Origin of the sequence: Cohnella sp. GCM10020058, assembly GCF_042683485.1 — a bacterium.
GTDB lineage: Bacteria > Bacillota > Bacilli > Paenibacillales > Paenibacillaceae > Cohnella.
In genome coordinates, this window is the sequence record NZ_JBHUJV010000013.1 from 57,672 (window position 1) to 113,580 (window position 55,909).

Sequence of the window (55,909 nt, forward strand, 5' to 3'; positions counted from 1 at the left end):
TACTTGCAAAATATCAATAATATCTTTTAGAACTAAGTCTTTTAATTCAGTAAAGCTTGAAATCAATCCTAATTTTTTTGCTATTTTTTTAATTGAGCTTTGCAGGTAATATCTCCGTGGAAAAATTGTTTTTTCTAATCTGTTCGTAAAATATTCCAGAGAATAGAGGGTTACGGACATTAAAACAATGAGAACTGTAAATGCCAAGAACATATGATTTAATTCCATTTTATAGGAATATATTAAAGGTATCATTAAAACAATGATGGCACTTGGAATAATCGAAACAGCGGTAGTAAGTATGATTCTTCTAACAATCAAGTCTATATCGTAAATTTTTTTAGTTATCATGAGATAGGTAAACGACAAAGGAAACAATAGAATAAACCAACCAGAATAACCTGATCTAATCCATTCAAAACCAAAAATTATTTTTGTAAAAAACGAAAAGCAAACGATCGGCGTTATCGAAATAGTAAAAAAGACAATTATAGTCTTAATTATCATAGATAGATAAGGATTAGACTTGCAATGTTTTAAATAAATGAATATTAAATAAACAATATTAATGATCGCACCTATTGAAAAAAACAGAAGCTCGCAAAGGGAATAAACTTTATGAATCCATTGATTTACTGACAAATTGTCGAAGCGAAAAAGGAGTGGCAACGTGAAAAAGATAACAGAGGCATACCACCAATTTAAGTTTTTTGTTTCTAGTTTAATTTGTCCCTTGTCGCTTAAAAATACGATTAAAAAATGAACCATGGCAATTGGAATGGTAACGAGCCCCGCTCCAATAATCATTTTCCCAAGTAAATCTCCTCTGATAGAAGCCCCCAGACTAAGAAATGTCAAACTGATTGATACGAAAACGATCGCTAACCTTCGTGCCGATTCTGAATTCTTTATGCCTAAAAACAATAGTAAAGAAATAAATAAACAACTTAAACCACCGAACACGGACAAAAGATCCTCTTTTGTAAGTTTAGATAATTGATCAGTTTGAATCTTGAATATTAAGTCTCCCCGCTTTACCGATATTTCTTTTGCTTGATCCACCGCTCCCCAACGTCTAACTGAATAATAATCTTCCACTTTATTTTTATTAATAAATAATATTTCATCATTTATTTGAAGATCTGTTTTCGTAATTAAACTTCTTGAGTCCATTTGGCTTACATACCAGTGTCCATTTTTATCAATCACATTGAAATCCATATAAGGATAACGCATTGTAATAAAGATAAACCATGAAACTACCCCTATTAATAGAATAAAAATGAATAAATTTGTCTTTTTAATCGACAATTCCTACCCTTCTTTCTACAAAATGTGATAATATGTTTAGGAAAAACTATCCAACCAGGAGGTAATTACCATGATCCTAGCACAGCCTTCAGATCTAAAATCTGTAATAAAGCAACTAAAAAAGTCAGACCGCACAACGATTGAGTCAGCTATTGGCCTCTTTTCTTTAACGAACAATGAAAAAAGCGCTCTTAAAAAAGCATTTGTAAAAAACGACTCTGCTTCGGCAAAAGAAACTTATTGGGTGTAGAAAGTCCTATTTTTTGCAGATATGAACTCGTATCGTCAAATAGATACGAGTTTTTTTGCGCGTTATTAATAAATGTGCATAACTTTTTGCATCTTTACGCACTCAAATTGCACTGACAACACCAATAAATTACAGGTAAACTTTAACATATAAGCGCTACGCATTCAAAAGATTTCTGATCATTTCATACTAAAGTAAACGAGGTTTGCAGGTGATTACGATGAAGGCACTGAAGGAAAGCGACGACGCGTGGTATGTCTCCCTGGCGGTTCAGACTGTGCTGCAGGAGCAGTTGGTCAGAGTTCGTCTTAATCGCCATGAAATATTAAATATTGCAGAAGAAGTTCAAATGGAAACGCTCCGCTTCAAGGAAGCGGCTGAAATGGTGAAAACCCCATCCGGAAAGGTGATTCCCCAAATGAGGTTTATCTTGGCGCATCTGCAGGACGATCATCTGGCTAGCAGCTATTTTGAGGCCAGAACGCTTGGCTTGGATGTTGAGTTTGTTCAAATGCTGCGCTGCGAGATCATTCGCAGAAAGATCACAGATCTCGTCAGCGAGGATTCAGAGCATTAATTTGTCGAATTCAATATGTTTATGTCGTTAATTGTTGAATGGTTCTCCCCTCCCTTTTAACTGCCTTTGTTGCAGTTAATCGAAAATAGTTTACATAATATTATTTACGACGCCATATTAAAAACCTTTGCGCGCATGGCGATCCCGACGTCTGGTATAATAACCCTAAATAAACCAGCATGGAGCGCGAGCCGATGAACCTGCAAAAAGTAAAAGACCGCGAGCAATTGGACAAACGCGTGCCGAGCATGCCTTGGTACGTCGAGAAGTTTATTAACTATAAACTGCCGGACCTCTCCCCCTCCTCCCTGCTGGAGTACGTGAGAGATTACGAGACTTTTTTTAACTGGCTAATGCGCGAAGGGCTCACGACGGCGGAGAAAATGACCGATATTCCGATCGAAGTGCTGGAGAAGCTGAAAATGGACGAAATCGACAGCTTCCGGATGGAGCTCTCTACCCGGCGGGAGCACGCCAACACGCGGACGACGATCTCACGCAAGCTCTCCTCCCTCCGCTCGCTGTTCCACTATCTCAGCCAAATCGCGGAGGACGACGACTTTTATCCGCTGTTGAAGCGCAATGTGATGGCCAAGGTGTCGATCAAACGCACGCATAAGCCGAAGGATACGGCCGCCAAGCTGGAGGGCAAGCTGCTTCAGGAAGAGGAAATTTCCGAATTTATCGCTTATATCAACGAGCACTACGCAACGGACGTGGCGGACAACAAGCAGGCGCTATACGCGCACGAGCTGAACCATACGCGCGATGCCTGCATCGTGAGCCTCGTCTTGAATTCGGGCCTCCGCGTATCGGAGCTGGTGAATCTGAACCTGGACGATCTGGATCTGAAAAAGAAACTCCTCTATGTCTACCGGAAAGGCAGCAACGACGATACGTTTAAGACGCCCGTTTTTTTCCGCCAGGACGCGCTGACGAACCTCGAGTCCTACCTTCAGCAGCGCGAGATGCGCTATCATGCGCCCAAACGGGAAAAAGCCCTCTTTCTCGCCCTGGCGAACGGCAAGAAGGAAGGCTCGCGCATGACCAAGCGCGCGGTTCAGGAGATGGTGATCAAATACGCGAAGCGATTCGGTAAACCGTATCTGTCCGTCCATAAGCTTCGGCATTCGTTCGCGACCGATTATTATCTGTCCAACGATCTTTACAAGACGCAGGAGCAGCTCGGCCACGCTTCGCCCGAGACGACGCAGATTTATGCCCATCTGACGGACAAAACGATGGAAGAAGCGATCGACAAGCGCCGCAGCCAGGAATCCTGATCCGGCATCGGCCTAATGGGGACGATCTCGTATCGTCCCTTCTTTTTATTCCATTCGCTGCCGCAGCTTGTCCGCCACAGCCTCCATTTTTTGCGCCATCGTCCCCTGCTTATCCCTGCGATCGTCGATCGTGATCGACGTCGATACGCGTTGGGCGCCATGATTAAAAGGCGTCTCGTGCATGCGTCTGACGACAGCCAGCACATCCTCGAGCTCGCCTTCGATAATCGTGCTCATCGGCGTCATCTGGTGCTCAATCCGCTCAGGCGCCAAGCGCAGAATGCGCTCGACCTCGGCGACGTACGCGCTTACGCTGGTCGAGCCCGTGCCGATCGGTACGATCGTTACTTGTACGATTGCCATCTTATCCGCCCGCTTTCTTTGTCATCGTCTGCGCGCACATCGACCGAATCTCCGCTTCATGCCGATCGAGCAGTGCCAGTCCAGCTGCCGTCTCCTGTGTCTGTTGACGAAGAACGGCTGCATCGTCCACTCCGCTGAGATAACGCCCCAGAAAATGCACAAACACATCCAGGCGGCGCAAACGCATAAGCAACGGCAGCGCGTCGATCTCGGCTTCGGATAAGGGAGCCATTCGGCCGAAGCCTTCTAAAAATGCGGCAGCGGCGCCGAGATCCCCCGATTCACCGATCAGCCCTGCCAGCGGGACCGCCGGCTCCATCGCCCGCAGCTCCGTCGTACAGAACTCAAAATCCAGTATGGCCGCAATCCGCGAAGGCTCATGCGGGTCGGCGAGCAGATTCGAATCGTTGATGTCGCCGTGCACCAGCTGATGCGGCAGATCGCGCACCGTCTGGAGCGCAGCTTGAAACGCGCGCATCGCCTTGCAGATCTGCATAAGCTCGCCTTGCAAATCTTGAAACGCCAAAGGCGGCGCCTCGCAAAAAGACGCGATGACGCTGCCCGGACAAGACGGATGCGTCCGTTCGAGCTCGTAGCAGGGTAAGTAGGCGGGCGCGACCGTCGGGCGAAGCTCCCTAAGCGCGAGCGACAGGCATCCGACGGCTTCGCCGATCGCCTCGGCCACGGCAGGGTCGGAGCCATCCGGACGATTGCCGGCTGTGTAGGTAAACAACGCCGCAAAGCGTCCTGTGCCGTCGGGCAGCATCGCAAAGGTCGTGCCGTCGGGCATCGCGATCGGCCGCGGTACGGCAAATGGCAGCGCCGTCCCGTTCAGCTTCAGCAGCACGTCATGCTCGAACGCAATCTTGTCCGCATCCCTATGTGTCTCGTAAATACGCAGCACGCGCTTTTCGCCCAGATCGTTCTCAGCGATCCGCGTCGTGTTGTTCCAGCCGCTCTCTCCCTCCGAGACCGTCCAGCGTCTCGCCGGATCAAAGCGATATAATAAGGCTGCAAAAGGCATGCCTATCCTCCGATCTTCGTCACCGAGCGTCCGATTGCGGTCCGCTCTGCGTCCGTGAATATGCCCAATCTCCAGAACGCGGCTCCGCCCAGGCCGTAGCGCTTCACGAGTCCGAGCTTGTCGTCGACCGTCGTCTCGTTTTCCGCATCCAGATTAATCGCCAGCAGCAGCTTGGACCTGGGCGCGCCCGTCGCGATCGCCTTGCTGACAGCCTCGTCGACCCTCGCATTCGATTGCGGCAGCTTGTTGTCGCCGTAATCGTAAGCCATAATAACGAGCTCATCGGCCATTTTGGCCAGTGCGGCATAATCGTATCCCTTGTATTCGCCGTTCAGCGGCGGTACCGCAAGCGATACCTTGATCCCGTCCGGCTTCACGGCTGCGACGAGCTGCTTGACGTAAGCGTTAAGCGCCGATTGCGCCATGACCGGATCGTCACGCCAGCCGAGCCCTTCGAAGTCGAGCATGATCCCGCCGAATGCATGCTCCTTCGCGAGCGCGTGCAGCCGCTCGATCGAAGCGTCCCGCAGCGCCTTGTCGGTCAGCATCTTCATGAGCTGTCCCTTGCCGTCCTTGCCCAGCACGGCGAGGTAGCTGCCCGAGCCGTCCGCATTGACTTCGGCGACGATCGAGTCCGGCGTATCGTCGCCGGCGGCTTGCGGCCAATACCACCTGTCGCCGGTCGTATCGGTTAAAGTGATTGCGCCATTGTAATCGACCTGGCCCCACCCGAATGCAACGTCGTTCATCTCCTTCGTCAGCGCCAGTTGACTGTAAGCCGATACCGCGTAAAAGCCAAGCAGCCGCATCTCGCGATGGGGCGATACGACGCGCACCGTCTTCGCCGGTCCGTCCCATGCCACCGTGGCGCCGAAGGCTTGGCTAAAAAAGGCGAGCGGCACGAGCACCGAATTTCCTGACATAACAGGTGCGGTATTCAATTCATATTTAACGCCATTAATCGTGGCGGATTTCTGACCGAGCTTCAACTGCACTTCGACCGCTTTTCCCGATGTGCCTTTTCCCTTGGCGACGACCGATTTGGTCGCAGGCACCCATACCGCATCGACGCCTAACGCCTCTGCAAGCGATCGGAACGGCAGCATGATGGATCCGTTGCGGTTGATCGGCGCTACCGATACGGGTAGCTTCACGTCATCGAGCACGATTGTAATTGCTTGGGCAGCGACAGCCGCCGACGCGTCCTGCGCGCCGATCGGCAGCAAAATGGCCGAAGCCAGAACGGCCGGCAGCCATCTTTGTACAGGTTTAGGCAGTTTCATGGTTTGAGCTCCTTTTCTACCAAGCCATCTATGAATCTCTTCATTAGACGCTTTAGAAGATGAGGAGTTGCATGCTGCCGCTAAAAAATCCCTAAAGAGGGGAATGATAGTTTCTTTGTGTCATCGCGCAGCCATTTATTTAATGACATTAATAACGAATCCTTGATACAATCATACGCACGCATGGTGAGTAATGAGGGATTTTCCCGCAACTAGTTTACATAATATATTTTATGATTCGTTTATTATTCATTCCATTCCGACCTCAATAATCCCATTTGAATGACATCCGCATATCGACCCTTACGGTACAGCTTTTCTCGCTGTCTGCCCTCCTCGACAAACCCGCACCTCAAATAACTCCGATAAGCCCTTTCGTTAAAATCGTAAACTTCAAGCTCCAGCCGATTCAAATTAAGCTCCTTGAACGCATAAGCGCACAACAGCCGCATCGCCTCCGTTCCCAGCCCTTGGCCGCAGCGCTCGATCGAACCTATGACAATGCCGACGACCGCATAACGGTTTTTCCAATCGATCTTGTCGAGACCGATCTGCCCGATGTAAAGCTCCGTGTCCGCCTCCGCAATGACAAAGCTCCGGTTGTCCGGCCGCTGGTCCATCATATCGGCGAGAAATCCCTCGGTCGATTCCAGACCGTGCGGAAACAAGAAAATGTCCGACAAAAATCCCGTAATCGCTTCATCGTTCACCCATTGGCGGATCGGCACGAGATCCTCGTGGCGATATTCGCGCAGGCGTATTCGCTTCCCGATAATGTGCGGCATCGTAGGCATGATCCCCTTCTATTTTAAAATGAAGTTCCTTTTTTCCCGCCGCTCAGCAGGTCAATCCACCCGTCCGGTAGCGACACCGACTGCCTGCGAACGGAGGAGAGGTCGAAGGAATCGATCAGCTCGACCGGCTTCAACTCTTCGATACGGTCGTGCAGGCCTGCGAGCCAGGCGAGAAAGCCGACGATCCGTTCGGCCCTGACGTCGTTATGTTCACGCAGCTCCGAGAGCGACACCGCCCCGTGGCGCTTGGACAGCCGGCTGCCGTCCGCGCCGAGCACGAGCGGCGAATGCGCGAAGCGCGGCGGCGGACTGCCAAGCGCGTCGTACAGCGCCAGCTGCCTGGGTGTCGAGTCGAGCAAATCCCAGCCCCGCAGCACGTTGGTAATCTCCATCTCGATATCGTCCGCGACGACGGCGAGCTGGTACGCCACGATGCCGTCCGCGCGCCGGACGACGAAGTCACCGCAGCTCGCTCCGGCGAACACCGTGTCGCCCGCGATGCCATCCGCGAATCGGTACATCGCGTCTTCGTCCATCGCAAAGCGCAGCGACGGCGTCTTGCGCAGCGCACGCTCCGCGCGTTCCGCGGCGGTCAGCCGCCGGCAAGTGCCCGGATAAGCCGGTCCTTCGGCATCCAGACCATGCGGTGCGCTCGCCGCAGCCTGCAGATCGGCGCGGCTGCAATAGCACGGATACAAGCGCCCCTGCCGCTGCAGCTCGTCCAGCACGCGTTCGTATTGCGCCGTCCGCCTGCTCTGCTCGTAAGGGGCGTGAGGCCCCCCGACGTCCGGCCCTTCCTCCCAGTCCAGTCCGAGCCATTGGAGCTCCTGCGACAGCAGCGCTGCGAGCTCCGGCTTACAGCGCTGCCGGTCCAGATCCTCCAGCCGAAGCACGATTTCTCCTCCTGCGGAACGTATCTGCAGCCAGGCCAGCAGCGCCGTCATCGCGTTGCCCAAGTGCAGCCTGCCGGACGGCGTAGGCGCGAATCTGCCGCGAATTGCTTTGCCGCTTGAAGCCATTTCCCTTCCCCTTTCTCCATTGATCGATCTTGTAGCATAATAGGATTCATATTCAGTTCACATTACGGCGTCAAAATAGGTACGTCACTGCAGGCTAATTCAGATAACGTCACCCGCGTAAGCCTCTCCAATCCGAATCCAAAAAGGTGGCCGATACCGATGGCGCGCATTCTTATTGTAGACGATGATCCGCATATCCGCGAGCTGCTGGCTCACTTCCTGTCGGCCGAGGGCTTCGAGATCCAGGAAGCGACGGACGGACAAGAAGCGCTGGCCCTGCTGGCCGACTCGCCGTTCGATCTGGTCGTGCTGGACATTATGATGCCGAACATGGACGGCTGGGAGCTGTGCCGGGAGCTGCGGTCGCACTACGAGCTGCCGGTCCTCATGCTCACCGCGATGGGCGAGACCGCGCAGAAGGTCAAGGGCTTCCAGCTCGGCACGGACGACTACATGGTCAAGCCGTTCGAGCCTGCGGAGCTGGTCGTCCGCGTCAAGGCGCTCATGCGCAGATACAAGATCGCCGTATCCCACCAGACGCAGATCGGCCGCGTGCTGATGAACCGCCAGACATTCGAGCTGGAGCTGGACGGCCAGCCGCTCACGCTGCCGCTCAAGGAATTCGAGCTGCTGTTCAAGCTGGCGAGCCATCCCGGCCAGACCTTCTCCCGCGATCAGCTCATCGAGCAGATCTGGGGCTTCGACTATGAAGGCGACGAACGTACGGTCGACGTGCACATCAAGCGGCTGCGAGAGAGGTTCCCCGACGATTGCGGCTTCCGGATCACGACGATCCGGGGACTCGGGTACCGGCTGGAGGTGCTCGCTTGAATCGGGGCTTATCGAGACTGTCCCGGTTATGGCGCCATTTCGCGCGTACCCATAAGGAATACCGCGCGCTGCAAAAGCAATTCGAGGCCCGCATGCGCGAACAGCGCAGAAGCGAAGCGCTGGCGGCCGGCGGGACGCGGGCATGGTTCGAGCGGCTGCCGGCTCCCTTGCATTTTTTGACCGGGGTTTCCATTTTTTTGTCTTGCTATTCCGTCCTCTGGACGGCCGCTCACTTTTTGCTTCGCGCCGCCGGCCGGCTGGTGACGATGCCAGGCACGCTGCGCGAATATTTGACGCTGATTCTCACCTTTTTCCTGTTTGGCGTGTCTGTCGTCGTCATCCGATACCTCTTTCGCCCCGAGGCGAGGGCCATGCAGCTCGTTAACACGCTGTCCGACGCCATGTCCCGTATGGGCAAAGGCGACTTCAACGTAAATCTGGAGGTTAATCCGAGATACGCAGGACAATATTACGAGATCGTCAAAAACTTCAAGCAGATGGCGGCCGATCTGGGACAGATCGAGGATATGCGGCAGCAGTTCGTTGCCAACGTCTCCCACGAGATTCAATCGCCGCTTACGTCGATCAAAGGCTTCGCGCAGGCGCTCAAATCGGATCGTCTCTCGGAGTCGCAGCGCAAGCATTATCTGGACATTATCGAAGCCGAGAGCGAACGGCTGTCCCGGCTGAGCGACAACCTGCTCAAGCTCACGACGCTCGAGTCCAAGCGTCCGCCTTACCAGCCGCGTCCGTACCGTCTGGACAAGCAGCTGCGGCAAGTGGTGCTCGCTGCCGAGCCTCAGTGGCAGGTTAAACGACTGGAGCTCGACATTCGGCTCGCCGAGTGCGAATTGGAAGCCGACGAAGAACTGCTGCGTCAGGTGTGGGTGAACCTGCTGCACAACGCTATCAAGTTTACGCCCGAAGGCGGCGCGCTTGGCATCTCGCTATCCGTCACGGGCGACAGCGTTGCCGTGTATGTCGAAGATACCGGTCCCGGCGTGCCGGCCGAGCATCTGCCCCGTCTGTTCGAGCGGTTTTACAAAGCGGATAAATCGCGCAACCGTGCAGCCGGCGGCAGCGGCCTGGGTCTATCCATCGTCCAGCGAATCGTGCAGATGCATCACGGCGAAGTGTCGATCGCGAACCGGCTCGTCGCCGGCACGCGCGTCACGGTCGAGCTCCCGCTTTCGCAAAGCGAGTCGCATGCTTGAGACAAGTGCGCTTACTTGTCGTGAATCGCCACCAAATTTATGCTTCCTGTTTTCTGTCTAACAAAAAACTGCCGTCCCGTTATGCGGACGACAGTTTTTTCTTGCATTTGAACCTATAACTTGAACGCGCTAACGGACTGCTTGAGCTCCGCCGCAACACCGGAGAGCGTACGCGACGAGGACGCCAGCTCCTCGCTGAATGCAAGCTGCTCCTCCGCCGACGCCGCCGCCTCCTGCGTCATCGAAGCGGTCATGGACGCCATGTGACCGATGTTGGACACCGACGCGGATACCTCCTCCGAGCTCGCGGCAAGCTGTTCGGCAGCCGCAGCGGCCTCCTGCACGCGGGAAGACACCTCATAAGATGAGCTGGCGATCTGCTTGAAGGCGGCTGCCGCCTCGTTCACGGCCGAGCTGCCGGCATTTACCTCATCGATGCTCTTGCTCATCAGCGCGGACATCGATTCGACTTGCTCGCGCACCTCGGTGATGAGCGTGTATACGTTGCCGACGGATTCGTTGGTCTGGTTGGCAAGCTTGCGTACCTCGCCTGCGACGACCGCGAAGCCTGCGCCGTGCTCGCCGGCCCGCGCCGCTTCGATGGCGGCGTTGAGCGCGAGCAGATTGGTGCGCGAGGCGATCTCGCCTATGATGCCGGTAACTTCGCCGATCTGGTGGGACTTCGCGACGAGGCTCGTAATTTGCTTGCCAGCAAGTCCGACGGTCTGCTCGAGCGATGCCATGCGTTCCGTCACGTTGACGATCCGATCGGTCCCTGTCGTAGCTGCCGTGGCGGCGCCTGCGGACAGCTCCGCGACCTCGGAGGTCGTCTCGGCGATTCTGCTCACGCCTTCCGCCATTTCCTCCATGACTCTGTCGCACTCCGCCGCCGACTTGGCCTGACTCTCCGAATTGGAAGCGATCAGGGAAACGGACTCCGCAATCTGGACCGAAGCACCTTTGTTCTGATCGGAGCCGCCGGACAGCTGAATCGACGACGTGGCGAGCACAGAAGCGCTGTCCTGCATCTGACGGACGGAGCCGCGCAGCTTGGCGACCGTATCGTTCAGCCGCATCAGCAGCGTGCCGAACTCGTCGCTGCGCTTCGTATCGAAGACGGAGATCTGGAGATCGCCTGCCGCCACCCGGCTGAGCGCAACCGTCGTCTGCTTGAGCGGTATCGTAATGTTGCGGATCAGCAGCCAGGAGAGCGCGACGGCCAGCAATACGATGGCGATCCCGATATAGAAGACGAGCGATGCGCTGCTGTGGAACAGATTGTCGTTGTCCTTGACGCTTTTCTCGGCGCCTTCGTGATTGAAGTCGATCAGCTTGTCCACATCCTGATCGAGCGCCGTGAAGGCTTCGGATGCTTGGTTTGAAGTCTGGGCGGCGCCGGACTTCTGCGTCGATGCCGCATAGCTTGTTTTAAAGTGATCCCAGTCCTTCTGCAGCGCCTCGTACAGCTGCTTGTCCTCTTCATTGGCTACCGAGCTTTTATAACCGTTCACGCTGCTCTCGATCTCCGGGAACAAAGCGGCCATTTGCTCGGTCGCCTTCTTTTTGACTGCTTCGTCGGTAGCGACCAGCGACTGGTAATATAGATTCGTGATTTCTTGCAGGTCGATTTTGATGTTGCTCATCGTTTCTACGCCGCTCAGCCAATCGTTGCCGATCTCCTGGGCTTGCGTGTTCATCCGGCTCATATTAGCCAGGCTGATAAAGCCCAGCGCTACGAGCGCGACGAGTATGGCGCTAAACGCCCCTACCATTTTTTTGCCGACCGTCCATTTCATTGTTGACTGCCTCCCGCCGCACGTCCGGCTCTCTATATAGTGCTTTCCACTTATCATATCGGTGCGAAGTTAAAAAAAACTTAACAAATTTCGTAGTGCTTGAAGACGAATTTTGTTGGAAAATTCATGTATTTATCAAAAGTTGTCACGTTTTTAAAGGTTAATGACAGGCAAAAACCCCGCAGCTTCCTTTTAGGAAGATACGAGGTTACTTGTGTGCGATCGACGGCTCATCCGACAGCCGTCCCATTGGCCCGCCTGATGTTGTCAATGTCGTTCTTTAGCCGCAATGCCTGCAAATATACATCTTTTCATGTTACCGTCGCCCCGTTTAAACAGGATAGATGCAAAAGCGCAGTTATTTCCCTTTATCAGCCCGATTTCCGGCTTGCGCTTTGCATTTACCTGCATATTTGCAGGTATTTCATTGCATGCATTGTTTGGCGGAAAAATACCTGTACAAGTGCAGGTTTTTCGGCCCGCAAAACCGCAAAACATCCAAAACCTCCGTCAATCCGAAAGCCGCGCTTATCTGTCACAAAATCGCGTTTTGCCTAACCGACGTCCCTTTCCGTTCGTTTAGGGGCTCGGAGACAGCGCGATAAAACGAGTGTAAGCAGCCTCCCAGGATGCCTTGTCCGCAGGCGCGTACATATCGACAGGGAAAGATGCCGCCACGAGACGCCTGGCTTCCGCCAGATCGGCGATCTCGCCCTGCGCGACGAACTGCAGCAGCAGATTGCCGATGGCGCTGGCCTCCGCGGGTCCCGCGAGGACCGGCCGTCCGATCGCGCTCGCCGAGAGTCGGCAGAGCAGCTTGTTCTGGATGCCGCCGCCTACCATATGAAGCGCTGCAAACTTGCGGCCGGTGATCGATTCCGCCTGCTCGAGCGCTTGCCGGTACCGCAGCGCAAGGCTCTCGAGAATGCATCTGGCAAATTCGCCCTGATCCCTCGGTTCAGGCTGACCGGTCTCGCGGCAGTAGGCGCGGATTTTGGAAGTCATATCGGACGGTCCGTAAAAGCGCGCGTCGTCCGGATCGATCAAGCTCCGCAGCGGCGCTGCCGCTTCCGCGAGCAAGGCGAGTTCCGGATAGCCGACGGGGACCCCGCTCTCGTCCCATTCCCTTTTGCACTCCTGCAAGATCCACAAGCCCATAATGTTTTTAAGCAGCTGGTACGTACCGCCGACGCCGCCTTCGTTGGAAAAGGACATGTCCAGCGTCTCGGGCTTCAGCACCGGCTCCGTCAGCTCCGTCCCGAGCAGCGACCAGGTGCCGCAGACGAGGTAAGCGAACGGATCGTCTCCCGCCGGCACGGCCGCGATCGCGGATGCCGTATCGTGGGAGCCGACGGCCACCGCCTCGATCGTGGGAATCCGCAGCTCTTCCAGCACCTCGTCCGACAGCTTGCCGATTACCGTGCCGGGCGCTACGGGCTCGAGAAACAGCGTCTCCGGGATGCCGAGGTCTCGCATCAGCTCCGTATTCCAGCTGCGCGTACGCGGATCGAACAGCTGCGTCGTCGTCGCCATCGTGAACTCGCAGGCTGGCACGCCGGTCAGCAGGTAGGTCAGCAGATCCGGCGTCAGCAGCAGCGTCTTGGCCGCGGCAAGCTTCGCCGATCCGTTCCGGCTCATGGCGTAAAGCTGGTATACCGTGTTAAAAGGCATGAACTGAAGCCCGCTCGCCGCGAACAGCGCTTCTGCGCCGAAGCGCTCGTTAAGCGTCTCTATCAGCCCTTCCGTCTGCACGTCGCGGTAATGATACGGATTGCCGAGCAGCTCGCCGCCTTCGTCAATCAGGCCGAAGTCAACGCCCCATGTATCGATGCCGAGCGTCCGCGGCTCGTAGCCGGCCTGGAACGTCTTACGGATGCCCCGCTTGATCTCCTGCAGCAGGCGCAGGATGTCCCAATGCAAGTGCTTGCCTACGCGCACGGCCTCATTGTCGAAGCGATGCATCTCCGCCACCTTAAGCGTGCGGGCGCCGCTCGCTTCTATGCTTAACTCGCCGACATAGGCGCGGCCGGAGCTGGCCCCCATATCGAACGCAAGCGCCATAACCCGATGAGATCCGCCGCTTGCAGCCGTTGTCTCGCTCATGACCCGTTCCTCCGCCTATTTCATTTTTTGCAGCAGCTCGATCCGATACGCCTCGCTCTCCAGCGACGCGATTTCCTTGTATTCTTCGTCCGTCAGCGCCTTGGGCGTCTTGATGGCGCTCGCGATCAGCCAGATCTTGGCGCTTTCCTCAACGACCTCGGTACGGTAGTAGGCTTCGCGAAGATTGCGTCCCGTCGTGACGAGGCCGTGATTGCCGAGCAGGATGGTGCTGTAATCGTTCACCTTGGCGACGACGGCATCGGCCAGACGGTCGGTCGTCGGCAGCACGTAAGGAACGTAGGTCGTCGTGCCTACGAGCGCGGCCTGATCGGGAAACATGACCGGCAGCTCTTCTGCGACCAGCGTGAAGGCGATGCAGTACGGCGGATGCGTGTGGACGATGGCGCCGATGGCCGGGTTGGCTCTGTAGGCATATAGATGCATCAGCACCTCGGACGACGGACGCAGGCCGATGTCGGTAATGTCGCCGCTCTCGATGTCCACCTCGACCCACTGCTCGGGCGCGATCTCGTCCAGCGCAAATCCGCTCGGTGAAAGGTACATCTTGCCTTCGTACCTGGCGCTCAGGTTGCCGCCGGGTCCGACGACCAGTTTGTTCGATACCGTCTTGCGCGCGTACTTGCACAGCTCATTGCGAATATCCGTGGCGCTCATGCGTAATGGACCTCCAAGATTTGGAATGGGAAACGTTGATGGAAAATAAGAATAGCCGGCACGGAAAGGCGATACGGCTCGATATGGCGAGACGGGACGAAGGCCGCCCGGAGCGGACGGCTTCGCTTGACTGCCTTTTTATTTGTACAGCGGACCGAAGTTCGCGCAAGCTCTGAAGTCTGCGCCTTCGATGCCGTCGGTGCCGAATAGCCCCCATGCACGCGGGCGAAAGACGCGCTCTTCGGCGACGTTGTGCATGCTGACCGGGATGCGAAGCATCGAAGCGAGCGTGATCAGGTCGGCGCCGATATGGCCGAAGCTGATCGAGCCGTGGTTCGCGCCCCAGTTGTCCATGACGTCGTAGACGGTACGGAACGCGCCCTTGCCAGTCACGATCGGCGCGAACCAGGTCGTCGGCCAGGTCGGGTCGGTACGCTTGTCGAGCGCGTCATGCACTTCCGGCGGCAGTTCGACCGAATAGCCTTCGGCGATCTGGAGCGTCGGGCCGATGCCCTTGACGTAGTTCAGACGGGACATCGTCATCGGCATGCCGCCTTGCGTCAGGAAGTCCGACGAATAGCCGCCCCCACGGAAGTATTCCGCGGACGCCGGGCGCCAGCTCGTCGCGTCGAGACACTTTTGCGCCTCTTCGGCTGAAATATCCCAGAACGGCTTCATCGCCGGCTTGCAGTCGATCGATTGTTCGCCGGTGCCGTCCATCGTCGCGGATCCCGAGTTGATCAGATGCAGCAGGCCGCCCGCGGCTGCGCCCGTCAATTTGTGACCGGTAACTCTCTCGACTGAATCGGGTCCCCAGTACGTACGCACGTCGGCGAAAATCTGCGCGGTGTTGCTGAGCAGATAGCCCATCAGCATCGGAATGCCGTTCAGGCTGTCGTTCTCCGTCGCTACGATATAAGGCGAGCGGATGCCGTTCCAGTCGAACGAGGAGTTAAGAATCGTCTCCAGAAAGTCGCCGTTCGGGAAATGATCGGTCCATGCGCGTTGTCCCTGGAAGCCGGATACGATCGCATTGTGGCCCATCGCTTCTTCGCCGAAGCCGAGCTCGGCCAGGCGCGGATTGCCGATCATAAGATCGCGGGCGATCTGCGTCATCTTGACGACGGTCTCCCAATCCTTGTCCTTGTCCGCGCGGCTTTTCTGCAGACGCTCCGGATTGTTGTCCGGACCCTCCTTGCAGTTCTCCTTCACCCACGCGAGCGCCTTCTCGAACTCGGCCGGATCGTAGATTTCCTCTTCAATGCGGCGCACGAACTCGGACATGTCCACATACTCCGTACGCATGCCGAGATACTCCTGGAGCAGTCCGTCGTTTACGATCGAGCCCGCGATGCCCATAGATACCGAGCCCATAGACAAGTAAGATTTGCCGCGCATGATCGCGACCGCAAGACCCGCACGCGCAAAGCCGATCAGCTTCTCCCGCACGTCCTCCGGTACGGTCGTGTCGCCCGAATCCTGAACCTGCTCGCCGTAAATGCCGAACGCCGGCAGTCCCTTTTGCGCATAGCCGGACAATACAGCGGCCAAATAGACCGCGCCCGGACGCTCCGTTCCGTTAAAGCCCCACACGGCCTTCGGCAGCGTCGGATCCATATCCATCGTCTCGGTGCCGTAGCACCAGCAAGGCGTGACGGTAAGCGATACGCCGACGCCCGCCCTCGCGAACTTGTCCGCAGAAGCCGCCGCCTCGGCGACGCCGCCGATACACGTGTCTGAGATCACGCACTCGACCGGCTCGCCGTTCGGGTACCGCAGACTGCTGCTGAGCAGCTCCGCCACGGCCTTGGCCATATTCATCGTCTGGTCTTCAAGCGATTCGCGCACGCCCTTGCGACGGCCGTCGATCGTCGGACGAATGCCGATCTTGGGAAACCCGCTTCGAAACCTGTAAGCATGATCAGTCATAAATAATGCCTCCTTGAAAGCGATTAATATGTTATCGATAACTCTAAATTAACAACGAAACGTCTTGCTGTCAATCCATGACTTTTGTAAGATAGAGATTAAGCATAACGGCGGCTTTACGAAAGGATTGGACGCGCATGGTCACCATCTACGATATCGCGGAAAAAGCCGGCGTCTCGGCAATGACGGTGTCTAGAGTTATCAATAACACAGGACGAATCAGCGAGAAAACGCGAACGAAAGTGAAGCGCGTCATGGACGAACTCGGCTATGTGCCGAATCAAATGGCGCGCAGTCTCGTGCTCCAGGAGACGCGTCTGCTGTTTCTCATGATCACCGATATAACGAACCCCTTTTATACGACGCTGGCGCGCGGCGCCGAGGATGCGGCTAAAAAGCACGGCTACCGGCTGCTGTTCGGCAATACGGACGAGGATCTGGAGAAGGAGAACGACTACATCGACGCCGTGCTGAAGACGCGGGCGGACGGCGTGCTGCTGGCCCCCGCGGGCGATGCGTCGCTTCCGCATTTAGAAATGCTCAGGCGCCATCGCGTACCGTTCGTGCTGCTCGACCGCGAAGTGCCGGGCATGGACAGCGACGTGGTCCTCGGCGACAGCAAGGAAGGCGCTCGCCAGCTGGTCAAGCAACTGGTTGGCGGCGGCCACCGCCGCATCGCGCTCATCAACGGCTCGCGCACGATCTCGAGCGCCCGGGATCGGCTAGAGGGCTACCGGGAAGCGCTCAAGCTGAACGATCTCGCATACGAAGAAGCGCTCGTGCTGGAGACGAGCTTCGGTCCGCGCAGCGACCTGTCGGTCATCGAGGCTTGGCTCGACCGCATGAGCCCCCTACCAACCGCCTTCGTCGCCGGCAATAACGTGCTGGCCATCGAGCTGATGCGCGCGCTTCGGTTCCGCGGGCTGCGCGTGCCGGAGGACGTGTCGCTCGTCTGCTTCGACGAGCTGGCCTCCTATGCCGAGATGGACCCATTCCTGACCGTGATCTCCCAGCAAGCGTATCAATTCGGCCATCTCGGCATGCAGATGCTGCTCGACCGGATTCAATCTCGCGACGAGCAGGCGCCGGGCTGGCGCAAGATCGTGCTGCCCGCGGAGCTGATCGTCAGGCGCTCGGTGCGGCAGCTGTGACGGGAGTGGCAGGATAAGGACGCGCCTGACTGGGGATGCTTGTCCGTCCATTCCCGGCTCCACTGCCGCCTTCGCTACAGTCATGCCGGGTTCGTTATTCTCGCCCGGCACCATCCTGCCATTTCGGATTCTACTTTCTTATTCCCGTTCTCCGCCATCTTGCCCGTTCGGTCGCCGTAAGCTTGGCTACTGCGGCTGAGAGCGGCCGGCGAAGCCGCTAAGATCGCGCGTTGGGGTTGACTTGTGAGTATCATGGGCACTTTGGCAGCTACTAAACTCCGACGAACGGACCGTGGTTCCGCTAAATGTCGATTTTTAGGGCAACTATTCGTATGTTTCGGACACGCTGCCGTTATTGAGGCTAAAACGGTACTTCGAAGTATGCATTTCTATGAATAGCGGATCTGGTGTCACAAACCTTGCTTATTCGGACGCTGTGTGACAACCTGACTGCGCGTATCACAAAAACGATAAGGTTGCTGAAGTTGCGGAGGTCGGGCCGAGCGAGGTTGGCTTGACGGGTTGGTTGACGGGGTTGGCTTGATGGGTTGGTATGACGGGCTTGGTATGACGGGCTTGATTTGACGGGAATGGTTTGACGGGTTGGTTTGACGGGTTGGTTTGACGGGTTGGTTTGACGGGTTGGTTTGACGGGTTGGTTTGACGGGCTTGGTTTGACGGGGTTCGGCATCTTGCCTGTTAGCCGAAAATTGCGTGGTTCCGCCCAACTTTTTTTGAATCCGAAAGGAGTCGCGCGGACAGCCTGTCGATGACTCGTCAGACAGCCGTTCCAATAGACCCGCTTAGCGTCGCCACGTGGTTCTTTTCCGCAAAGCCTGCAATTTTACATCTATTTCGGCCGATGTGGGCCCATTGAATCAGGAAAGATGCAAATGTGCAGGTATTTTACGCCATCATCCAAAATTCCGGCTTGTGCGCCGAATTTACCTGCACATTTGCTGGCATTTCTTCCGATACCGTTGGTCGGCAGAAAATACATGTATAAATGCAGGCTTTTGGGCCCGCCAAGCTTCCGAGAAGCGCCGGCACATCGAACACGCGCTTCCCCGCACGCGAGCCGCCGCCAAAATATTTATACTTTCCGAATCAAAGACAAAAACCGAAAAAGGCGTCGCGGCTTTTTCACCGCGACGCCTTTTTTTTCTACGCTTCAAGCTACCGACCAAGCCGGATATGCCCAGCCGTCGTCCGCAAACGGTCCCAGCCTCGCTTGAGCGGCCCGCGTGGATCCGGCGCCAGTGCGAGTCCGGACAGCTCGGCGATGCGGGCCACGACTTCGTCTGCGCCCATTCCGTCCGTCTGTATTCGGACCTCGAACGCCGCCCGGTCCAAACCGGCCAGGCAGCGGTCGATCTGCAGGGCCGCCCAGGACCGCTCCCCCTCCCACCGGCTGCGAAGCCTTCGCAGCAGCGTCTCCCGCGATGCCGTCAGCGCGTAGTGGTCGACGCGGATGCCCGAGCTGCGCAGCGCGCCGACCAGTTCGTCCATATAGCTCTCGTTCACGACCGTCATCGGCACGATGATCGGCCCGGAGTGCTTCGCAGCCAGATAGGCCAGCATCTCGCGATTGATCGACCGCCACATCGGATAATCCTGGAAGTCGTCGCCGTGCAGTTGCTTCGGCAGCCTCGCGCGTATGTAATAGCCGGCTTCTTCCGGATCGAAGACGAGCGAGCCGGGAAGCCGCCGATGCAGCTCGTATGCGGCCGTCGTTTTTCCTGCGCCGAAGGCGCCGTTGATCCAGACGATCAACGGCCCTGTCCTGCGCTGCGCCTCGATTTGCGCCACCAGATGGCGCCGGCGGCGACCGCGGCCGCCACGATCAGAAGCGACCATAGCCAGTCCAATCTTTCCAGCGCCTCTCTCGTGCCGCTCAGCTTGCTGTCCGCGTAGGACTCCTGATAGACGGCTTTGACGTAAGATCCGCCGCCCGAGTCGACGGCGATCGCGTCTTGCACGTCGATCCCCAGGATCCCCTTGAACTCGGTGCCCTTTGGCAGCGCATTGGAGAAGTTACCCTTGTAAGCGCCTTCGGTTTGCGCATAAGTCGCGATCTTGCCCAGCTTCATGCCCAACCGGTCGACAGGCACGGATTCTTCCGTAATTTTGTACAAATTGTCGTAATACACGACGAACGGCGTATTCCAATTGGCCGCGGCGCCGACGGACGGGAGCAGCAGCAGCGCTCCTAACAACAGCAGAAGCTTACGTGACATGGCCAGGCTCCTTTGGATCGATGGAATCGATGAGGAAAAAAGATGATTTGTTCACATTTTAAACCAAAACCCGACCTTCGACCAGTCCCTGTCTCGCGTTATCGCCTAGCGGCCGAAAAGGATATCGAGCACCGTCCCGAGACTGCCCGGCTTTTGGCCGAGCAGCATTTCCGGATCGTAAATCTCGACCGCGCCGCAGCGCTCGCAGGAGACAAACAGGTAGTGATGATGCTGAATGTCCCATAGCTTGCTCAGTCCCGTACCGGTCATCGCCACTTGCTTGGCTACGCCTCCGTTGTTGCCGCACCTGCGGCAGACGAAGCGGTCCTCGAGCATCGCCGCGACATCGCCAATCCCCGCAGCCGCCCCGTTGTCCGAAATATCCGCAGACTCGCCGCCTGCCGGCAAGGCGCCCGGATCAGGCGCCGCTTCTTCAAAATCCGCTTCGGTCACCTCGTACAGCTTGCGCCTGCAGCTCGGGCATCTCCCGGCAGCGCGGTCGATCTCAGCCTGACAATACGGACATTCCATCCTCATTCACGCTCCTCCGCTGAAGGTAACGGATAAATGCACGATCTCGCTGCGGCTCGCGAGCCGTACCGGCGGCCCCCAGGTACCGAAGCCGGATGAAACGACGGCGTGCAGCTTTCCTTTGCGCAAATAACCCCAGTCCAATTCGAACAGACGTCGCGTGACCCAATGGTTCGGCGCGAACTGACCGCGATGCGTATGGCCGGAAACGAGAATATCGACGCCGGCGTCCGCGGCAGCCGAATATCCGTACGGCTGATGGTCCATCATCACGAACGGCAGCCTGGGATCGAGGCCCTCGAGCAGCTCCGCCACCGGCTTGCGGCCTTCCGGGTCCATCGACTCCGCCGTCTTGTCTTTGCGCCCCACGACATGCAGGAATCCGTCCGGCGTCGCCCGCTCGTCGCGAAGCACGGGGATCCCGAGCGCTGCCATGCGGTCGACGTATTCCTCGACATGCCCGCCGTAATATTCGTGATTGCCGAGTACGGCATATACGCCGAGCGGCGCCGAGAGCCGGCCGAGACGCTCGGACATCCGGTTGCGAACGAACGGTTCGATTACGTCGTCAAGTACGTCGCCCGCCAGCAGGATCAGATCGGGCTTGATCCGTTCCACCCGCGGGAGCAGACGATCCAAATGGCGGTTGCCGACAATGTTGCCCAGATGCAGGTCGCTCACGAGCACGATGTCCATCCGCCGCCGGCCTCCGGCGTCCTTCGCCACGTCGAGATCGTATTTGCGGACGATTGGCGTCCAGGCGTTCCAGGTCCCCCACGCGAATAGTACCAGGAGCAGTACAGCGACGATAAAACCGATCGTTTCTACCGTATCCTTATAATCCGCTCCTCCTGCGTAGAACAGCCATACCGCCAGATCCGCGAACGGCAGCACCAGCACGGCATATTCGAAAAGTCCGATATAATACGCGCCGAACACTTTGAGTCCGCGTCCCGCCGGCTTCGGCAGAAAACGTGCACGCCCGATCAGATAGCCGAGCGCGGCCAAGGCGAGCAGGGTCCAAAGGACCCCGTTCGGAAAACCGGGCAGCCAGCTGTCCAGCCAAGTCTGCGCGTTCCAGCCGATAAAGAAGTTCAGTCCGAGATAAGCGGCGATAATCAGCGTAAAGGTAACGATTGCCCGCAGGCCCCCTCTTCTCATCGTGTCGCCTCCTCTGGCTCAGCATCCGGTTCGGCAATGAGCGGCGTCGGCGACTTCGCATACAGCAGCTTAAGCCTATGGAGCGCGCGCGTGCATCCGACGTAAAGCAGTTTGGCATCCTCCGGCTTATAGTTCGTCGCATCAGCGTCCGGAATCAGGACGGCATCGAATTCGAGGCCTTTGGACAGATACACCGGCGCCACCGTAATTCCGCCTTCATAGTTTTGATGCTTTGCCTCGAGCAGCGAAGCCTGGATGCCGCGTGCCGTCAGATCGCTATAGATTCGCGCGCAGGCTGCCGCCGTTCGGCCCAGCACAGCAATGCTCTGAAGCTCCGGCTCCTTCCGCCATTCCTGGACGATCGAAGCGATCGCATCCGAGCCTGGCGCTTGCGAAACCCGCTCGACCTCCACCGGCTGTCCGCTGCGGAAGACGGGCCGCGCCGGCTTGACGCCGCCGCCCATCCCCCTCAGAATGCGGTTCGCGAATTCAATGATTTCCAGTGTCGAACGATAGCTCCGGTCCAGCTCGTAATAGGACGTCTCGTCTGCGGGAAATAAACGTTTGAGCTCCTCCCAGTCGGTAATGCCCGCATAATCGTGAATGCCTTGCTGCAGATCGCCGAGCACCGTCATCGAGGTGATCCGCTGATGCTGCCTGAGCACTTGCAGTTGCGCCGGCGAATAATCCTGCGCCTCGTCAATTACGATATGGTCGTAGGCTGGAGCCGTCGGTCCGAGCAATTTCAGATGGATGTGCACGAGCGGCGCCAGATCTTCTCTGGCGAAAACGGCGGCCGCCTTGTTCTTGCCTTTCGCTTTAGATGTTGCGCCCGCGCGCTTCGCGCCCTCGGCTGCGCCGTACGCATCGTCCGCTTGCCAGCCGCCGGCTTTATAAAACGAAGCGGCCGTATGCTGCGGCAGCTTGCCGGCATACGCCTTCCAGCGGGCGTTCGCTTTCTTGCGCACCTCGGCGTCGCTCCACTTGGCTTTGCCAAGCTCGATCTCCATCCAGCGCTTGATGCGGTTAAGCACCCTTTCCCGCTTTTTCATGATCGGATCCAGCGGATTCTCCTCGGCGAACCAGGCGCGTACTTGCTCCGCCGTCAGCATGCGCCGATCGTCCGGCGAAAACGGTTCTTCGGGTACCATGGTCCTAGCAAGCGCCTCGATCGCTTCGTCGATATCGGCCAGAAAGCCGAGGCGGCCCTTGCGCTTTGCCTCTGAATCCGCGCGATTGCCTGCCGCGTCATCCGCCTCGAACCATCGGGCCAGCTCCTCCGCCGGATCGCGCAGCTGCAGCTTCTCTCCGATCTGCTCGAGCGCCCAGTCCTCGAACGTCTGCTGGCCGATATCCCCGACGCCAAGCTCCGGCAGCACGCCGGATATATAATTCAAGAACATTTTGCTTGGCGCAAGGATCATCATGCGATTGGCGCGTACGCGGTCCTGGTAACGGTACAGCAGGTAAGCGAGCCGGTGCAGCGCCACCGTCGTCTTGCCGCTTCCCGCCACGCCCTGGATGAAGACGGCCTTGTTTTTCTCCGTACGAATAATCGCGTCCTGCTCCTGCTGGATCGTCGAGACGATATCCCGGAGCTTGTTGTCCTTGCTCTCGCCGAGCTTGTGAAGGAGAAACTCGTCGCCGGCCGAGCCGCCCTGTTCGCCGCCTTCGGCGTAGCTGTCCACGACGCGCTGCAGCTCGCCTTCCCGCACGAGCAAATTGCGCTTCAGGTAGACGGTGCCCGACACCTCGCCTTCGGGCGATTCGTAAGCCACCTCGGGATTGCCGCCCGAAAAGGCGTAGAACAGGCTCGATACCGGCGCCCGCCAATCCACGACCAGCAAGTCGTGTCCGTTGTCTTCGCCGACGCCCGACTTGCCGATGTACAGCGGCAATGGCTCGCTTTTGCCTTCCTCGCGGAAGTCGAGCCTGCCGAAGTACGGCTCCTTTTCCGACGCAGAGAGCCGGACTTTGCGCTCCTGACGGATCGCATCAAGCGTCTGCTCGGTATAGTCGTTGCCGGTATAACGCGGTCCGATGCCGGCGATTTGGTCGCGAATCGACGCCTTGGTATATTCGAGCTTCACGGTTTCTTCACTGAATCGTTTATCTTCTGACACGAATCAAAGCTCCCTTCAAATTGATTATGCCGGATTAAGTATGGTTAAATAAAGAAAGATACATGGCTTATGCAAGTTACATAAATCGGCGAGGAGGCTATTCGATGAGCTACAAAAACATTCTGGTCGCATACGACGGTTCGAACCTGTCGCGCAAAGCAATCTCCCACGCCTCTGCGCTCGCGGAGAGCAGCGGGGCTACACTTACGGTGCTCCACGTCTACCAGGTGCCGCTCGTCAACAACGGCGACTTCATGGTCACGCTCCCGGCGGACTGGTCCCAGCAGTATATGGACCACTCCTTCAAGGTTCTTGAAGAAGCGAAGACGCTCGTACCCGGCACGATCAACGCGACGTTTAAGCTGATCGACGGCGATCCGGCGAACACGATTCTCGATTATGCCGGCGACAACGGCACCGACCTCATCGTGCTCGGCAGCCGCGGACTCGGCGGCATTCGCGAGTTCGTCCTCGGCAGCGTCAGCCACAACGTCATGCAGCACGCCAAGGCGCCGGTGCTCATCGTCAAGTAATACGGCAGGTCGGCATTTGGCTGCGGCAAGGGCCAATGACAAAAATCGGTCTCTTCCCGGACGGGAAGGGACCGATGTCTTTTTATAAGGGGCTTATGCAAGCTGAGCGTGCAGGTCTGCCCTATAATATATCCTATATCGTTTGCCAAGTAAAATAATAGAAGACGCTTGTCCCCGTGCAGTTGCTTCTATAATAGAATAAGAGTAACTGGCTTAAGCCTGCTCTAATGCGTCGACCGCGGCATCCACCAGCCGTTCGTAGAGCTCGTCGTTCGACTCGACCTCCGCGTCCACCGCATCGATCTGCGCCTCGCTGCCCGACTTGCCTGCAAAAAACAGCGAATAACTCCACTCCTTGCCTTTGTCGCTCTGCAGTGCCATCTCGTATGCCGCATCATGTCCCTCGACCTCGAACACGACCTTTCCAACATATCCGTTGACCTCGTCCTTCGTCATTGTCGCCTCGCGAATGGTTACGTTCATGCCGATTCTCCTTTGTGTCGGGCCGTTGCGCGATCCTGCCGCGGCTTATTGCCCCATTTTAACGGTTTCAAAACCAATTTTGCAAAAATAGCGTACGTCAGCCATTTGTCTAGTTGTCCAGAATTAATATTTTCTTAGTTGTTTCTCATATAATCGCGCAAACAGCCGCGCATCAAGCTTTTCGCCGCTTAGAGGGAAATGGAGGGGAAATTTGATCTGGTATATTGATTCTAGCAGCAAGCGCACCACGACTACAACATCATTGGGGGAATCGCATCCATGGCAACATCCTATACCTTTAAGAAACTGATGGCATCGGCCGTCGCACTCACCGTCCTGTTCGGAGGCGCGGCAGCAGCTTTGCCGGCAAAGCCGGCCAGCGCTGCGGAAGCGACCGTCGCCGCGAGTTCCAAAGCATCCAGCATCATCGCCCTCGGCAAAAAATATATGGGCGTTAAATATAAGTTCGGTGCAAAAACCGGCGTTACCAGTTCCTTTGATTGCTCCTCGTTTACGCAATTTCTGTATCGCAAATACGGCGTATCCCTGCCCCGCGAGTCTGCGGCGCAAGCCAAGTCGGGCAAGTATGTGTCCAAGGCTAACTTGAAGCCCGGCGATCTTGTATTTTTCTACTCCCCGATTCACCATGTCGGCATCTATATCGGCGGCGGCAAGGTCATTCATACGTACGGCAGCCCCGGCGTTACGATCTCGACCATCAACTCGGGTTGGTGGAAAAACCACTACACGACCGCTCGCCGCGTCCTGTAGCCGCAAGTCATCCGGTCAAGCCGTCTCCCATCTGGAGGCGGCTTTTTTCCTGTTTCCGCACATAGGCTCGCCCCATTATAGCTTAAGCTTCCCCGAATTCGTAATTTTTAAGTCGACGACGACCTCGGTCGGAATCTCCGTGACCTCCCCGCCCCCCGCTTTCAACTTTTTCCATGCCTTCAGATGGTGCCGGTACAGCTCGTCCTCCAAGCCGATCAGGTCGATCTTGTTCGCGCGCCCCACCGCCAAGGATTGCTTCAACTTCTCGCGAATGCCGTTTTCCGCCCAAGCTTCCAGCTGTCGCTCGCCCGCCCTTTCGTGCAGCTCGTACACGTAAGCTTGCACAGGTACGACGGCCTTAAAGATACCCTCTTTATTGCGTTCGACGTAGGACAAGCGCCCCTTGCCTTTCGTCACGACAAAAATGGCCACGAATTTCCCTTCCTCGTTCCGCACTTCAAGAAAAGCGCCCTTCTGATCGGAGAGGAACCACTTTGCCCCCTGAACGACTTTTTCGTCTAGCGCTGCACGGTCTTTTTGCCTGGCGATCGCATGAGCGCCGTCGTAAAAAATATAGGTTTTTGCTTTACCTCCCTGTTTCCAGCTGCTGCGGTCCAGTTTAAGGACAGGCAGCAGCGTCGTGCGGCTTTCCTCGTAAAAACGGCGCACGAACACCTGCAAGCTCAGCATCGGCACGGCCGGCAGGGCAGGACTATGAATGCTGTGCGTATACAAAAACGTATACATCGGCGAATTAAAAAAAGTGTCCGCCGCCAGCAATTCGTCAAGCGGTTCTGTCGTCGACGCGATAAAAACGTTGTAACGCACGGTCCGGCTTCGATTGATGCTGTCCAAAATGTCGGGTACCCGCGACAAAGCCTTATCCTTGAAGACAATCGTCATGAGATGGTCGAGAGACGGCCTGAGCTGCGTGCTTCGGTACAACGCCTCCAGCGCAAGCTGCGGAGACTCGCCTTCGCCATGCCCGATGTAGGAGGGGAACGCCATGCCGCTCGCGCCTTCCGTTTTGGCGACGTCGGCCATGGTGATCAGCGACCCGTAAATGGAGTATAGCTCTTTCTTTTCGTCAAAATCGATCCCGAGGCTCGTAAAATAACTGGTCTCCTGGATTGAGCGTTGGTCCCAGCAAGACGTCAGAACTACGGCTATGACGGTCAGCACTGCCATACGTATCGCCGCGCGCATCCCGTTCACCTCTCCGATCTGCCGCGCTTCGGGCTTCCCTTGCTTTTCCGGTCCACATACGGCAGTTTGATGAAGGCGCCGCGCAAGCGCTTCGCCTCGAACGGAGCCACAGGCTTCAGGTAAGGCTCTCCGAACGACCGCAGCGATACCATGTACAACAATATCGCGAACACGCCGATAAAGAAGCCGAACATGCCGAGCGCGGTAGAAAACAGCAGCACGACAAAACGCAGCAGGGTGACGGAGCCGAACAGCGTCTGGTTAACCAGCGTAAAAGATGTGACGCTTGTCACGGCGCTGACGACAAGCATCGTCGGGGAGGTAAGTCCCGCCCGGATCGCCGCGTCCCCGACGATGATGCCGCCGACGACCGCGACCGTCTGTCCGACAGCCCTGGGCAGCCGCACGCCCGCTTCGCGGAACAGCTCGAACATGAAGAGCATGAGGAACATCTCGATCGCGGTCGAGATCGGCAGGCCGATTCGCGAGACGACGATCGTTGCCATGAGCGGGAACGGAATCTGGTCGACGTTAAACGTCGACACCGCGACCCAAAATCCCGGCAAAGAAAGCGTGATGAACAAGCCGAGCAGGCGAAGCAGCCGCTCCATCGTCACGTAATAATACGAGTTGTGGAGGTCCTCCGGCGATTTGAGCAGCTCGAACATGTTGGTCGGCGCCGTATAAACGAGCGGCAAGCCGTCTACGATGATGGCAACGCGGCCTGCAGCCAGGCATTCGACGATATAGTCCGGCCGGCCGGTATAATCGATGAGCGGAAACAAGGAGCGGGACCTGTCGGCCAGCATCTCCTCGAGCTGTCCGGCGCCGTTCACGATTGCCGGCGACAGCCTCCCGATCCTTTTGCGCGCCTCTTCGACGAGCGAGCGGCTCGCGGCCGACTTTAAAAACAGCAGGTTTACTTCGGTACGGCTATCCGTCCCCACGGTGAACGATTCTATTTTCAAATCCGGCGATTTTATTCGCTTGCGCACCAAAGTCCGGTTGATGTGCAAGCTCTCGACGAATCCGTCGCGCGGCCCCTTGACGGAGATCTCCGAAGCGGACTCCTCCGGCGCACGCTCCGGCTGCTTCGGGACCGGATAAACGAGCACGGCCTCGTGCATCACGATGATTACGCTGCCGGAAAACAGATCGGCCAGAATTCGCTCGCGCTCGCCATCGCTTGAGGTCGCCCGCGGAATCGCACCGGCAAGACCGTCGGTGTCAGACGTGCGCGACATCCATTCACCGAGCGAAGGCAGCAGCCGTTCTTTGTAAACAGCGTTGTCCACCATGCCCGGCAACAAAGCCAGCGCAGCAAGCCGCCCCCCAGCCGCCAGCGATTCGAAAACGACGTCCGCGCAGTCTTCCAGCTCGGCATCCAGCCAATCAAGCCCGGTCCGCATGGAGATCCCCCCTCTCCGCGCGCTTGCGAAGCGCCAGCGCCCATACGTAGAGCAGCATGCCGATCTGCGTCGCAAGCGCGAACGGTCGCAGGGCTTTGTAGAACAAATACTGGTTGCTATCGCCGAACGGATAGACGGTCAAGCCGACGAGGGCGATCCCAAGGGCCGTCAAAGCGATGAACTTAACCTTGCGCTTCTGAATGCCGGTGAGCTCAAGCAGGACGCTGATCGCGAGCGACGTGCGAATGAGCGCGCCGCTGATCCATTGGAAGATGGCGAGAAAATCGAGGTGCTCGATATAGCGGCCGACTCTTAAAATCCGCCATTGCGAAAAGGCGGGGAAACGCATGAGGCCCGACTCGTGAGCGCCGAATTCGCAAATGGCGGCAACGGTCGGTCCGAGGGACAGCATAATGATGAACAAACCTGTGGCATACAAATGGATCGGGCGAAAAGGCTTGTTGGCATAAATTTGCAGAAGCAAAAACAATAAGATTTCCGTTAACCCGCTGCCCGAGACGACCGCGCCCCGAAGCACCGGCCCCCAGCCGTGCTCCATCAATGGGAGCAGCTGCGAATAGTCCTTGCGGTTCGCATTGCCGGAAGCGACGAATACGCCCAAGCCCGAGACGACGGGAAGTGCGATGCAAGACATATAGACGATCGCCTGCATGCCGACCAATACGGCCGCGATGCAAAGTACCACAAAAACCGCGGACGTGACGAGCGGAGGCGTATCGGGCAAATAGGTACTGTTGGTCCAGGTGAGCATGTCGACGGTCGTAACGATCGCTTCCAGCAGCAAATAGCCTGAGACGACCGTTAGAATGAGCAGCTTGGAAAAGGAGCCTCCTTTTTCCTTGACCCATGCGGGAAAGGGCTGCAGCCCCATGTCGCGAAGTACCGCCGCCAGCGGCAGAAGCATGATCAGCATCAGAATGCCTGCCAGGAGGACGGAGATCCAAGCGTCTCTGCCGGCCGTCCCCAGCACGATCGGCAAAATGATGACGTGATTGACCAGCCCGATCGATAAAACCAAGCTCGTGATGACAGATACGCGCCCTGCTTCGAATCCCCTCATTTACCGGAACCTCCCTTCCGGGGATTAAGGTTCCCTCCGCTTGGCCCGATTATGTAAAAGGCAAAGGCTTCCTAAAGCCGCCCTTCCTCGAGGCGAGTCAGCCGCTCGCGCATGTCCGAATCACTGAAATCTTCGCCGATGAGGACGATCACGTCAGGAACCGGCTTCTGCGGCGTGATCGGCATGAAGTCGGATTCGCGATAAGCGAACTGGAACAAATAACGGGCGGCCGTGTCGGTAAAGGTAACGATCCCCTTGGCGCGGTACACCGAGGCCGGCAGATCGCGCAGGAAGCGCTCGAAGTCCTCGCTCGGGAACCGCGATGCAGGATAATGCGTGACCACGTGCACATGATCGTGCAGTCGCGGATTCGAGTGGCCATGACGGTCGTGATGATGATGCATGTGATCGTGATGTACACGATCATGTTGGGCTTGGTCGTGACGGGCGTGATCATGATGGGCGTGATCATGATGGGCGTGATCATCGTGATGCACCTCATCCGTCCGTGACTTTACCATCGCTTCGGCAGCGCCCGGCAGCAGCGAGAATAGATCCTCTTCGGACTCTCCTTTGACCGAATCTACGATCACAGCGGAAGAATTCCACTCGCGCAGCTGCGCGCGCACTTCCTCCGCCTCCCCCGGTCCGACGAGATCCGTCTTGCTCAGCAAGAGCAATGCTGCGCCTCGGATCTGCTCCCGCATCAGACGAAGCGTCTTGCCTGCGCCGAGCCGCAGCCGGTCGAGCAGATGCCTCGCGTCGACGACGGTGATCAGCCCCCGCAGCTCGAGCCTCACATACATGGATACTTCCGTCACGGCGTCCATCATCTCAAGCGGCTGCGCCACGCCGGTGGACTCGATCCAGATCACGTCCGGGCGATGTTCCTGAACGAGCTGCAGCAGCGAGACGCCCAGATCGTTTTTAACCGAGCAGCAGATGCAGCCGCCGATCAGCTCGGCCACGGGCACGTCCTTTGCCAGCAACTCGCCGTCGAGATTGACGTCGCCCGCTTCGTTCATGAGCACCGCCGTCTTCCAGCCTTTCGCCTTGGATCCCTCGAGCAGTTTTTGCAGCACGGTCGTCTTGCCGCTCCCCAGATAGCCGGACAAAACATACACCTGTACCGGCCGCTCGCCGTTGTCGTTCACTATTGCGCCCATTGCGGTTCCTCCCCCGACAAAATGAATCGACCCTCCGTCGCGGCTGCGCGGAGGGCCTCTTAAACAATCGTTATGGCTACTCCCGGATTGCGGAGTAGAAGTTGCGGATCGGCTCGACGCATTCCGGCGTCTCGCGTTCCCGCTCGTTCACATAGGCGCCGACCGGATACATCATCATCTCATCCGCCGAGATACCGCGGATTCGGCCCAGGACGCCCCGATATTCCGTGTTCGTCTCGTTCAGCCATGCGTCGATGCCTTCATCGTCCAAAATGGCCGGCATCCGGTCCGAATACGGACCTACCATATCATTGGGCAGCGTCGTCAGCATCGTATACGCGCGAATATCGCCGCCTTCGACGCGCGGCCACACTTCGTAAAACCCGGGAACGGCGAACGTTCCACGCCCTTTTAGCACGAAGTGGATCGGCTGACGGGCTCTGCCCTTCGTCTCCCAGCCGTAAAAACCGCTGACGGGAATGACGCAGCGCTGTTTGTTCGTCATGCGCTTGAAGATCGGCCGGTCTCCGATGCCCGGGCCGTCCGCATTGACGGCATCGCGGGACCAATAAGGCATCAGGCCCCAGCGCAGCGACTCGAGCTTGCGTTCGCGCTGTTCCTCGACGATGACGGCGGCGTACTGTGTCGGAGCGACATTGTATCTGGGCTTGTATGAACCGACGACCTGATCGATGCGGTAACGTTCGGTGAGCTCGGGCAAATCCGCGGCAAGCGAAAATCTTTGGCACATAGGGGGCACCGCCTTCTTGGGTTTCCCCCCAGTATTTGCTTGAAGGCGCCGCTTCTATTCGCCACATGCCCGAACGTTGCCGAACAAACAGCCCGATTAAGCTTCCTGCGGATGGCCGGCCGGGACCAGCGCGACGGCAGCTGCGTTGGCCTCGACCTGCGCGACGTCCTTGCAGCCGGGAATGACGGCGGTTACGGCTGGATGGCGCAAGCACCAAGCGAGCGCCCAGGAAGCCATGTCGACGCCCTCCGGCACCTCCGTCCGCTTGATCTCCTCGGCTTCGCGCAGCAGCCGGTCGACATTCTCGCGGTCGCTTCGCGAGCGAACGTCGTCACTCGGAAAAGTCGCACCCGGCTTGTATTTGCCGCTCAAGAAGCCGCTTGCGAGCGGCACCCGGGCGAGCACGCCAAGTCTCTGCGCCTCGCAGGAAGGGAATACTTCATCTTCGGGCTCGCGATCAAGCCGGTTGTATACCACCTGGATCGCCTGTGCGCCGACCGCCGTCGCCTTGGACGTCTGGTAAATGTTGCGGTTGGAGCCGATCGAGATGCCGAGATGCCTGATCTTGCCCGCTTCGACCTGCCGGCCAAGCGCCTCCCAGAGCCCGTCCGTGTCGAACGCGGCATCCGGCCCGGAATGGAATTGATAGAGATCGATATAGTCGGTCTGCAGCGCCTTCAGCGAAGCGTCCAACTGGCGCACGACGTCCTGTGGATCATATACGTCGGTCCGGTCGAAAGCCCCGTGGAAATGATGTCCGAACTTCGTGGCGAGCACCCAATCGGAGCGGCGGCCACGGATCGCCGGACCGATCAGCGACTCGGACAGATGATCGCCGTAACATTCGGCAGTGTCGATCAGATTGATGCCGAGCTCGGCTGCCTTGCCCAGAATGGCGTCCGCCTCTCGCTGCTCGTAATTCCTGCCCCACTCGCCCCCGAACTGCCAGGTGCCGACGCCTACCGCCGATATTTTCAGATCGGTCGATCCCAATTTGCGATATAGCATGATGCCGTCCTCCCGTTCATAGAAGAATATTCGCTAGATTTCATTCATACAGGTTAAGCTTCGACGGTGACCGCCGTGCCGCTGACCGCTACCATGAGCATGCCTTCCCGTACAACCTCGTAATCCACGTCGACGCCTACGATGGCATTGGCGCCCATCCGCTTGGCCTGCTCCACCATCTCGGAGACGGCGATATCCCGCGCTTGCTTCAGCTTGTTTTCATAGGAGCCGGACCTGCCGCCGACGACGTCGGTGATCGAGGCCATGAAGTCGCGGAAAATGTTCGCGCCCATGATCGTCTCTCCGTTCACCATTCCGTAATAGGACGTAATTCTGTATCCTTCCACATTGGGCGTGGTCGTCACCAGCATGACAATAGCCTCCTTGAGGATGTTGGGAACGCCCTCATTCTATCATACCGGTCGCCCGGACAACAATGAGAGCCGCCGGCGGACGCCGGCAGCTCTCAAGGGTTGAATTCGCTCGGAGCGGGACTATCCTCCACGGCGAACTCGTAATCGTCGATATCGAACACCTGGACAGGGATCGCGTTCTGGACAACTTTGTCCTGGAATTCGATATGGTCGGTCAGGATCGGACTTTGCACCCGCAGCGAAGTCAGCACGATCTCCGTCTCGATCGGGTCAAGCAGCTCGCCGTACTGCATGTTCTCCGCCGCGTTGACGACGACGAGGGTCACCTTGTCGTTGATCGGCAGCGGCGGGCTCTCCCGCCATGGCGCGAGCAGCGAGCGCTCGAGCTTCTTCTTATTGAACGGATCTTCGAAGTACGCGATCATTTCCCCGATCTTGCCTTTGACGTGACGGTCGTCGTCCGGGTCGGGCATGACGGGCTCGTCGCTATCCTTCATATCGTACAATTCCATCACTGTCGAATACGGAATCCGGTATTCCACAGGCCGTTTCGGCAGAAGCAGCTGACCATATATGGCGATCATGACCGCCTCGATGACAAAACGCCTTTCCATTGTAGCCAGTCCCCCCTAGTAGCGGCAGAAAAACCTTTAGCGCATTGCTGTACATTATATCATAAATTCGCGTCAGACATGCCGGCGCCGGGTATAATAGGCCGACATAAGGAGGCGATGCGGGATGGCGTTGACGACGGCAAGGCGCAAGACGGCCGATCTCGAAGGACTGCAGCGCGCGGCGGAAGCCTGCAAGATCGACACTTGCCGCGTACGAATCGGCAGCGGCAGCGGCGCGCAGACGTTGGATTATGCGCGTACCCAGCGTTCGGCGGAGCGGCTGCACAAGGTCAACTCGGTGACGAAAAGCGTGCTATCGCTGCTCGTCGGCATCGCGCTCGAGCGAGGCGACTTCCCTTCGCTCGATACGCCGCTCGCCGGCTGCCTGCCGCGCATCTCCGCTTCGCTCGGACGAATTCGGCTGCATCATTTGCTGTCGATGACGGCCGGCATGGACTGGCCGGAATGGGGCGCCTGGGGCGGCCGTCCCAATCCGATGTGCGAATCGGACGACTGGGTCGCTTTTATCCTGGATAGACGATCGACGATGCGCCCCGGCGGCGTCATGTCTTACAACTCCGGCTGTTCGCATCTGCTCAGTCTCATCCTGCAGCGCGAGACCGGCATGATCGCCGAAGCCTACGCCGCAAAGCATCTGTTCGGGCCGCTCGGCATCCGCAACTGGCAATGGCATGCGGATCCGCAGGGCGTGTCGATCGGCGGCTTCGGCCTTGCCCTCCGCGGCGGCGACCTGTTCAAGCTCGGCCTGCTCATGCTGGCGCGCGGCCGATGGGCCGGCCGCCAAGTCGTCCCCGATGCCTGGATCGCAGAGTCGACCGCAGCCAGGCATCACACGTACGATTGGCTCGGCTCTTATGGCTACCATTGGTGGACGTTCACCGGCGGCGGAGGCGAGGCCGTGAACCCGCACATTTATTACGCCATGGGCTACGGCGGCCAATTTCTGTTCGTCATTCCGGAGCGGGAAACCGTCGTCTCGTTCACTAGCGATTTATACCGTGAACCTTTAAGGCCGTTAAAGATTTTTTCGCAGTTTGTCGCTGGCGTGCCTTACGGCTCGTAAATCATTTTACGGGTCATGCCGCCGTCCACGACAAGATTCGTTCCGGTGACGAAGCCGCCTTCGGGATCGGTCAAATAAAAGCAGGCCCTGATTACATCCGACGGTTTGCCTACGCGTCCGGACGGATGCTGCTCGTGATCGACCGGCCTTAAGGCTGCATAATCGCCGTTCTCGATCCACCCCGGACTGACCGTGTTGACCGCGATGCCGTCCGGACCGAGGGACAGCGCGAGCGCGTGCGTAAGCGCCAGGATACCGCCCTTGGATGCTGCGTACGCTTCCGAGTTCGGCTCGGATTGCAGCGCGCGCGTCGAAGCGATGTTGACGATGGCGCCGCCGCCTTTCCGCTTCATCGCTTTGGCCGCTTCGCGGCCGCACAGGAACGCGCCCCGCAAATTAATGTTCATGACGCGGTCCCATTCCTCGAGCGACAGCTCAAGCGGCGACTTCCAGATGCCGATGCCCGCATTATGCACGAGCACGTCTACGCGCCCCGTCCAAGCCGTAGCTTGCTCTACGATCAGCGCAGCCGCTTCGGCTTCGTTCAGATCCGCCGCGATAAATCTGGCGGACAAGCCTTCGCCCGTCAATTGCGCCGCCAGCGCCTCGCCGTTCGTGCCGGGCGTGTCGCTAAGCGCGACCGAAGCGCCAGCTTCGGCGTAAGCCCGCGACAGATGGCGACCGATGCCGCCGGCTGCGCCTGTCACGATGACCGTGCGGCCCGCGTACTTGCCGGGCATCAGGATTGCGCGAGACGCGTCAGCCTTGCCGTAAGCGTCTCCCTCCAGCTGGCGGCCAACGCATCGACCGCAAGCAGACGCTCCATGCCTTCCCGGTCTTCTTTTCCCCGATGCATGATCCTGTTCGCTTCTTCTACCGTGACGCCGCCGGTGTCCCGCGAGACGAGGACGAGCTTGCCCGGTTCGACTGCGCCTTGAGACAGCACGCGGAAATAAAATCCCGTTTTCCCCGTGTCGCGAACCATCGCAGGCAGATCGTCCGCATCCCACTTCATCGCCAGCTTCCAGCATGGCACGCGCGGCTGGCTGACCTGAAGCGTCACTTCGCCGATGCTGAATACATCGCCGATGCAAACTTCGGACTCGACGATCTCGTCGATCGTGAAGTTCTCGCCAAACGCGCCGAATTCGAGCGGCTTGCCCAGCTTTTCTTCCCAATACGCATAATGACGGTACGGATAGGCGCACACCGCCTTGTCCGGGCCGCCATGATTGACGGTATCCGCCTGCACGTCTCCGGACAGTCCTTCAAAATGGACGTCGACGGCTCGCAGCACGCGTTCTTTATTGATGCCGGACTTCGCGATTTTGCCTTTGAACCGCCCTTCGCTCGCCGCGCCTACGTTAACCGATAATAACGGGTAGACGCTGCCCGGCGCTATGTGCGGCGACGTTAAATTCGACATCGCGTGAACCTCCTCGATTTGGAATCGCTTTTTCGCCCGTACGCCCTTGCCCCTACGCCTTCTCCCCTACGCGCCTGATGCGTCCGGGGATGGATAAGAGACAATCGTCCTTGCCATGCTAAAACAGCGGGCCTTCGACGCCCCGGATTGGAGATGATCATCGATGACCACGTCCAAACGGAGAAAAGAAAGCGCATGGAAGAGTCGAAAAGAGCGCTCCCAAATCCGCCCGGCAAAGGCGCCGGAAGGACAATCGGAAGCGCCGCTTCAACCTTAATCGCAGCACGCTGCATGACAGATGGTCCCCGGGAAGAGAGGCGGCTCAGGTGATTTGGTTTTTCTCTGCGCCAGTGAGCCGTCTTCCCCGGACGGTCAGCACGGCCCTTCCATCATGAAGTCCCCAAATTTCGTCCGCGAACTTCTCGGCCAGTTCCAGCCGATGCAGCGCGACCACGATGATCATGTTCTTGTCTTTCGCCTGCTGCTTCAGCATGCCCATGATGCTCTCCTGCGAATGCGGATCAAGTCCGGTAACAGGCTCGTCCGCCAGCAGCACCTCGGCGCCGTGCGCAATCGCCCGTGCGATCGCCACGCGCTGCCGTTCGCCGCCGCTCAGCTTCTCCGCCGGCTGGTGCGCCCTGTCGATCAAGCCCACGTTTTCCAGCGTCTCCATTGCGTCCATATAGTCGTCGCTTCGGACCATGCCTGTCATCCGGCGGAACCAGGACACCTGGCCGACCGCGCCGATAATGACGTTTTTGAGCGCCGTCTTTTTTTCGTACATAAGCGCTTTTTGCTCCAGATAAGCGATTTTGCGCTTCAGACGAAATCTGGCGAAGGCGCCGCCGGCAATCGCGTCCTTGCCGTCAATCCGAAGCTCCCCGCTTGTCCAGGGCTCCTTGAGACCGAGGCAGCGCAGCAGCATCGACTTGCCGCTGCCGCTCGCACCTACGACTGCATAGAGCTTGCCCGGCTCCAGATGTCCGTGGATGCCGTCGAGTACCTTTTTGCCTGTCGGCAGCTTGCGCGTGAGACCGATGATATGTATCATTCCCGTCCGATTGCCCCCTGACTATCATTCCTGCCTTTTTTCTAGTGTAATTCTTTACGGAACGGCTTTCCATACGAACAAACGTTTGGTATACTGTAAACAAGAACATGCGTTCTATCAATTCCAGTCAAAGGTGGGATGATGGATGGAGAACTGCGAGCACCTCCGCTATTTGGAGCCCTCAAGGGGAACCCGTCCGTCACGAGATCTGACTTTCAAATTTTACGACAGCGGCCGTCTCGTGATCGTTGACAATGACAGCGGCAATACGATGAACCCCCGCGAGTTAAGCGGGGGCAGCTACGACTTTTATGTGCGTCAACGGCTCGCCTTTATCAAGCGCGACCTCAAGTCCAAGATCGAGAAGTACGCATAACGATGCCGGGGCCTAGCCCCGGCAAGCTCGCGCATTTGCGATCAAGGCAGGTTTTTATCGATTCCGTTCAAGCTGGGCGGCAGGCGGGACATCTTGTCCAGCTTCGTCGCCTGGCTTTTTCCGCGTCCTCCGGCCGTAATGCTCTTCGCTCCCGCTTTAGGTCCTTGATACGGCGGCATTTCCGACTCACCTCCATAGGATGCTTCAATGTTCGGGGCAGCGCCCGACTGCCCGATTAGGTTGCCCGCACTGCGCATTTACAAACACCCTCCGGTTAGACATAATAAATTCATGCCGGCCGCAACGAATGGCGAGCGGCCCGGTGCGGCAAGCTGACGAAGGAGCCACGGACATGAAGCAAAACATCCTGTTCGACCTGGACGATACGCTCATCCACTGCAACAAATATTTTCATTTCGTGCAAGAACAGTTCGCCGACCTGATGACCACCTGGTTCGCGCCGTTCGAACTGACCAAGCAGGCCGTACTGGCCAAGCACAGCGAGATCGATATTGCCGGCGTGCAGATCGTCGGCTTCAAGAGCGAGCATTTTCCCCAATCCTTTGTCGATACGTACCGCTATTACAGCGCCCTGCACGGTCGCTCCGAATCCGCCGACGAGGAGACGCTCCTATGGAAGCTTGGACTTAGCGTTTTCGAGCAGGAGACCGAGCCCTATCCGTTCATGAACGAGACGCTCGAATCGCTCGCGGCCGCAGGCCATCAGCTTCACTTATATACGGGCGGAGATCCGGATGTCCAGAAGCGCAAGATCGAGGCCGCGGGCCTGGAACGCTATTTTCGCGACCGCATTTATATTCGCCTGCACAAAAATGTCGAAGCGCTCAAAGAAATTATACATTCCCGCAAGCTGCGGATCGATCGTACCTGGATGATCGGCAATTCGGTCCGCACGGACGTCCTGCCCGCGCTGTCATGCGGCCTTCATGCCATTTATTTGAAGCAGGAACGCGAATGGGACTACAACGTGCTGCCGATCACAGGCGCCAAGCCTAGCGGGGCGTTCCTCACGCTTTCCTCGCTTGGACAGGTACCTTCCGCGATCGCATCGTTTTTGGCTCAGGGCTAAGGTCGGAGCCAAGCTTGGGGCTGCAGCGATGCGACTGGCGATTAGGGTCCGACGATATGCCTGAAGCGGTCGAAGGCGGCGGCGTCCGCCCCGCCCGCGCGGGCGGCCAGATGATAAAAGCTGTAAGGAAATTTGAAGGCATGGCCAAAATCCCAGGCGTCCCCGCTTCGATCCTTGTCCCAGAATTCGGAATCGGTCGGCAGCGAGGACGACGGCTGCGCCGGAGCGAGCGGCTCGCGGTCGATAGGCGAATAGAGCTTAACGGGTTCGCCAGGACGCAGATGCCGGCTTGCCCGCAGCGCATGGACCAGCTTGAATAACGGCCCAAGCCCTCTCTCGAACAACGCTCGGTATCCGAGCTCCTCAAGCGTTACCAGCGCATGCGAAAAAGTCAGCATATGGCCGATCAGATCATGGTGGGCTTCCGCTCTGTAGATCGTCTCGAAGGCCGTCAGCTCTCGCAGCATGGCGCGCGACAGCGCTGCGCCGTCTTCGATGCCTGCGGGGCCTTCGCCTTCCATCTCGAGCAGTGCCAGCGCCCTGACCTCGGACGTTTTGTAGCCGATCCAGGAGCGGCCGGGAATCTTACCTTTGAACGAACGAATCAGCTCCGAAATCGCTTGTACATCCTCCGGTTCGCCCCAGCCGTCCAATTCGCGAATGGCCTTTATGCTCGCCGCCGCGTAGATCGCGTTGTGACCGACCCAGTACAAGCCGTCAATCGTCTCTTCGAGCGCCTCCGCGATAACGCGTTCACCTTCGCTCGCACTATGCTTCCGCCTTTTTTCCGTTGCTGTCCGATCCGGTTGAACGGAGCCTGCCGACTCTTCGAGATGTTCCGACACCATCCGATCGGCTTGAGCGGAGATTTTGCGCGCGACATCGGCATCCAGCCGATTTTCGGCGATAAAAAAATAAGCGGCGATCGCCGCCGCGCCAAAGTGTGCATCCCATATATCGCCCGTCCGTCTGCGGCACGATGCGATGACGGCCAGTCCATTCTCTAAAAGCGCGCGATCCGTCATAAAATTCCCGCCTCCCGTTGCTCCTTCTCCTGTTCTTGCTCCCGTCCAAGCGATTTCAGTTTGTCGTAAATCGCGCGCACGCCGTCCGACCAACGCGGGTCCTCCGCATAGGTCCGGTTCATCCACGCGAACGGTTCCTCGCCTTCGGGTATGCCGGCCGCCAGCTTTGCGAGCAGCTTTGCCGCAATGCTCGACGAATCGCTGATGTTGGTATTGTACGTCTCCCAGCTGTTAAAGACGTTAAACGGATTGTTCGCGATTTGCTTCGCCTTTTTGGCGGACTTCGGGACGAAGCCCTGCTCTTGACCGGCCACCGCGAACAGAAGCAGCGGATCGATGCCATGCCGGCGGGCGCTCTCGACGATCGCTTCGAAGTAAGGCCGCTCGACCAGCAGCGAATCTCGGTCGGCAAGGTACGACCTCACCGCCTCCGCATTGAACGGCGAATAGGCAAAAGGAGCCGATTCATCGGCTTGATTGGGGACTGGCTGCATGAGTGCCCCGTCTGCGATGAAGTCGGAAGGCGGCGCTTCCGCTACGCGATCGCTGCGCTGCATCGACGCCAAGAGGATGCCCGCAAGCGCAAGCAGCGTCACAGCCGCCAGGACAAGCGGCCGCAACGCGGTTGGCGCCAGCCAACCAGTTCTAGGCGTGGCGCTGTCGTTGGCGGTTGTAACGGTGTGGACGACGTCGGCGCGCATGCTGCATTTTACGTTCAGATTCGCGTTGCCCCGGGAGGCATCCATTGATGAAGCGCTACCAATTGGTGTAGCGCGAGAAATGAGCATGTCCGCTGAGTCTGACCTCAGTATCAGCCCTTGTTCGGATCGTTCGGCAATCCGGTCCAGCGTCCATGCTTCGTCCGTCCAATCGTTTAACCATCCGAGCAAGCTGATCGCATGCGCTTCGTCCGCGAGCGCCAGATCGCCGCATACGCGCAGCACGTCGGTCGGGTAGACCTCTCGCTGCTCGCCGACGACGCAGGACGCCACAAGCCGGTCTGCCACGTCCGCCCGGAGCGCTTCCGGCCATTCGGGCAGCCGCTTGCGAATCGTACGGACGATCGCATCGGCGATGATCTCAGCCTGATTGGCAGCGGGCATCGGCGCATATTTCGTTCGAACGTAACGCCTGATGACCGATACGTCACCCGGCGTCAACAATGCAGCCCCTGCCATATGCGCCTCGCCTCCTCCGCTCCTTGCTTTCCGGATCCGACTATTGCTATCCATAGTTTAGCATATGGCCGCGGCCTGAAAAAGCGTGTCCGCGCGCGATCCGCCCCTAGCTGCAAACTTAACGCGAAGCTGCTGCGATCCGCGCCTGGATCTGTTCGCTGCGGATATAACGCTCGATCTGCTCTTTTTCGAACATCGTAAACTGGTACTCGCAATCGATGCCTTCGTCGAGCGCCTCAATCTGGATCGGATGTCCGGCATGCGTGCACACGACCAGCGCTGTCAGATCGATGACGTCGTCCGGCAGCGGGGTTGACGCATCAAGGCTAAGCCGAAGCTCCGCATCGATCCACTGTCCGTCGCGCCTGTCGACGCTTGCTTCAAATCCCGTAAACCTGAGTTCCTGCGGTAGATCGTCGCCGTATCGAAACATCGTTTTTCCTCCGTCCGCAATAAAGGGCCGTCACCCGCCGGCTTCGCTTCGAAGACGGCTCGGGTGCGACCCTGAATTTATAAATGGTCTGGCGTGTGTACGTTAGGGCAGCATCGTCGAACCCATCAGATAGCGGTCGACTTCGCGGGCTGCCTCGCGGCCTTCGTTGATCGCCCACACGATAAGGCTCTGTCCGCGGCGCATGTCTCCAGCCGCGAACACCTTGTCGACGCTCGTCTTATACTTGCCGTAGGCGGCCTTTACGTTCGTTCTGCGGTCTGTCTCCAGGCCAAGCTGTTCGACGATGGTCGATTCCGGACCTTCGAAGCCGACGGCCACAAGAACGAGATCGGCCGGCCATACTTTCTCCGTGCCGGGAATCTCTTCGTACACTTTGCGACCCGACTCGTCGATGTAGCGGCGGATTTGCACGGTGTGCAGTTCCTTGACGTTGCCGTCTTCGTCGCCGACGAACTTTTTGGTCAGTACCGAGAACGCGCGAGGGTCTTCTCCGTACAGTACCTTTGCCTCTTCGTGCGCATAATCGAGCGTGTAAACGTTCGGATATTCCGGCCAAGGGTTGTTGATCTGGTCGCGCGTGAGCGGCGCCTTGGCATGCGTGCCGAACTGAGATACGCTCGTGCAGCCGTGACGCAGCGCCGTTGCGACGCAGTCCGTCCCCGTATCGCCGCCGCCGATGACGATGACATGCTTGTCCTTGCCCGAAATATAATTGCCGTCTTCGAGGTTCGAGTCAAGGTAGCTCTTGATCGTCCCGTTCAGGTAATCCATCGCCTGATGAATGCCCTTGAGGTTCGCGCCTTCGACCGGACCGAGCCCGCGTGCTTTCGTGGCGCCGCCGCACAGGATGATCGAATCGTACTCTTCAGCCAGCTGCTTGGCGGAAATGTCCTTGCCGATCTCGGTGTTCGTGACGAACTGAATGCCCTCTTCCGCGAGCAGATCGACACGGCGCTTGACGATATGCTTCTCGAGCTTCATCGTCGGGATGCCGTAGGTAAGCAGTCCGCCCGGACGGTCCGCGCGCTCGAATACCGTCACGCTGTGACCGGCCTTGTTGAGCTGAGCTGCGGCAGCCAGACCAGCAGGTCCTGATCCGACGACAGCGACGCGTTTGCCCGTACGCTGCTTCGGAGGCTGGGGCACCACCCAGCCCTCTTCGAAGGCGCGGTCGATGATCGCTTGCTCGATCGTCTTGATCGTCACCGGATCGCCGATAAGACCGACGGTACAGGATCCTTCGCAAGGCGCTGGACATACGCGGCCCGTGAACTCGGGAAAGTTGTTCGTCTTGGCCAGACGCTCGTAAGCCTCTCTCCACAGTCCGCGGTAGATGAGGTTGTTCCATTCAGGTATAAGGTTGTTGACCGGGCAACCCGATGCGCCGCCGGACAGTTCCATGCCGGTATGGCAGTAAGGCGTGCCGCAGTCCATGCAGCGCGCACCTTGGGTGCGCAGCTGTTCTTCGGAGAACATGCGATGGAACTCGTTCCAGTCCTTGATCCGTTCAAGGGGGTCGCGATCGCTTGGCAGCTCGCGTTGATATTCCATAAATCCCGTAGGCGTCGACATCCCATTTCCTCCATCTGTCGGTAATTCGCGTGTCTGACCGGATATTGCCGCCGGGTCAGGGCACCGTTATATGATAGACCATCTTACCTGACGATCCGTGTCATCAGAATGGATTATCCCCTCTATTGTTTGCACTTTCCGCTGCGCGGCGTTCGTAGACGCACATATCGAAGGCGATCGGATTGCGATCGTTGGCTTCCTGCGACGCTTTAGATGCCATAATCCAGTCCGCTCGGTCGAAACTCGGAAATACGGCATCGCCGGCGACGTCCTCGGACAGCTCCGAAAGCAGCATCCGTCCCGCATACGGCAGCAGCTGCGCGTAGACGTCCGCCCCTCCGGCCACCATCAGTTCTTCGTCGCCGTAGCGTTCGAGCGCTTCCTCAACGGACCGGACGATAACGCAGCCTTCCGGCGCATCGGTCATCGATTTGGACAAAATGACATTCGTCCGTCCGGCCAGCGGCTTCGGCAGCGATCGGAACGTCTTGCTCCCCATTAGTACGGGCTTCCCCATCGTCTGGGCCTTAAAATAGGCCATCTCGTCCTTCAGACGCCAAGGCAGAGCGTTATCCGCCCCGATGACGCCATTCTTCGCGACGGCGGCAATTAACGTGACGGACATGCGCCACCGCCTCCCTGCAATCGTTCATTTGTGTAACTATCATAACATACGATGCTTCCCGGCGACTATCAGCCAAAAAACAACTGTATTTCGACAAAAGCCGAGACCTCATATGAGCGGCTTATATCGCTACGGGCGCCTTGATCGCCGGGTGGTATTCGTAGTCCTCAAATGCAAAGTCTTCGAATTTGTAGTCGAAAATCGAGTCTGGCTTGCGCCGGATGACGAGCTTGGGCAGCGGCAGCGGCTCGCGGGAGAGCTGCAGCTTCACCTGCTCCAGATGATTGGCGTAAATATGGACATCCCCGCCGGACCAGATGAACTCGCCGACTTCGAGACCGCATTGCTGCGCCACCATGTGCGTGAGCAGCGCGTAGGAGGCAATATTAAACGGCAATCCGAGGAACGTATCTACGGAACGCATCGTCAGCATGCACGAGAGCTTGCCCTCGGCCACGTAAAATTGAAACACGAAGTGGCACGGCGGCAGTTTCATCCGGTCGATCTCCGCGACGTTCCAGGCGCTGACGAGATGGCGGCGCGATTCGGGATTATGCTTGATGGCCTCGACGACCTGCGAGATCTGGTCGATCGTACGCCCGTCCGGCGTCTCCCAGGCACGCCACTGCGAACCGTAGACGGGACCGAGATCGCCGTTCTCGTCGGCCCATTCGTCCCAGATGGAGACGCCGTTCTCCTTGAGATAACGAATGTTGGTATCGCCGCTTAAAAACCAGAGCAGCTCGTGTACGACGCTTTTCAAATGGATCCGCTTGGTCGTGACGAGGGGGAAGCCCTCCTGCAGGTCGAACCTGAGCTGCCTGCCGAATACGCTGAGCGTGCCGGTGCCCGTTCGGTCCCCTTTCACCGTGCCGCGTTCCATAATATCCTGTAATAAGTCCAAGTAATTGCGCAAGAGACGTCTCACCTTTTCATTGTAACGTTATTCCCGATTGTATCATTTGTCCCGTCCATCTGTCGACGAATAGCGCTGGCCCCGCCGAAGTTGACGCTGCTCGTAGCGGGCGAGGGCGCTCTCGTGGAGCAGCCGCTCTTCTTCGGTCTCGGGATAGACGCCGGGCACCGGCGCGGACTTGCCGTCCGCCCCGAGCCCCACGAACGTGCTGAACGCGGTGACGGTCAGCCGCCGCTCGCCCGTGAATAAATCCTCCGCCCGAACGACGCAGTAGATCTCCATGGAACTGCGGTGCGTCCAGGTGACGCAGGCTTCGAGCTCGAACGCCTCGCCTACGCGGATCGGCGACAGGAAGTCGAGGCTGTCCTGCGCGACCGTCACGACTGGCATATGGCAGTGCCGCATCGCCGCGATCGTCGCGATTTTATCGATATACTGCATGAGCGTGCCGCCAAACATCGTGCCATGGTAATTCGTATCGCCTGGGAACAGCATCTCGGTCAGCACGGATCTGGATGCCGAGATCGGTTTTGGTGAAGCGGTCATCGTATGGGTTTCCTCTTTTCTGCTGCCGCGCGCGGTTATAAAGCGTCGCATCTTGCAGTCGTTGTGTCTCTTTATTATATCGCAAGCGCGCGCCGGACGCCCGGCGCACAAGAAGAAGGCAGCCGCCAAGGGCTGCCTTATTTACCGAGGAACGTGGAGAGCACCGCGAGAAACGAATAGCGAACCTTTTTCCATCGGGTGCTTCCGGCCATGGATTCATCTGCGTCTACCGATTCGACCCGAAGCCCGAGCTCCCTGTATTCCGCCAGTTTTTCGAGCGTGTATTGAAGGTCTAACATTGCGGGTTCCTCCTCCGCTTTTCGCCTTGCCGCCAAAAGCGGCCGGCGTGCCTGGTTGATGTCTTCATTATGCGATGTCCAAAAGAGGATAAAAAGCGTATAATGCAAGCATTGGATTTCCTCTTTTATCGGAAAACGAACGGAAAACATCAGGGAAGGAGTTGGATTCGCTTGCTGACGTCCGAACGATACTTGACTCTATTCGACCGGTTCGACGGCGGGCATACGCTGGGCGTTCCGATCGAGGCTACGCTCGAGGCGCTCGCCGAGACGTTGTACTGCACGCCGCGCAACGCCAAGCTGGTGCTTAAAAAACTGGAGGAGGACGGCCTGATCGCCTGGATGCCCGGCCGTGGCCGCGGCAACCGCTCCCATATAGCGTTCAAGGCTGACAAAGAGCCGTTCTTGTTCGACTTGGTTACCGCCAAGGCTGAGCAAGGCGACTATCGCTTGTCGTTCGATCTGATCTCGAGCTTTGGCGAAGGCACGGAAGTCAAGGCTCGATTTATCGATTGGCTGAACGTACGGTTCGGTTATCAAAAGGAAACGGTAAGAGGACACGTCGATTGCGATACGCTGCGGATTCCCGTCTACAGGCAAGTGCAGACGCTCGATCCCGGCTGCGCCAACTTTGCGTTCGACGGCCATTTGATGTACCACATATTTGATCGCCTCGTCACCTTTGACGAATCGCTCGGCCGAATCGTTCCGGGCATCGCGCACGCCTGGAACTCCAATCCCGCCGGCACGGAATGGACTTTTTTTCTGCGTAAAGGCGTGCAATTTCACGATGGGCGCGAGCTGACGAGCGAGGACGTTGTGTTTACGTTCGAGCGGCTTCGGCAACCCGGCGTACCGAACAGCTGGATGATGCGCGCTTTGGCGGGGATCGAGGCGCTAGGCAAGCGGACCGTGCGTTTTTCCCTCTCGCGGCCGAATCGCATTTTCGACCGATTCCTGTGCGCCGCGGCCGCCTCCGTTTTACCGTTCGACTTGTGCGGCCTTGGCGAGGCGTACTGGCGTCTGCCGATCGGAACCGGCGCGTTCCGGCTTGTCACGCTATCCCCCCACCGGATCGAGCTCAGCGCCAACACGGCTTATTACGCCGGACGTCCGTTTCTCGATGTCGTAGATATCGTCATCATGCCCGAGGACTGCCGGGAGCGGTCCACAATCGGGATGCCCTCCATCATGCGCGCGCCAAGCGGCGAGAACGAGGATGACGGTCTGGATCCCGCCATGGATTGGCAGGCGCTCGCCCGGCTTTGCAACGGATGCACGATGCTGACCTGGAATACGACCAAAGACGGCTGGCAACAAAACGAAGCGTTCCGACGAGCCGTCCGACTGATGATCGATCCCGTGGCGATGCAGGCCGATCTTGGCGGCGAGCGCGCGCTGCCCGCCTACTGCATCCGCCCCGAAGACAGCCTGAAGTATATCGGTAAATCCGCCGGCGAGCCGCAAATCCGGGAAGCGCTCCGCGCTTCCGGCTACGACGGCAAGGTGCTTCGGCTGGTCGTGCACGAGAAATACGAGCCGGACGGAAAATGGATCGCGGCGCGGCTCGGACAATACGGCGTGCGTGTCGACCTTTTCGTCGCCGATTGGAAGCAGTCGGTCGATCCGGCCGTTGTCGCGAGCGGCGACTTCACCGTATCCGGCATCCTGCTGGCCGAGGACGAGGTTTGCGAGATCGACCTGTACGAGCACGAAGCCTGCATGACCAGCGCCTACTTGAACGCCTCGCTTAAGGCTTGGATCGTCGAACGGATCGATCGGGCGCTGTCCGCTTATAGCGCCGAGGAGCGCCGCGGCCATATGCGCGAGATCGAAAACCGGCTGCGCGACGAATGCTATCTCGTTTTTCTCCACCATCGCCGCCTGAGCACGCAAATGCATCCTTCCGTCAGAGGCGCCAGCTTCAGCCCGCAAGGATGGATCGATTTTAAACAAATTTGGCTGGAAAAGATCGACTAAGCGCGCGTCAACGCAAAAATGCGGCGGGCAGGTTGCTCTGCGAGGGGCCGAGCGGGTTGCTCTGCGGGTAGCCGGGCAGGTTGCTCTGCGGGCTGCCCGGCAGGTTGCTCTGTCGTTTTCTCATCAGGATGCTCCGCCTCGGAAGCCTGCAAATATACATGCTTTTTCACTGTTGGATCGGTTTTAGGAGTAAATGCCTGCGTACGTGCATCTTTTGCAGTTCGAATCGCGCTTCGGAGGCGCTCATCGTTTCAAAAGCCTGCAAATTCGCATCTTTACGCATACGGCAATCGGGATACGAAGCAAAGCCTGCAGATTCGCAGGCATTTGCCTCGCGCCCTTTTCCTAGTCCTGATCGGATTTAATCGCCCCTTCCATTCGTTCGAAGCCCAGCGGTGGCTCAGCGAGTGATGTACACCCCAAGAAGATCATAGGCGGAAGGCCGGCTGCAGCCAGGCTACAACGTGCAAATCGGAACCGAGAACCAGTTCGTGCTCGGCTACAGCGTTTATTAACGGCCGACGGATGTCCGAAGCCGCACCTGGATAGAAACAAATCTTATGTGGGCGAGCTTCCAGGCACTGTCATTGCGGACGCAAGGTATGGAGTCGAGGAGAACTACGCGTTTCTGGAGGACGAGCAAGTGCATGCACTTTGAAGGACGGCACCTACCGCAAAGAAAAAAGCAGATCCCTGGACAAGGCGAGTCAGGAGGTCGGAAGGCTTTGGCTTGAACATTATCCGGTCAAAATATTACCCATATTCTAAAACGCAAACGGGACGAAGCAGGAAATTCCCCTGCTTCGTCCCGTTTAGTTATTTAGGCTTCATTTCAAATATTCCTTCCACTTCAGAGGGGCTTATGGGACGACCCCTCTTAAATGGCGAAGACTTATTTTTTCGGCGCGATCGTATGGATCGGATGACCCATCGCGAGCTCGGCCGCGTCCATCGTAATCTCGCCCAGCGTCGGGTGAGCGTGGATGGTCAAGGCGATGTCTTCGATCGTAGCGCCCATCTCGATCGCAAGACCCAGCTCGGCGATCATGTTGGAAGCTTCGACGCCGGCGATCTGCGCGCCGACGACGAGACCCGTGTCGACTTCGGAGATCAGCTTCAGGAAGCCGTCCGCGCCGTTCAGCGTGACCGCGCGGCCGTTACCGCCGAACGGGAACTTGCTGGACTTGACGTTCAGGCCTTTATCCTTCGCTTCTTTCTCCGTGTAGCCCACGCTTGCGCATTCCGGATCGGAGAACGCGACGGCTGGAATGCACTTGTAGTCGACCTTCGACGGCAGGCCTGCGATAGCTTCGGCAGCGACCTTCGCTTCGTACGAAGCCTTGTGCGCCAGCGCTGCGCCAGGCACGATGTCGCCGATCGCGAAAATGTGCTTGATGTTCGTGCGGCATTGGTCGTCGACTTCGATCAGTCCGCGGTCGGTCGTCTTGATGCCGATCAGGTCGAGGCCCAGCTCGCCGTCGGTATTCGGACGGCGTCCGACGGTGACGAGCAGGTAGTCTGCGGTCACGGTCTTCTGTTCGCCGCCGACTTCGTACGTCACGGTGACGTCCTTGTCGGTTTGCTCGGCGCCCTTCGCGAGCGCGCCGTTGACGATGTCGACCTTGTTTTTCTTGAGCTTCTTGACGACGAGATTGCTCATGTCCTTGTCGAAGCCCGGCATGATCGTGTCCGCGCCCTCGAGGATCGTGATCTCGGTGCCGAACTTGGCGTACATCTGGCCAAGCTCGATGCCGATGTAGCCGCCGCCGATGATGACCATGCTCTTCGGCACTTCGGGTAGCGACAGCGCTTCGGTCGACGACAGGATACGTCCGCCGAACGGGAAGGCTTTAAGCTCGATCGGGCGAGAGCCCGTCGCGATGATGCAGTTTTTGAAGCGATAGCGAGGCGCCTCTTGATCGTTGAACAGACGCGCTTCGTTTTCGTTGATGAACATTACTTCGCCTTGGAACATTTGAACCTTGTTCGCTTTGAGCAGCATCTCGACGCCGCTCGTCATCTTGTTGACGACGGAATCCTTGTACGTCTGCACCTTGCCGAAGTCGACCTTGACGTTTTCGGCGGACAAGCCGTAGTCGTCGGCATGCAGCATCGATTCATAGTGATGCACGGAGTTGATCAGCGCCTTGGACGGAATACAGCCGACGTTCAAACAGACGCCGCCGAACTTGCCCTTGTCCGCGATGATGACCTTCTGTCCGAGCTGTGCCGCGCGAATGGCCGCGACGTATCCGCCGGGGCCGGCGCCGATTACTAACGTGTCGATGTCCAGAGAAGCGTCTCCTACTACCATCGATTACACCTCCATGACAAGCAGCTCAGGATCGCTAAGCAGCTGTTTAATGTAGTTAACGAATTGTTGCGCGGTAGCGCCGTCGACGATGCGGTGGTCGAAGCTCAGGCTAAGCGCCATGACCGAGGCGGGCACGATCTCGCCGTTTTTGATGACCGGCTTCTGATCGATGCGGCCCACGCCCAAAATCGCGGACTCGGGGAAATTGATGACCGGCGTGAAGAACAGGCCGCCAGCCGATCCGATATTGGTGATCGAGATCGTGCTGCCTCTCAGCTCGCCTGCGCCCAGCTTGCCGTCGCGGCCGCGGGTCGCCAGATCCTTGATTTCCTTGGCGATATTCCAGATGTTCTTGCGGTCGGCGTCGAAGACGACCGGCACGAGCAGACCGTTGTCCGTGTCGGTGGCGATGCCGATGTTGTAATACTTCTTGAAGACGATCTCGTTCGCGGCTTCGTCGATCATCGCATTCATGACCGGGAATTCGCGTACTGCGGCGACGAGCGCCTTGACGATGAACGGCAGGTACGTCAGCTTGACGCCCTTCTTCTCCGCGAACGCCTTGGAACGGTTGCGCAACGCGACAAGCGCGGTGACGTCCACTTCGTCCATCAGCGTGACGTGCGGCGCCGTATAGACGGACTTGACCATCGCGTTCGCGATCGCCTTGCGGATCCCCTTGAACGGCACGCGCTCTTCGACGCCCGGACCGGATTGCGCGGCGCGAGCGGCAGGTGCGGCAGCCGGAGTCGCAGCAGGCGCTGCGTCGGCGGATGCCTCTTCGCTCTTCGCGGGCGCTCCGCCTTCGGCAAAGCCGGCGACGTCCTCGCGGGTGATGCGGCCGTTCTTGCCGGTGCCGGATACGTCCGCGATGGCGACGCCCTTCTCGCGGGCAAACTTGCGCACGCTAGGCGTAGCCAGCACGAGCGCGGCATCCTTGGCGGCAGGCGCGGGCGCTGCGGCTTCGGCAGGCTTGGCGCCTTCGCCGGCTGCTTCTTGGACCGGCGCCTGAGCAGGCTGGCCCTTCAGGTCCGCGCCGCCCTGAGCGGAAGCGGCTTCGCCGCTGTGGCCGGAAGGCTCGGCGCCGTGGCCGCTGTCCGCTTGCTCGGGCAGCTCGCCTTCGGCATCGATGATGGCGACGACATCGCCGACGCGCATCGTCTGCCCGTCTTTGCCGAACACTTCAAGCACCTTGCCGTTGACCGGGCAAGGCACTTCCATGATGGCCTTGTCGTTTTGCACTTCCATCAATATGTCTTCGTCGGTCACGGCTTGTCCGGGCGCGATATGCATCTTGACGATCTCGCCCTCGTGCAGGCCTTCGCCGAGTTCCGGGAACCGGTATTCAAATCTAGCCATGCGCTATCCCTCCTTCACTTTAGAACTGAAGCGTTTGGTTGGCGGCCTTCACGATGCGCGCAGGCGTCGGCAGCCAGGCGTCCTCGATCAGCGCGAACGGATAAACCGTATCCGGGCCGGCGACGCGGAGAACCGGCGCCTCGAGGTGAAGAATCGCTTTTTCGTTGATTTGCGCGATGATCTCGGCAGCGGCGCCGGAAGTCTTCTGCGCCTCTTGGACGACGATCGCGCGGTTCGTCTTCTGGATCGACGCGACGATCGTGTCGATATCGAGCGGCACGAGCGTACGCAGGTCGATGACCTCTGCGGACACGCCGTTCTTGGCGAGCTCGTCGGCCGCCTTGATCGCGGTGTGTACCATCAGGCCGTAGGCGATGATCGTAATATCCTTACCCTCTCGAACGACGTTCGCCTTGCCGAGCGGTACCGTATATTCGCCTTCAGGCACTTCGTCCTTGAACGCGCGGTACAAGTTCAGGTGCTCCATGAAGAAGACCGGATCGTTGTCGCGGATCGCGGAGATCATCAAGCCCTTGGCGTCAGCGGGATTCGAAGGCACGACGACCTTGATGCCCGGTGTCTGGATCGCCAGGCCTTCGAGCGAATCGGTGTGCAGCTCGGCCGCCTTGACGCCGCCGCCGAACGGCGTGCGGAAGACGATCGGCGCGTTGTAGCGGCCGCCGGAACGGTAGCGCAGACGAGCGGCCTGCACGAACATCTGGTCGAGCGCCTCATATATAAAACCTACGAATTGAATCTCGGCGATCGGACGGAAGCCTTGGGTAGCGAGACCGACCGCAAGGCCGCCGATCGCGGACTCGGCCAGCGGCGTATCGAATACGCGCTGCTCGCCGAACTCGGCTTGAAGTCCCTCCGTCGCGCGGAAGACGCCGCCGACCTTGCCGACGTCTTCGCCGAAGAGCAGGACGCCGGGGTCGCGCTTCAGTTCGACGCGCAACGCGTCCTTGATCGCTTCAATCATGTTCATTTGCGCCATTGGATTTTGTTCTCTCCCATCTAGAGGGTGACGGCCGCGATAAAAGCGGCTGTACCGTATATATTGATCGAACCGGCTTAAGCGGGCCCGTACCGGGGGCGCCGAACTTGGAGACGTCCGGGCGCTGCCCCGGTTATCGTTTAGAACTCTGCTTTTTGCTCTTCGAGATGCGGAGGCGTCGTCTCGAACATCGAGTCGATCAGCCCGGCAACCGTCATCTTCTCGGTCTGCTCGGCTTTTTTAATGTGCTCGTTCACCGTAGCCTTGGCCTCTTCCTTGACGCGAGCCGTGTCCTCTTCCGACCACAGGCCCTTCGATTCAAGGTACTTGCCGAAGCGTACGAGCGGATCGCGCAGCGCCCACTCCTGCTCTTCTTCCTTCGTGCGATACTTGGTCGCGTCGTCGGACATCGAGTGCGGACGGAAACGGTACGTGACGGCTTCGATCAGCGTCGCGCCACCGCCTTCGCGGGCGATCTCGGCGGCTTCTTGTACGGCGGAGATGACCGCCAGCACGTCCATGCCGTCGATCTTCACGCCGCGAATGCCGGCCGCGAGCGCCTTGTGCGCGATCGACTGGGCAGCCGTCTGCTTGGCGAACGGCGTCGTAATCGCGTAGCCGTTGTTTTGCACGAAATAAATGACCGGCAGCTTGAACGAGCCGGCAAAGTTCATGCCCTCGTAGAAGTCGCCCTCGGAGGAACCGCCGTCGCCGGTGTAAGTAATGGCGACGCGCTTTTCATTCTTAAGCTTGAAGCCCATCGCGACGCCCGTCGCGTGCAAAATCTGCGCGCCGATAATAATCTGCGGCATCAGCACGTTGACGCCTTCCGGAATCTGGCCGCCGTGCTGGTGGCCGCGGGAATACAGGAACGCCTGGTACAGCGGCAAGCCGTGCCACACGAGCTGCGGCATGTCGCGGTAGCCCGGGCATACGAAGTCTTCCTTGGTCAGCGCGTATTCGCTGCCGACCATCGTACCCTCCTGGCCGGATACCGGCGCATAGAAGCCCAGGCGTCCTTGACGGCCCAGGTTAACCGCGCGGTCGTCCCAAGTACGGGTAAATACCATACGGTACATAATTTCCTTTAACTGCTCGTCGGTCAGATTAGGCATGGCTGCCGCATTGACGACTTCGCCTTCGGGGGACAATACCTGAAGCGGCGTAACATCTTCCGAATGCACAATATGTGCTGCTTGCTGCTCCGGCTTGGCCGGTGCGTCCAAAGAACCTTTGCTCATTGTTACATCTCCTCGTCATGAATTGTGGAAGAGGGGTTTCTGTTATAGAATTATTATATAGCTGCCCTAGTGGTTTGGTCAAAGCAAAAAAGGCATATTTATTGAATTCTTCACGATTGAAAGCGCACAATGTCTCTAGTACAGTTTCATTTTTATTGTATAACACATTAATACAAATCCCGATCAGCCGTCCTAAAAATGGCAGGCGCGGCAACGAACATTCCTATGTTTTGCCCATGCCGGGGCGCTGTCATACTCGAATCGGGTACAAGAAAGGAACGATATCCAATGTCCGAGTCACCCGTCCGCAGAACCGTCGTCAAACATGCAGTTCCCAGCAATTACCTGCAAGCCGGCGAACGCGCAGTCCGTTTCTATTTACCCCCCGGGTACCAGGAGTGGCTCAGCTATCCGGTTATTTATTGCCAGGACGGCGAAGATTTTTTCAATTTCGGCAGAATCGCCACCATCTCCCATGGCCTTATCCTCGAGGAGAGCTGGGAACCGTTCATCATCGCGGCCGTCGACGTCGACAAATCGGTCCGAACCGAGGAGTATTTGCCGGGCAGCGAGCGGCATGAAGCTTATTTGAACTTCTGGGTCCACGAGCTCGTTCCTTTTGTCGAAAAAAACTTTGCCGCCCGCCCTTCCGCGGACGCGCGCCTGCTCGCCGGGGACTCTCTTGGTGCAACCGTGTCGCTGTCCATCGCCATTCGGCGTCCGGACTTGTTCAATCGGCTCCTGTCGTTGTCCGGCGCCTACTACGGAGCATCGATCGCACAAATGAAGGAGGTCGGCGACCTGTCCTGGCTGTCCGCGTGGATGACGGTAGGGCTGCAGGAGACCGCCTATGAAACCGAGCGCGGCACGCATAATTTCGTCGAATTGAACCGTGCGGCAAAGCAGATCCTCGAGAGCAAGGGCGCTTACGTCGATTATAGGGAAAAAGACGGCGAGCATAAATGGGGCTTTTGGCAGAAGGAGCTGCCGGAGGCGCTGGGCGCTTTTCTTGGTCCGAAGGCGCATATGTAAGCAGCGTCGATAAGGGGCAAGGATCCGGAAGCATCGCCAACGCTAAAATGAGCCCCGCCGGTTCCGGCCGTCGGGGTCTCTTTTCGCGCCGGCTCCCGCTCGACTTGCCTCGGCTTCCCTCATGTACCTATCTCCCATTCACATCGCTCTTCCCGCCATTCCGCCATCGTGCACCTTAATGGTGCATGATCAGCCTCTAAGCTACCGATATTGTGCACGATCAGCCTCACGGTCGCCTATTGCTCCTGGTTCGCCGCTTCCATGCACATTTCGTATGCATGGAAGCGCCTGCCGCAAGCCCTCGCCGCGCCTTCGGCCCCCCAGACGAGCAAGCTAGTCGCCTCAGACAAAACGAAAACGGGCCGAGGCAGCACTTGCACCTGCTTCATCCCGTTTCGTTTTCTCAGATAGGTTCAAGTGCAGCTTACTTCGCCCCCGCCTTCACTTTACCCGTCGCAAGCAGATGCGCGAGCAGCCGGTCGCTCGCTTCGCTGATCAGCGCATAGGTCTCCTCGAAGTCGCCGGTATAATACGGATCGGGCACATCCGAAAGACGCGAGCCGGGGACGAACGAAAGGAAACGTACCACTTCCGCCTTTGTGTCGCCACCGAGCGCTTCGCGAATCGCCGCAACGTTGCTCTCGTCCATCGCGACGAGCAGCTCGAAGCGTTCACCGTCTTCCGCCTGAATCCCCCGTGCCAGCATGCCTTCATAGGAAATGCCTTGACCATCCAAAATGCGCCGCGTCCCCTCGTGCGGCGGCTTGCCCAGATGCCAATCGCCGGTCCCGCAAGAATCGATCTCGATCGATCCCGCGAACCCCGCCTTTTCTACCCGGTCCCGGAATACCGCCTCGGCCATAGGCGAGCGGCAAATGTTGCCGAGACAAACGAACAATACGCGATACATGCTTACATTCCCTTCCTTTCTTCTGCAGCCGGCCCTTCATATCCGCCGTATGCCAGCAGCTTCCGCCGTGGCAGCCGCCATTTATAATGAACGGACAGCATCCGCATCGTCACCGTCGCCGCGAAAAGCGCGAGCAGCGCCCAGGCGATCCGTATCGGCCCGATCCCGACGGCGAGTCCTGCGAGCAGCGCCCATACCGCGTAAATCTCGTCGCGGAGCACGAGCGGTTTGCGTCCGGCCATAATATCGCGAATCATCCCGCCGCCGATGCCGGTCATCATCGCGGCGACCATGACGGCGCTGACGGGCAGTCCGGCCTCTACGGCATACAGCGCGCCTTGAATGGCGAATGCGGCCAATCCGATCGCGTCGAAAAACGCTTCGCTTCTTTTCCAATGGTAAATCCAGGCGGTCGGCAGCACGAACACGATAACGATCGAAAATACTGCCGTTTTAAGCAAAAGCCCCTGGCTCCAGAGCGTCGTGACGGGTACGCCGATAAGCAAATTGCGCACGATCCCGCCGCCGAACGCGGTCACGAGTCCGAGCACGAATACCCCCAGCATGTCGTAATGCTCCTCCATCGCGACGATCGCGCCGCTCACGGCAAAAGCGATGGTGCCGATGATGCTGAACCATTCAAATACGTCCAAACTCAAAACGATAACCCCCGGCCGTTTCTCTAGTGGAGGCGGCGCCGTGCATCGAAACCCGTGAACCGCCTCATATATTGTATCGGCAACCGAGCACGGGCCGCAACGGAGAATTTGAACCAAATGATAGAGCTTCCGTCGCATCTCGGCGCATCTGCCGTTATACTGAATAAAACGCGGTCCAAGCCGCAAATGACCTGCAGGAGGAAATAACCCTTGTCACAGCAATCATCGTCCCGACGTGCCGTCATCTATACGGGAGGCAGCCTTGGGCCATGGAGCCTCGCGCTCGCTCAACCGGACGACTACCTTATCGGCGCGGACAAAGGCGCCTATTATCTCATACAGAATGGAATCTCGCCTCACCTGGCGCTCGGAGACTTCGACTCGGTGGACGCGGATGCGCTTGCAAAAATACGCGCCGAAGCGGCGGAGACGGCCGAGTACGACGCGGTGGACAAGGACTGGTCCGACACCGAGCTCGCGCTTCGGGAAGCGCTGGCACGCGGCTATCGGAATATTGTTATCGCAGGCGGACTCGGCTCCCGGTTCGATCACAGCTTGGCCAACGTCCAACTGCTCGCCGTCGCGGCTGAAGCAGGCGCAGCGGCCTTGCTCGTGGATGACCACAACGAGATCCGCCTGTTGACCGAAGCGGCTCATCTTCCCGCCGATGACCGCTACCCTTATGTCTCCCTCCTCCCGCTCACGTCAGAAGTAACGGGCGTGA

At 58.0% G+C, this 55,909-nt stretch carries 56 protein-coding genes and 1 pseudogene (2 of these 57 only partly in view); 15 read left to right on the forward strand and 42 right to left on the reverse strand.

Translation table 11 applies throughout. The features are described from left to right. On the reverse strand, positions 1-1,311 hold the 5' portion of the coding sequence (locus tag ACFSR7_RS21755) for a sensor histidine kinase (RefSeq protein WP_378165204.1). 1,008 nt of this gene lie to the left of the window's left edge; the window shows 1,311 of its 2,319 coding nt (coding positions 1-1,311); its start codon is at positions 1,309-1,311; its stop codon lies beyond the left edge, outside the window. A 70-nt stretch (positions 1,312-1,381) separates the two neighbouring features. Here ACFSR7_RS21755 and ACFSR7_RS21760 point away from each other — a divergent pair, with 70 nt between their 5' ends. From ACFSR7_RS21760 to xerS, 3 genes are all read left to right on the forward strand, one after another. Beyond that, positions 1,382-1,561 (forward strand): hypothetical protein, encoded by a 180-nt coding sequence (locus ACFSR7_RS21760; protein WP_378165206.1) that lies wholly within the window; start codon positions 1,382-1,384, stop codon positions 1,559-1,561. Positions 1,562-1,781: 220 nt separating this feature from the next. Further along, positions 1,782-2,138 carry a sporulation histidine kinase inhibitor Sda gene (sda, locus tag ACFSR7_RS21765; RefSeq protein ID WP_378166072.1) on the forward strand — a complete coding sequence of 119 codons (357 nt, stop codon included), beginning with the start codon at positions 1,782-1,784 and terminating at the stop codon, positions 2,136-2,138. Between the two features lie 194 nt (positions 2,139-2,332). Further along, positions 2,333-3,421 carry a tyrosine recombinase XerS gene (gene xerS / locus ACFSR7_RS21770; RefSeq protein ID WP_378165207.1) on the forward strand — a complete coding sequence of 363 codons (1,089 nt, stop codon included), beginning with the start codon at positions 2,333-2,335 and terminating at the stop codon, positions 3,419-3,421. 45 nt (positions 3,422-3,466) lie between these two features. On the opposite strand, the gene ACFSR7_RS21775 is transcribed toward xerS, so the two are convergent. The 5 genes from ACFSR7_RS21775 to gluQRS form a co-directional block, all read right to left on the reverse strand. Then, the gene (locus tag ACFSR7_RS21775; RefSeq protein ID WP_378165209.1) at positions 3,467-3,784 is read right to left on the reverse strand and encodes an MTH1187 family thiamine-binding protein; all 318 of its coding nucleotides are present in this window, start codon (positions 3,782-3,784) and stop codon (positions 3,467-3,469) included. Between the two features lies 1 nt (position 3,785). Then, on the reverse strand, positions 3,786-4,808 hold the full coding sequence (locus ACFSR7_RS21780) for a phosphotransferase (protein WP_378165211.1): 1,023 nt from the start codon (positions 4,806-4,808) through the stop codon (positions 3,786-3,788). A gap of 2 nt (positions 4,809-4,810) precedes the next feature. Further along, entirely contained in the window at positions 4,811-6,091 is a 1,281-nt protein-coding gene (locus ACFSR7_RS21785; RefSeq protein WP_378165213.1) for a stalk domain-containing protein, read from the reverse strand. 245 nt (positions 6,092-6,336) lie between these two features. Then, positions 6,337-6,876, reverse strand: a complete 540-nt coding sequence (locus ACFSR7_RS21790; protein WP_378166074.1) for a GNAT family N-acetyltransferase — start codon at positions 6,874-6,876, stop codon at positions 6,337-6,339. 23 nt (positions 6,877-6,899) lie between these two features. Further along, positions 6,900-7,904, reverse strand: a complete 1,005-nt coding sequence (gluQRS, locus tag ACFSR7_RS21795) for a tRNA glutamyl-Q(34) synthetase GluQRS (protein WP_378165214.1) — start codon at positions 7,902-7,904, stop codon at positions 6,900-6,902. Positions 7,905-8,063: 159 nt separating this feature from the next. On the opposite strand from gluQRS, the gene ACFSR7_RS21800 reads away from it, so the two are divergent. Together ACFSR7_RS21800 and ACFSR7_RS21805 are read left to right on the forward strand one after the other, a co-directional pair. Next, the gene (locus ACFSR7_RS21800; RefSeq protein ID WP_378165216.1) at positions 8,064-8,735 is read left to right on the forward strand and encodes a response regulator transcription factor; all 672 of its coding nucleotides are present in this window, start codon (positions 8,064-8,066) and stop codon (positions 8,733-8,735) included. Continuing rightward, positions 8,732-9,949 (forward strand): sensor histidine kinase, encoded by a 1,218-nt coding sequence (locus ACFSR7_RS21805; RefSeq protein ID WP_378165218.1) that lies wholly within the window; start codon positions 8,732-8,734, stop codon positions 9,947-9,949. Before ACFSR7_RS21800 ends, ACFSR7_RS21805 begins: the two co-directional genes overlap by 4 nt. A gap of 113 nt (positions 9,950-10,062) precedes the next feature. Here ACFSR7_RS21805 and ACFSR7_RS21810 read toward each other — a convergent pair whose 3' ends face one another. From ACFSR7_RS21810 to ACFSR7_RS21825, 4 genes are all read right to left on the reverse strand, one after another. Continuing rightward, the gene (locus tag ACFSR7_RS21810) at positions 10,063-11,745 is read right to left on the reverse strand and encodes a methyl-accepting chemotaxis protein (RefSeq protein WP_378165220.1); all 1,683 of its coding nucleotides are present in this window, start codon (positions 11,743-11,745) and stop codon (positions 10,063-10,065) included. A gap of 579 nt (positions 11,746-12,324) precedes the next feature. Next, a complete protein-coding gene (locus ACFSR7_RS21815; protein WP_378165221.1) occupies positions 12,325-13,848 on the reverse strand; it encodes a rhamnulokinase in 1,524 nt (507 codons plus the stop codon). Between the two features lie 15 nt (positions 13,849-13,863). After that, positions 13,864-14,523 (reverse strand): class II aldolase/adducin family protein, encoded by a 660-nt coding sequence (locus tag ACFSR7_RS21820; protein ID WP_378165223.1) that lies wholly within the window; start codon positions 14,521-14,523, stop codon positions 13,864-13,866. A 138-nt stretch (positions 14,524-14,661) separates the two neighbouring features. Then, positions 14,662-16,452, reverse strand: a complete 1,791-nt coding sequence (locus ACFSR7_RS21825; RefSeq protein ID WP_378165225.1) for an L-fucose isomerase — start codon at positions 16,450-16,452, stop codon at positions 14,662-14,664. A 137-nt stretch (positions 16,453-16,589) separates the two neighbouring features. Between ACFSR7_RS21825 and ACFSR7_RS21830 the strand changes: the two genes are divergently transcribed. Then, positions 16,590-17,603 carry a LacI family DNA-binding transcriptional regulator gene (locus ACFSR7_RS21830; protein WP_378165227.1) on the forward strand — a complete coding sequence of 338 codons (1,014 nt, stop codon included), beginning with the start codon at positions 16,590-16,592 and terminating at the stop codon, positions 17,601-17,603. A gap of 1,176 nt (positions 17,604-18,779) precedes the next feature. On the opposite strand, the gene ACFSR7_RS21835 is transcribed toward ACFSR7_RS21830, so the two are convergent. The 5 genes from ACFSR7_RS21835 to ACFSR7_RS21855 all read right to left on the reverse strand — a co-directional run bounded on the left by ACFSR7_RS21835 (position 18,780) and on the right by ACFSR7_RS21855 (position 23,655). Beyond that, positions 18,780-19,376, reverse strand: coding sequence for an AAA family ATPase (locus tag ACFSR7_RS21835; protein WP_378166076.1), 597 nt, complete (start codon positions 19,374-19,376; stop codon positions 18,780-18,782). Then, positions 19,373-19,840 carry a hypothetical protein gene (locus ACFSR7_RS21840; protein ID WP_378165229.1) on the reverse strand — a complete coding sequence of 156 codons (468 nt, stop codon included), beginning with the start codon at positions 19,838-19,840 and terminating at the stop codon, positions 19,373-19,375. Before ACFSR7_RS21840 ends, ACFSR7_RS21835 begins: the two co-directional genes overlap by 4 nt. Positions 19,841-19,945: 105 nt before the next feature. Continuing rightward, entirely contained in the window at positions 19,946-20,377 is a 432-nt protein-coding gene (locus ACFSR7_RS21845; protein WP_378165231.1) for a zinc ribbon domain-containing protein, read from the reverse strand. Then, positions 20,378-21,532 (reverse strand): metallophosphoesterase, encoded by a 1,155-nt coding sequence (locus tag ACFSR7_RS21850; RefSeq protein WP_378165233.1) that lies wholly within the window; start codon positions 21,530-21,532, stop codon positions 20,378-20,380. Next, positions 21,529-23,655, reverse strand: coding sequence for a HelD family protein (locus ACFSR7_RS21855; RefSeq protein WP_378165235.1), 2,127 nt, complete (start codon positions 23,653-23,655; stop codon positions 21,529-21,531). The genes ACFSR7_RS21850 and ACFSR7_RS21855 overlap by 4 nt, the downstream gene beginning before the upstream one ends. A 104-nt stretch (positions 23,656-23,759) precedes the next feature. Here ACFSR7_RS21855 and ACFSR7_RS21860 point away from each other — a divergent pair, with 104 nt between their 5' ends. Continuing rightward, complete coding sequence (locus ACFSR7_RS21860) at positions 23,760-24,188, forward strand: universal stress protein (protein ID WP_378165237.1); 429 nt, start codon at positions 23,760-23,762, stop codon at positions 24,186-24,188. A gap of 213 nt (positions 24,189-24,401) precedes the next feature. Here the strand turns inward: ACFSR7_RS21860 and ACFSR7_RS21865 are convergent, their stop codons facing one another. Then, positions 24,402-24,671 carry a hypothetical protein gene (locus ACFSR7_RS21865; protein WP_378165239.1) on the reverse strand — a complete coding sequence of 90 codons (270 nt, stop codon included), beginning with the start codon at positions 24,669-24,671 and terminating at the stop codon, positions 24,402-24,404. A gap of 279 nt (positions 24,672-24,950) precedes the next feature. On the opposite strand from ACFSR7_RS21865, the gene ACFSR7_RS21870 reads away from it, so the two are divergent. Next, positions 24,951-25,442 (forward strand): C40 family peptidase, encoded by a 492-nt coding sequence (locus tag ACFSR7_RS21870; protein WP_378165240.1) that lies wholly within the window; start codon positions 24,951-24,953, stop codon positions 25,440-25,442. A gap of 75 nt (positions 25,443-25,517) precedes the next feature. Here ACFSR7_RS21870 and ACFSR7_RS21875 read toward each other — a convergent pair whose 3' ends face one another. From ACFSR7_RS21875 to ACFSR7_RS21910, 8 genes are all read right to left on the reverse strand, one after another. Then, positions 25,518-26,648: a Ger(x)C family spore germination protein gene (locus ACFSR7_RS21875; RefSeq protein ID WP_378165242.1), complete on the reverse strand. Its 1,131-nt coding sequence runs from the start codon at positions 26,646-26,648 to the stop codon at positions 25,518-25,520. A gap of 5 nt (positions 26,649-26,653) precedes the next feature. Next, positions 26,654-28,057, reverse strand: coding sequence for a spore germination protein (locus ACFSR7_RS21880; RefSeq protein WP_378165244.1), 1,404 nt, complete (start codon positions 28,055-28,057; stop codon positions 26,654-26,656). Then, positions 28,041-29,138, reverse strand: a complete 1,098-nt coding sequence (locus ACFSR7_RS21885) for a GerAB/ArcD/ProY family transporter (protein ID WP_378165246.1) — start codon at positions 29,136-29,138, stop codon at positions 28,041-28,043. The genes ACFSR7_RS21880 and ACFSR7_RS21885 overlap by 17 nt, the downstream gene beginning before the upstream one ends. 71 nt (positions 29,139-29,209) lie before the next feature. Further along, entirely contained in the window at positions 29,210-30,304 is a 1,095-nt protein-coding gene (locus ACFSR7_RS21890) for a CobW family GTP-binding protein (RefSeq protein ID WP_378165248.1), read from the reverse strand. Between the two features lie 76 nt (positions 30,305-30,380). Beyond that, positions 30,381-31,055, reverse strand: a complete 675-nt coding sequence (locus ACFSR7_RS21895) for an SOS response-associated peptidase (RefSeq protein WP_378165250.1) — start codon at positions 31,053-31,055, stop codon at positions 30,381-30,383. A 96-nt stretch (positions 31,056-31,151) separates the two neighbouring features. After that, complete coding sequence (locus ACFSR7_RS21900) at positions 31,152-32,063, reverse strand: aldo/keto reductase (RefSeq protein WP_378165252.1); 912 nt, start codon at positions 32,061-32,063, stop codon at positions 31,152-31,154. 53 nt (positions 32,064-32,116) lie between these two features. Continuing rightward, positions 32,117-32,434 carry a YbjQ family protein gene (locus tag ACFSR7_RS21905; protein ID WP_282908613.1) on the reverse strand — a complete coding sequence of 106 codons (318 nt, stop codon included), beginning with the start codon at positions 32,432-32,434 and terminating at the stop codon, positions 32,117-32,119. A 95-nt stretch (positions 32,435-32,529) separates the two neighbouring features. After that, a complete protein-coding gene (locus ACFSR7_RS21910) occupies positions 32,530-33,051 on the reverse strand; it encodes an ADP-heptose synthase (RefSeq protein ID WP_378165254.1) in 522 nt (173 codons plus the stop codon). A gap of 124 nt (positions 33,052-33,175) precedes the next feature. Between ACFSR7_RS21910 and ACFSR7_RS21915 the strand changes: the two genes are divergently transcribed. Then, on the forward strand, positions 33,176-34,135 hold the full coding sequence (locus ACFSR7_RS21915) for a serine hydrolase domain-containing protein (protein ID WP_378165256.1): 960 nt from the start codon (positions 33,176-33,178) through the stop codon (positions 34,133-34,135). On the opposite strand, the gene ACFSR7_RS21920 is transcribed toward ACFSR7_RS21915, so the two are convergent. From ACFSR7_RS21920 to ACFSR7_RS21930, 3 genes are all read right to left on the reverse strand, one after another. Next, positions 34,123-34,875 (reverse strand): SDR family NAD(P)-dependent oxidoreductase, encoded by a 753-nt coding sequence (locus ACFSR7_RS21920; protein ID WP_378165258.1) that lies wholly within the window; start codon positions 34,873-34,875, stop codon positions 34,123-34,125. The genes ACFSR7_RS21915 and ACFSR7_RS21920 overlap by 13 nt on opposite strands. Then, positions 34,875-35,561, reverse strand: a complete 687-nt coding sequence (locus ACFSR7_RS21925) for an MOSC domain-containing protein (protein ID WP_378165259.1) — start codon at positions 35,559-35,561, stop codon at positions 34,875-34,877. The genes ACFSR7_RS21920 and ACFSR7_RS21925 overlap by 1 nt, the downstream gene beginning before the upstream one ends. 322 nt (positions 35,562-35,883) lie before the next feature. Then, entirely contained in the window at positions 35,884-36,612 is a 729-nt protein-coding gene (locus tag ACFSR7_RS21930; protein WP_378165261.1) for a phosphonate ABC transporter ATP-binding protein, read from the reverse strand. A 241-nt stretch (positions 36,613-36,853) separates the two neighbouring features. On the opposite strand from ACFSR7_RS21930, the gene ACFSR7_RS21935 reads away from it, so the two are divergent. Then, a complete protein-coding gene (locus ACFSR7_RS21935) occupies positions 36,854-36,988 on the forward strand; it encodes a hypothetical protein (protein ID WP_282908607.1) in 135 nt (44 codons plus the stop codon). A gap of 41 nt (positions 36,989-37,029) precedes the next feature. On the opposite strand, the gene ACFSR7_RS21940 is transcribed toward ACFSR7_RS21935, so the two are convergent. Further along, positions 37,030-37,167, reverse strand: coding sequence for a hypothetical protein (locus ACFSR7_RS21940; RefSeq protein ID WP_177244219.1), 138 nt, complete (start codon positions 37,165-37,167; stop codon positions 37,030-37,032). 173 nt (positions 37,168-37,340) lie between these two features. Here ACFSR7_RS21940 and ACFSR7_RS21945 point away from each other — a divergent pair, with 173 nt between their 5' ends. Beyond that, entirely contained in the window at positions 37,341-38,078 is a 738-nt protein-coding gene (locus ACFSR7_RS21945) for an HAD family hydrolase (RefSeq protein ID WP_378165262.1), read from the forward strand. A 41-nt stretch (positions 38,079-38,119) separates the two neighbouring features. Here the strand turns inward: ACFSR7_RS21945 and ACFSR7_RS21950 are convergent, their stop codons facing one another. The 8 genes from ACFSR7_RS21950 to ACFSR7_RS21985 form a co-directional block, all read right to left on the reverse strand. Next, complete coding sequence (locus ACFSR7_RS21950; protein WP_378165264.1) at positions 38,120-39,103, reverse strand: hypothetical protein; 984 nt, start codon at positions 39,101-39,103, stop codon at positions 38,120-38,122. Continuing rightward, positions 39,100-40,281, reverse strand: coding sequence for a lysozyme family protein (locus ACFSR7_RS21955; protein WP_378165266.1), 1,182 nt, complete (start codon positions 40,279-40,281; stop codon positions 39,100-39,102). Before ACFSR7_RS21955 ends, ACFSR7_RS21950 begins: the two co-directional genes overlap by 4 nt. A 118-nt stretch (positions 40,282-40,399) precedes the next feature. Next, positions 40,400-40,714 carry a hypothetical protein gene (locus tag ACFSR7_RS21960; RefSeq protein WP_378165267.1) on the reverse strand — a complete coding sequence of 105 codons (315 nt, stop codon included), beginning with the start codon at positions 40,712-40,714 and terminating at the stop codon, positions 40,400-40,402. A 102-nt stretch (positions 40,715-40,816) separates the two neighbouring features. After that, positions 40,817-42,307 (reverse strand): glutamate synthase subunit beta, encoded by a 1,491-nt coding sequence (locus ACFSR7_RS21965; protein WP_378165269.1) that lies wholly within the window; start codon positions 42,305-42,307, stop codon positions 40,817-40,819. A 103-nt stretch (positions 42,308-42,410) separates the two neighbouring features. Further along, positions 42,411-42,932, reverse strand: a complete 522-nt coding sequence (locus tag ACFSR7_RS21970; protein WP_378165271.1) for a dihydrofolate reductase — start codon at positions 42,930-42,932, stop codon at positions 42,411-42,413. A 121-nt stretch (positions 42,933-43,053) separates the two neighbouring features. Continuing rightward, positions 43,054-43,848, reverse strand: coding sequence for a thymidylate synthase (gene thyA, locus ACFSR7_RS21975; protein WP_378165273.1), 795 nt, complete (start codon positions 43,846-43,848; stop codon positions 43,054-43,056). A 42-nt stretch (positions 43,849-43,890) separates the two neighbouring features. Then, on the reverse strand, positions 43,891-44,394 hold the full coding sequence (locus ACFSR7_RS21980; RefSeq protein WP_378165275.1) for an acyl-CoA thioesterase: 504 nt from the start codon (positions 44,392-44,394) through the stop codon (positions 43,891-43,893). A gap of 137 nt (positions 44,395-44,531) precedes the next feature. Further along, entirely contained in the window at positions 44,532-44,693 is a 162-nt protein-coding gene (locus ACFSR7_RS21985; RefSeq protein ID WP_378165277.1) for a hypothetical protein, read from the reverse strand. 171 nt (positions 44,694-44,864) lie between these two features. Here ACFSR7_RS21985 and ACFSR7_RS21990 point away from each other — a divergent pair, with 171 nt between their 5' ends. Further along, a complete protein-coding gene (locus tag ACFSR7_RS21990; RefSeq protein ID WP_378165278.1) occupies positions 44,865-46,673 on the forward strand; it encodes an SgrR family transcriptional regulator in 1,809 nt (602 codons plus the stop codon). 420 nt (positions 46,674-47,093) lie between these two features. After that, positions 47,094-47,366: pseudogene (locus tag ACFSR7_RS36505) on the forward strand (IS1182 family transposase); the annotation flags it as partial. Positions 47,367-47,565: 199 nt separating this feature from the next. On the opposite strand, the gene lpdA reads toward ACFSR7_RS36505, so the two are convergent. The 4 genes from lpdA to pdhA all read right to left on the reverse strand — a co-directional run bounded on the left by lpdA (position 47,566) and on the right by pdhA (position 52,584). Further along, positions 47,566-48,987, reverse strand: coding sequence for a dihydrolipoyl dehydrogenase (gene lpdA / locus ACFSR7_RS21995; protein WP_378165280.1), 1,422 nt, complete (start codon positions 48,985-48,987; stop codon positions 47,566-47,568). A gap of 3 nt (positions 48,988-48,990) precedes the next feature. After that, on the reverse strand, positions 48,991-50,346 hold the full coding sequence (locus ACFSR7_RS22000; protein ID WP_378165282.1) for a dihydrolipoamide acetyltransferase family protein: 1,356 nt from the start codon (positions 50,344-50,346) through the stop codon (positions 48,991-48,993). A 19-nt stretch (positions 50,347-50,365) separates the two neighbouring features. After that, the gene (locus ACFSR7_RS22005; protein ID WP_090112494.1) at positions 50,366-51,343 is read right to left on the reverse strand and encodes an alpha-ketoacid dehydrogenase subunit beta; all 978 of its coding nucleotides are present in this window, start codon (positions 51,341-51,343) and stop codon (positions 50,366-50,368) included. Between the two features lie 140 nt (positions 51,344-51,483). Further along, a complete protein-coding gene (pdhA, locus tag ACFSR7_RS22010) occupies positions 51,484-52,584 on the reverse strand; it encodes a pyruvate dehydrogenase (acetyl-transferring) E1 component subunit alpha (RefSeq protein ID WP_378122537.1) in 1,101 nt (366 codons plus the stop codon). Positions 52,585-52,872: 288 nt separating this feature from the next. On the opposite strand from pdhA, the gene ACFSR7_RS22015 reads away from it, so the two are divergent. Further along, on the forward strand, positions 52,873-53,616 hold the full coding sequence (locus ACFSR7_RS22015) for an alpha/beta hydrolase (protein ID WP_378165284.1): 744 nt from the start codon (positions 52,873-52,875) through the stop codon (positions 53,614-53,616). 424 nt (positions 53,617-54,040) lie between these two features. Here ACFSR7_RS22015 and ACFSR7_RS22020 read toward each other — a convergent pair whose 3' ends face one another. After that, a complete protein-coding gene (locus tag ACFSR7_RS22020) occupies positions 54,041-54,526 on the reverse strand; it encodes a low molecular weight protein-tyrosine-phosphatase (RefSeq protein WP_378165286.1) in 486 nt (161 codons plus the stop codon). Between the two features lie 2 nt (positions 54,527-54,528). Further along, positions 54,529-55,179: a trimeric intracellular cation channel family protein gene (locus ACFSR7_RS22025; RefSeq protein WP_378166078.1), complete on the reverse strand. Its 651-nt coding sequence runs from the start codon at positions 55,177-55,179 to the stop codon at positions 54,529-54,531. Positions 55,180-55,395: 216 nt separating this feature from the next. Between ACFSR7_RS22025 and ACFSR7_RS22030 the strand changes: the two genes are divergently transcribed. After that, positions 55,396-55,909, forward strand: partial view of a thiamine diphosphokinase gene (locus ACFSR7_RS22030; protein WP_378165288.1) — the 5' portion only. The gene runs 143 nt beyond the window's last position; 514 of the gene's 657 nt are visible here — the first part of the coding sequence; it begins with the start codon at positions 55,396-55,398; its stop codon lies off the right edge, out of view.

Bases quoted from the DNA above. Each gene is read 5' to 3' on its own strand.
- ACFSR7_RS21905 (WP_282908613.1), bottom strand. From the start codon at position 32,434: ATGCTGGTGACGACCACGCCCAATGTGGAAGGATACAGAATTACGTCC.
- ACFSR7_RS21885 (WP_378165246.1), bottom strand. From the start codon at position 29,138: ATGAGGGGATTCGAAGCAGGGCGCGTATCTGTCATCACGAGCTTGGTT.
- ACFSR7_RS21900 (WP_378165252.1), bottom strand. From the start codon at position 32,063: ATGCTATATCGCAAATTGGGATCGACCGATCTGAAAATATCGGCGGTA.
- ACFSR7_RS22000 (WP_378165282.1), bottom strand. From the start codon at position 50,346: ATGGCTAGATTTGAATACCGGTTCCCGGAACTCGGCGAAGGCCTGCAC.
- ACFSR7_RS21810 (WP_378165220.1), bottom strand. From the start codon at position 11,745: ATGAAATGGACGGTCGGCAAAAAAATGGTAGGGGCGTTTAGCGCCATA.
- pdhA (WP_378122537.1), bottom strand. From the start codon at position 52,584: ATGAGCAAAGGTTCTTTGGACGCACCGGCCAAGCCGGAGCAGCAAGCA.
- ACFSR7_RS21895 (WP_378165250.1), bottom strand. From the start codon at position 31,055: ATGTGCCAAAGATTTTCGCTTGCCGCGGATTTGCCCGAGCTCACCGAA.
- ACFSR7_RS21920 (WP_378165258.1), bottom strand. From the start codon at position 34,875: ATGCCCGGCAAGTACGCGGGCCGCACGGTCATCGTGACAGGCGCAGCC.
- lpdA (WP_378165280.1), bottom strand. From the start codon at position 48,987: ATGGTAGTAGGAGACGCTTCTCTGGACATCGACACGTTAGTAATCGGC.
- ACFSR7_RS21790 (WP_378166074.1), bottom strand. From the start codon at position 6,876: ATGCCGCACATTATCGGGAAGCGAATACGCCTGCGCGAATATCGCCAC.
- ACFSR7_RS21980 (WP_378165275.1), bottom strand. From the start codon at position 44,394: ATGACCGCTTCACCAAAACCGATCTCGGCATCCAGATCCGTGCTGACC.
- ACFSR7_RS21890 (WP_378165248.1), bottom strand. From the start codon at position 30,304: ATGGGCGCAATAGTGAACGACAACGGCGAGCGGCCGGTACAGGTGTAT.
- ACFSR7_RS21950 (WP_378165264.1), bottom strand. From the start codon at position 39,103: ATGACGGATCGCGCGCTTTTAGAGAATGGACTGGCCGTCATCGCATCG.
- ACFSR7_RS21815 (WP_378165221.1), bottom strand. From the start codon at position 13,848: ATGAGCGAGACAACGGCTGCAAGCGGCGGATCTCATCGGGTTATGGCG.
- ACFSR7_RS21910 (WP_378165254.1), bottom strand. From the start codon at position 33,051: ATGGAAAGGCGTTTTGTCATCGAGGCGGTCATGATCGCCATATATGGT.
- ACFSR7_RS21850 (WP_378165233.1), bottom strand. From the start codon at position 21,532: ATGAGAAGAGGGGGCCTGCGGGCAATCGTTACCTTTACGCTGATTATC.
- ACFSR7_RS21785 (WP_378165213.1), bottom strand. From the start codon at position 6,091: ATGAAACTGCCTAAACCTGTACAAAGATGGCTGCCGGCCGTTCTGGCT.
- ACFSR7_RS21960 (WP_378165267.1), bottom strand. From the start codon at position 40,714: ATGTTTCGATACGGCGACGATCTACCGCAGGAACTCAGGTTTACGGGA.
- ACFSR7_RS21945 (WP_378165262.1), top strand. From the start codon at position 37,341: ATGAAGCAAAACATCCTGTTCGACCTGGACGATACGCTCATCCACTGC.
- ACFSR7_RS21865 (WP_378165239.1), bottom strand. From the start codon at position 24,671: ATGAACGTAACCATTCGCGAGGCGACAATGACGAAGGACGAGGTCAAC.
- ACFSR7_RS21775 (WP_378165209.1), bottom strand. From the start codon at position 3,784: ATGGCAATCGTACAAGTAACGATCGTACCGATCGGCACGGGCTCGACC.
- ACFSR7_RS21870 (WP_378165240.1), top strand. From the start codon at position 24,951: ATGGCAACATCCTATACCTTTAAGAAACTGATGGCATCGGCCGTCGCA.
- ACFSR7_RS22005 (WP_090112494.1), bottom strand. From the start codon at position 51,343: ATGGCGCAAATGAACATGATTGAAGCGATCAAGGACGCGTTGCGCGTC.
- ACFSR7_RS21940 (WP_177244219.1), bottom strand. From the start codon at position 37,167: ATGCCGCCGTATCAAGGACCTAAAGCGGGAGCGAAGAGCATTACGGCC.
- gluQRS (WP_378165214.1), bottom strand. From the start codon at position 7,904: ATGGCTTCAAGCGGCAAAGCAATTCGCGGCAGATTCGCGCCTACGCCG.
- ACFSR7_RS21965 (WP_378165269.1), bottom strand. From the start codon at position 42,307: ATGTCGACGCCTACGGGATTTATGGAATATCAACGCGAGCTGCCAAGC.
- ACFSR7_RS21955 (WP_378165266.1), bottom strand. From the start codon at position 40,281: ATGGCAGGGGCTGCATTGTTGACGCCGGGTGACGTATCGGTCATCAGG.
- ACFSR7_RS21780 (WP_378165211.1), bottom strand. From the start codon at position 4,808: ATGCCTTTTGCAGCCTTATTATATCGCTTTGATCCGGCGAGACGCTGG.
- ACFSR7_RS21925 (WP_378165259.1), bottom strand. From the start codon at position 35,561: ATGTCGAATTTAACGTCGCCGCACATAGCGCCGGGCAGCGTCTACCCG.
- xerS (WP_378165207.1), top strand. From the start codon at position 2,333: ATGAACCTGCAAAAAGTAAAAGACCGCGAGCAATTGGACAAACGCGTG.
- ACFSR7_RS22020 (WP_378165286.1), bottom strand. From the start codon at position 54,526: ATGTATCGCGTATTGTTCGTTTGTCTCGGCAACATTTGCCGCTCGCCT.
- sda (WP_378166072.1), top strand. From the start codon at position 1,782: ATGAAGGCACTGAAGGAAAGCGACGACGCGTGGTATGTCTCCCTGGCG.
- ACFSR7_RS22015 (WP_378165284.1), top strand. From the start codon at position 52,873: ATGTCCGAGTCACCCGTCCGCAGAACCGTCGTCAAACATGCAGTTCCC.
- ACFSR7_RS21875 (WP_378165242.1), bottom strand. From the start codon at position 26,648: ATGCGCGCGGCGATACGTATGGCAGTGCTGACCGTCATAGCCGTAGTT.
- ACFSR7_RS21860 (WP_378165237.1), top strand. From the start codon at position 23,760: ATGAGCTACAAAAACATTCTGGTCGCATACGACGGTTCGAACCTGTCG.
- ACFSR7_RS21820 (WP_378165223.1), bottom strand. From the start codon at position 14,523: ATGAGCGCCACGGATATTCGCAATGAGCTGTGCAAGTACGCGCGCAAG.
- ACFSR7_RS21880 (WP_378165244.1), bottom strand. From the start codon at position 28,057: ATGCGGACCGGGCTTGATTGGCTGGATGCCGAGCTGGAAGACTGCGCG.
- ACFSR7_RS21840 (WP_378165229.1), bottom strand. From the start codon at position 19,840: ATGTCACGTAAGCTTCTGCTGTTGTTAGGAGCGCTGCTGCTGCTCCCG.
- ACFSR7_RS21760 (WP_378165206.1), top strand. From the start codon at position 1,382: ATGATCCTAGCACAGCCTTCAGATCTAAAATCTGTAATAAAGCAACTA.
- ACFSR7_RS21800 (WP_378165216.1), top strand. From the start codon at position 8,064: ATGGCGCGCATTCTTATTGTAGACGATGATCCGCATATCCGCGAGCTG.
- ACFSR7_RS21970 (WP_378165271.1), bottom strand. From the start codon at position 42,932: ATGTCCGTCACGTTAATTGCCGCCGTCGCGAAGAATGGCGTCATCGGG.
- ACFSR7_RS21825 (WP_378165225.1), bottom strand. From the start codon at position 16,452: ATGACTGATCATGCTTACAGGTTTCGAAGCGGGTTTCCCAAGATCGGC.
- ACFSR7_RS21930 (WP_378165261.1), bottom strand. From the start codon at position 36,612: ATGATACATATCATCGGTCTCACGCGCAAGCTGCCGACAGGCAAAAAG.
- ACFSR7_RS21915 (WP_378165256.1), top strand. From the start codon at position 33,176: ATGGCGTTGACGACGGCAAGGCGCAAGACGGCCGATCTCGAAGGACTG.
- ACFSR7_RS21845 (WP_378165231.1), bottom strand. From the start codon at position 20,377: ATGAGGATGGAATGTCCGTATTGTCAGGCTGAGATCGACCGCGCTGCC.
- ACFSR7_RS21830 (WP_378165227.1), top strand. From the start codon at position 16,590: ATGGTCACCATCTACGATATCGCGGAAAAAGCCGGCGTCTCGGCAATG.
- ACFSR7_RS21985 (WP_378165277.1), bottom strand. From the start codon at position 44,693: ATGTTAGACCTTCAATACACGCTCGAAAAACTGGCGGAATACAGGGAG.